Source organism: Nostoc sp. (assembly GCF_036918245.1).
Taxonomy (GTDB): domain Bacteria; phylum Cyanobacteriota; class Cyanobacteriia; order Cyanobacteriales; family Nostocaceae; genus Nostoc.
The window spans coordinates 1-56,523 of record NZ_JBALEF010000058.1; the positions used below are offsets into that span (position 1 = coordinate 1).

A 56,523-nucleotide genomic window follows, 5' to 3' on the forward strand; every position below is an offset into this window, starting at 1 on the left:
CAATGCATCCCGATACAATGCCAATGCATCCCAATACAATGTTAATGCGTCCCTCTGCAATGCCAATGCATCCCGATACAATGCCAATGCATCCCGATACAATGCCAATGCATCCCAATACAATGTTAATGCGTCCCTCTGCAATGCCAATGCATCCCGATACAATGCCAATGCATCCCCCTACATTAAAAATGCTATGCTTTTACGCAAAACTTTACTTAGGGCGATCGCGGGATATTTGCCAAGCTAAATGGCGGACTATAAGGAACTTTACTTAAGTGGATCGTGTCCCCAATTCTTCAAAGAATAGCACCAGCGTGTGTGTTCCAAATCACCCGATGGCTGCTGTGCAAGATGACGGTGGACGTAACTAATAACTTTCTTCATGTGCGAAACATCGTCGTTGGTATAATCATCCTTTCTCTGCAATAGCTGGATGATACGCCGTCCAGATTTATGACCGATTGACTCATCGTCGCCATCCTTTTGCCCGACAGTTTGTGACTCATCCGTATCTAGCCAAGACTCTAGTTCCTTAGGTGTCATATTGACAACTTGATGAAACTCGTCAATTACCGCTTTAACATCTTTACTCATGACTAAGCATTACTCCTCTACTCTCTTAAGAGCATCAGGCTTGTGAGCAGCTTGTTTTCCTGTCTGATCGCTTTCAACTAAGTACTCAGGGTTAGCTTCACTTGCAGCAATATGGTGTTCTTTAATATCTGTAGGTGAAGTGAGCTTCTTTACAACTTTGCCAGTTGTCTTACCTTGTGAAGTGTTCCATTCAACCCGATCGCCTTTTTTGAATTGTTCAGTCACATTCATCTCCTAATTTGATGTTTTATACCTACTAAGGTCACATTATGTCTGCGACTTGAAAAGCAGCCATCATTCTAGTGATAGAGAAAACATCCGTTGTTAAGCCAGTAATTTAATTAGGTGTAAGATGAAAAAATTAGGCGATCGCTACAACTAGCTTGAGACAAAAGCTGTGCTGCATCTACGCCCGTCGTAGACATTGCCTCATAATAAAGAAAGATTAAGCAGATTGTCAGAAAACTCTCAATGAGCCAAACTAGCCTAAATTTAGTTGCAATATCTATCTTTCTCATGACCCTATCGGTACTGGTGGGGCCATTCTTCAACTTATCACCGGCAGTACCAGCACTTGCTACCTTCACTATCTTAGGCATAGCGACATTAGATAGCTTCAGCCTGCAAGGCAAGGGTGGTACTATCTTTGTAGATTGGATTGCTGGTTTTTCAAAAGAACACCGCGATCGCATCGTCCATCACGAAGCAGGGCATTTCTTAGTTGCTTACCTGTTGGGTATTCCCGTTACTGGCTACACACTCAGCGCTTGGGAAGCCTGGAAACAGGGGCAATCAGGTCAAGGCGGCGTTAGCTTTGATGATGGCGAATTAGCATCTCAACTAGAAGTAAGTAAAATCAGCGCCCAAATGCTAGACCGCTATTGCACTGTTTGGATGGCGGGTATTGCTGCTGAAACCCTAGTTTTTAATAATGCTGAGGGTGGAATTGATGATAAAAGCAAGCTGATAGGAGTCTTGACAATTTTAGGCTTCTCTGAATCAGTTTATCAGCAGAAATTGCGGTTTCATGCCCTCCAGGCAAAAACTCTACTGCAAGAAAATTGGTCTAGCTACGAGACTTTAGTTAGTGCCATGCGACAACGCACTTCGGTAGAAGATTGCCATGCTGAGTTAGGAGTAGGGAGTGGGAACTAGGAAGTTATATCAAGCTAGTAGAATTTGTAGAAAGGACTTTAGTGCTTAGAAAATAAAGACTAAAGTCCTTTCTACGAAATCATTAACATCATCTTAAACAGAAATATCATTCAACTCTGGCGCGGAGTGCAGGAGATGGAAAAAGATTTTCAAATCCAGCTTGTCGCTCAGTTAAAGATTCTACAGCATCGTTCCAAAGACTTTCATAATAAAAGAAGGTTACGCCTAGACCGCGTTCTTGAGCAGCCCGCACCTGAGACTTAATTTGCTGCATAGGAACTGGGTTATTTCGTAACCCTGTCATAATGCCAACTCCAGTTGGAATTCTTTGTTGCGCTTCTTGAATTTCTGCGCGGGAAATATTTGCCACAAAACTTTTCAGATCCGGACGATAAATTTGCACAATTAACTCGTCCACAATATTTTGTCGCATCCAACTCAGCCAATCTTGCAAGTGAAACTTGTAAGCAAAATCATAGTAATTAGGAGAAACAGAGAAAATTGCCTGGGGTTTTATCTGCTTCACAGCTTGGTTAAGTTTTACCATGAACGCCGTAATTTTATCTGCCCGCCACTTTACCCATGCCGCATCTTGGGAATTATTTGGGGGAGGATTCTTCGTTTCTTTGGTGTACAAAGCAATTGTATATTGGTCGTAGCCAAACTCGTGGGGCAAACTCATGTGATCGTCAAACTGAATACCATCGGCATCATATTGAGTAACAGTTTCCAGCACAAGATTGGTGATGAACTGCTGCACTTGTGGAAGGAACGGATTGAGCCACATCACCTCACCAGCCGCACTGTTTGAAGTTTGGCTACCATCCCGCTTTTGTGTGAACCAATCTGGGTAATTCATTGCTAGTTCTGAGGTTGGGGGAGCCATGAAACCAAACTCAAACCAGGGAATCACCAGCAATCCTTGGTGATGAGCTTGAGTAATGAGGTCTGCGAAAATATCATGTCCATCTGAACCTTTGTAGACAAAAGGTTGAATACCTGCACGTTGTGCTAGGGCACTAGGATACATCACATAGCCAGAATTCCACACCACAGGATAGATTGTGTTGAAGTTCATCCGTCGTAATTGACTCACCGCATCCTGTACTTTGTCTCGATTCTTGAGGGTGTCAAAATCATTAGTGGTCATCCAAACCCCGCGAATTTCCTGACGGGGTAACTGTGCAATGGCAGGGGTGAAACTGTCCACCAACAATACAGTAACAAACGATATTAAAATAAGAATCGGAAAAAGAGACTTGAGTAGTCGCCGCCAACTTTGAACAAGAAAAGATGATTTCATGAATTTGAATGATGCATTAACTACCCACACATGCCATTGCTAGTTTTTATAATTGAATCTACTAACCATATAGTTTACAAGTATTTATGCTTACTACAGAATTGATTAGTTGGTAGTTGTTCGTTCCCTGCTTATAGAACTTTTGCACCAGAAAAACTAAAGCAGACAAATTAAGATAGTTGACGCAGCTAATAAGCATTTGTGCCCAATAGATATTGGTATGGGGTATTGGGTACAAGAGGCAGAGGTGCAAAGGTGTGGAGGGAAAAAAACTTCTCCTCTGCTCCTCTGCCCCCGATCTTCACATTCCCCCACGCCCCACCTGTGTCACAATAAAGAACTGTAATAAGAAAAATATTGTTAAGGTAATTTAGTGAGTTCAACTGCTCAATCCACGGCAAGTGCGCGTCGCGTAGTATTTCCTTTTACGGCAATTGTGGGCCAGGAAGAAATGAAACTGGCGCTGCTATTGAACGTGATTGACCCCAAAATTGGGGGTGTAATGATTATGGGCGATCGCGGCACCGGGAAATCCACAACTATCCGGGCGCTGGCTGATCTGCTACCAGAAATTTCTGTGGTTGCTAATGACCCCTTCAGTAGCGATCCTAGCGACCCCGACTTGATGAGCGATGAAGTCCGCCAACTTTTAGAACAAGGGGCGGAAATTCCCGTAGCTCACAAAAAAGTCCAAATGGTAGATTTGCCGCTAGGAGCTACAGAAGACCGAGTTTGTGGCACAATTGACATCGAAAAAGCTTTATCTGAAGGTGTCAAAGCTTTTGAACCGGGACTGTTGGCAAAGGCTAATCGCGGCATTCTCTATGTGGATGAAGTCAACTTACTAGACGACCACCTTGTAGACGTGTTACTCGACTCCGCTGCCAGTGGATGGAACACTGTAGAACGAGAAGGTATTTCTATCCGTCACCCAGCGCGTTTCGTGCTTGTGGGTTCTGGGAACCCCGAAGAAGGCGAACTACGCCCCCAATTACTCGATCGCTTTGGGATGCACGCTGAAATTCACACAGTCAAAGAACCAGCCTTGCGGGTGCAAATTGTGGAACAACGGGCGGATTTTGACCAAAATCCGCCAGTATTTCTCGAAAACTACAAACCCCAGCAAGAAGCATTGCAAGAGCAAATTGTCAATGCTCAACAGCTTTTGCCAGAAGTAAAAATTGACTACGATTTGCGGGTGAAAATTTCTGAAGTCTGTTCAGAATTGGATGTAGATGGTTTGCGGGGTGACATTGTTAGTAACCGCGCCGCCAAAGCCTTAACAGCTTATGAAGGACGTACTGAAGTTACAGTTGATGATATCCATCGCGTAATTACGCTATGCTTGCGTCACAGACTGCGGAAAGACCCTTTAGAATCGATTGATTCTGGCTATAAAGTTGCCAAAGTTTTTAGCCGCGTCTTTGGCGTCGAACTACCAGAAAGTGATACTGCACAAAAAAACGGCACAGGTCAAAAATTAGGGGTCAGGGCTTAAAAGTTAAGAGCGGAGCCGGAAACGCTCCGCCTCTGGTGAAGAGTTAAGAGTTAAGAGTTTTGAATGAGAAGCTGCTTCATAACTGACAACTTTAATTCCTCACTCAGCACTTAGCACTAAGTATATAACTCACAACTAACAACTTTAATTCCTCACTCAAAATTCAACACTAACTATGAGAATTTGGTCTTTTTGGTTCAACAGCTTTGTTCTATCTAGCCAATACAACCCGCCCAGGTTTGTAGAATTATTGATGCTCTTATTAGCGATCGCGATGCTGGCAATAGCCAGTATTTTACCCGACATGCCCTATTTAATCTTAGGCTTGAGCTTAGTAGTGGGGGCATCTATTTCTATCTTAGTGCGGGAAGCGATCGCCCCCTCACCCCAGAGACGAATTACTCAACTAACAGCATCCCTATTACTGATCATCAGCCTCTATGGCTTTGCTGACTTAATGTACACTCTTTAAAATTAGTCATTTGTCATTTGTCCTTTGTCATTTGTCCTTTGTTAGTTGTAAGCACCAATGACTAATGATTCCATTTTTGCATTTCCACCAATTCCATACACAACTCATTAATTTGCTCCAAATCAGGTTTATGAGGTAGGGCAGATTGTTCGCAAACAATTTCCATTTCGGCGACCAAATCTTCTGCCATTTTCATCACTTGTTCATAAGAATACTCACCTTTTAAAATAGCTTTTAAATCCTCAACATCACCAGCTATTCTCCTATCTACAATTACTTCACCTCGCTGCAATATTTCTACTCCGCTGCGTAACAATCTAATGCAGTGCATCCCATGTTTGAGGTCAAAACCCGACTTTCTTTCCATTTCTGCCCTAGCCGGATTTCTATTCTCTTGCCAAGATAAGTAAGCCTTCCATTCTCTTAAAGCTATTTGATAGCTTTGGCTTTTCTGAAGCAGACGAATAAAATCTTTACGGCTATTGGTTAACTTTTGGGTATATTCCAAAGTTTCATCGGGTAAAGTATATTGTTTTAACACTCCTTTAAAATCAATATCTGCTGTCAGCAATTGATATAATTGTTCCGCTTCTTCCAAAAACTCAATCCGTCCTCTGATTAAGTTATAAAGATACTCCAGAAAAGCATTTAGCTCATCTTTGCTCAGAGGTGCTTCGTCTTCTATAGCGAAGTCAGATGGTATCGGTTTTTTTTGCGGTGGCTTTAACAACCACTTCCGATGAGTTTCCATCTTTTTGATTTGGGCAAAGGCATAACCAGTGTAAGTATGTTTTACCTTCTTGCTCAAAAATAACTGTTTATGATCAATTAAATTCTGTCCGACTGCGCTTAAAAAAGGATAGTTATTTAACCAGAGCAATTCTAAAACATTGGGATTTGCGCCCGCTAATAACTGGAGGATTTTTCTTAATTCATATATAACTGTGTCTTTGTTCCCATCAACGAATGGAAATATTCCTGGTTCATCCCAACCAGTATCTTTTTGTTCTATGCGATCAAATCCTAAGTAGTACCTTTTGGGTGCGATAAATACTCCCCGATAATCAAAGTCGGAATCAGGACGATTTAAACCATAACCGTGGCTACCAGCCAAACCAATTAAAATAGTTCTTTGCTCAACTTCTATTCTTTTCATATCACCTGATTAAAATATAGTCATCCTAACTCATGAGTTAAGCAGGTGGCGAGACGGAGAGTAGAGAAAGGAATCATTTGCAAAAAATAAAATCCCTGACTTCTCTAATAAATCAGGGATCTGAGCCTTGGTATAACAGGAATGCCCTTAAAGGAAAGGAGATGATACAACGGTATCTTCTTAAGAGCAAAACTTGTTAATTCAGTTGTTCCTATACTTTCGATTTCCTATGAACAGGAATTATCTAGGATAAATGTGGCGTCTATTCCCCCATCCTGGATTAACAATGGCAGCTAAATCTTCCTCAGATAATTTGCTGATTTCACTGTCGAGTTCTTCGGCGTTGAAATCATAGCCACGCTCTTGAGCAATTTTGATGAAGGCTTCTGGATCGGCTGTTGCTTTGAGTCTTTGCTGTAACGCTTGATCTTCTTTTACCGCTTGAAAAAGTCGGGCAGCATTTTGCTGTGTCATGACAATCAATCTCCTGTTTGAAATATCAGGTTTGAACGTAATAGTTTAACTTTTGAGGATTCACGAACTTTTGTAAATAATTTCTAGATGAGACACCTTACTATTTGATATTAAAACAAAGAAGAAAAATGTGTTGATTTTGATAAAAAAATATAACTTTTCAGCTAATACTAATTAATGTTAATTTTTAATATATTCAGCCCTAAGATAGTAGCAATTTTTATCTAAAAAGTATTTGTTCTGACTTATTGTAAATACAATTTACATTCTTGCGAGTAGGCGATGTCTACAACGGGCTATGCCTATACTCATGACGACAGTTGGCTAATCGCTCCCCACTGTTAGAAAATGAGTGATCGCACAGAGTAATTAGCTGATTTTTCATTTTCAGGCTGACCAGACAGCAATGCCAAACCCAAAAATCCTCTTAGAGCTTGACTTGACGTATGTTAATAAAATACTATGTTAGATTGTCTGTCTAATTCCTGCTCGGATCAGGTAGACATATTACAAAGGCTGGCAAAAGCATCTCTATAGGAGATAAAAACCAGCTACCTGTACGGCAACCTCAAGGACAATTCCATGACCTACGCGATTATTGAAACTGGCGGCAAACAAATACGAGTAGAGCCAGGACGGTTTTATGATATTGAACTGCTTGCGATCGAACCAGATGAAAAAGTTACGATAGATTCCGTATTACTCGTGCAGCACGATGGCGAAGTCACCATTGGACAGCCATTAGTAACAGGTGCAACTGTAGAAGGGACTGTAATGCGACATTACAGAGGTCGTAAAGTCCTGGTATACAAAATGAAGCCAAAAAAGAAAACCCGCAAAAAGCGGGGGCATCGTCAGGAAATTACCAGACTTATGATTGACTCCATCACTCTTAACGGTGCAGTGTTTGCTGCCCAAGGAGAAGCGGAGAAGGAAACCCCCGTTGTAGATGAGACTGCTGCTGAAGAAGTTGAAACCGCTGCTGAATAATAAAAGAAGTAGATACACAAGAGGAAATCATGGCTCATAAGAAAGGAACAGGTAGTACACGTAACGGTCGTGATTCTAATGCCCAACGTCTGGGTGTCAAGCGTTATGGCGGTCAAGTTGTACGTGCAGGAAACATTCTCGTGCGTCAGCGTGGTACTAAATTCCACCCTGGTAACAACGTCGGTATTGGTAGCGATGACACATTGTTTGCCTTAATCGACGGTGTTGTAATGTTTGAGAGAAAGGGTAAAACCCGTAAAAAAGTTAGTGTTTATTTACCCATAACTGCTGCTGAGGTAGCCCCTGCTGAGACAGTAGCAAGTTAGAGTGTGAGGGTGGGTTAACAGTGCCCACCCAAATCGCTAGTTAGCGCTGATGTGATAATCAGATTTGCACAAATATTCACAGCAGTTACTTAACTTTTAACCTTTATTTACTCTAAAATGCGATCGCGTCTGGGGATTTTTGGCAAGCCGCTTACTCTGGGTTAGTCTTCTGGTGTGCTTGCTATAAGCTTTAATCCATAAGCTTTCCAGCCTTAGCAATTAAAATTTTTCCTCTGTTAAAACTAAGCCTAAATCGTTGCTATTTAAACCAGTCGGCAAATCGACAAGTGCCGACTCTAAAAGTTATTTATGTCGGCACTTGGGAAACGCTACTTAGGCTTTTTTGCAGCTTCTCTAGCATTAGGGCGATGACACCGAGCGTGAATTACTACAATCGATGGCTGCGGGTTTTGCATTATAGAGTACTGCTTCAATTTTCCCAAAATCAAGCACTCTAAGATGCGATTAATTTCAAGGATGAGATTGTGTCATTAGTTATCCCAAAGTTTTCAACCCAAGGATAGGAGCCTGGTCCTAAATCTTTGTAAGAACCTCTGTAATTTGCATCTGCATAGAAACGCCACGTTCCTCCTGTAATAATAATTGAGGAAGTTTCATCGTTAAAATCACTCCCAACGTATGGACGGCTTCGGGTTGCACTGAATCCCTTACCACCATAATTGATGTCTTGACGAAGTAATACTTGAGCTCCACCCTGAATGGTACTAGCTTCTTCAAAGGAAAGCTCTACAAAAAGGGGATTTATGTCAAAATTTTTCATGTTTTACTCCTTTGGTTAAGGAAATGGTTGTTACTACAGTTGTAGATAGTTGTAATGGACTGTCCGCAACTGCTTATACTCTTTAAAAAAATCAGAGATTTTCGGAAACTTAACAAAAGTTGATTGAGGATACCGTTGGCGAAATATTACTGAATAAAAAGTTCCACACTTTTTTCACCGAAATAAATCCTGGGACGGGAGCATCGGCAATCTCGGTCTTTGGGACGATATGCAAATCGAGCCACTAGCTCGGATTGTGCGCTTCCTTCACCAACAGGGAGCGATCGCAACAAAGTGGAGTGAATCGTCAAGGTTTGAGATGGCGACGCTGCGATCGCAATTGATTTGTGTTTAACCGCAGATGATATTATGGCATCGCCTCGTGCTTTCAATGTAATTTTTGCAACTTCACAAGCTAGACGATTGTTTCCAACTATTTACAGCCTTTGAGTACTTACTCCCGACGTTTCAGCAAAAGGGGCGGTGAATACTAAGCGATATAAATATGTTGTATATCTACTAGCGATTCACTGGAAATATTTAACTATTTGAATCCAATTATCAGTAATAGATATACAACATTAACTACTAAATCTGAATGAGCATATTTGGTTTGGGTGATTTTTATTGCCAACAAAGGCAAAAAATTAAATGCTCATCCGATCGTAATTACAAATTTAAATGAAAACAAGTATCTGAACAAAGTTATTCAGGAAACAACACATTATCAATAATATGGATAACACCATTGTCAGCTTCCACATCCGCAGTCACAATGTAAGCATCATTCACCTTAAGATTATTCTCAGTATTAACTTTGATATCTTTTCCTTCGGTTGTTGTTAGCTTTTGCGACTGATTTAGTTCAGTTGCATTAATCTTGCCAGAAACCACATGGTACTCTAAAACCTTTCTTAACTTAATCACATCCTCTAGGAGTTCTTCTACGGCTCCTGATGGGAGCTTGGAAAAGGCTTCGTCTGTTGGTGCAAAGACAGTAAATGGCCCATCTCCCTTAAGTGCAGTATCAAGACCAGCGGTAGTAATAGCTGTTACCAAAGTGTTGAAAGAACCTGCATTAATTGCAGTATCTATAATATCTGGCATCTGATGTCACCTCAATTGTGCAAAAACTTGATGTTAAGAGATTTAGCACATAAGTGTATGTTTAGACTATGGGTCAATCCTGTGCCACTGCCGACCATCGCGCACTAACAAATCATCTGCTGCCGATGGTCCCCATGAGCCTGCTGCGTAGTTGGGAAAGTTTTCAGGTGACGTGGTTGCCCAAGCCTCCAGAATGGGGGTGACGACGCTCCAGCCCAACTCAACGTTGTCCGATCGCTGAAACAAAGTTGCATCACCAATCATGCAGTCGTACAGCAAAGTTTCATAGCCAGTACTCCGGATCTTGCCAAAGTAATCACTGTAGCAAAAGTCCATTTCCACTGCATCCATTGTCATAGCGGGGCCAGGCACCTTTGCACCAAATTGGAGGTGAATTCCTTCCTGTGGTTGAATGCGGATGGTCAAGAAATTAGGCGTGAGACGCTCAATTGAGGTTTGGCGAAATAATAGTGAAGGTACTTGCTTAAACTGAATTGCAATTTCAGTCACGCGTTTAGCCAAACGCTTGCCCGTTCGGAGATAAAACGGCACTCCTGCCCAGCGCCAGTTGTCGATGTTCAACTTTAAGGCAGCATAAGTTTCAGTGGTAGAGTCTGACGCAACTCGTGACTCTGATCGATAAGCAGGCACTTGGGTATCCTTCACCGTTGCCGCACCATACTGTCCCCGTACAGTTTGAGTTTGCACAGTTTCAGCAGTGAGTGGAACTATGGACTTCAAGAGTTTTGACTTTTCATCACGCACCTCATCGGCTGAAAACGAGACTGGCGGTTCCATCGCCGTCATTGCCAGCAGTTGAAACAGATGGTTTTGCATCATATCCCGCACTGCGCCTGTGCCTTCATAGAAGTTGCCTCTGCTTTCGACTCCAACCGTTTCGGCTACGGTAATCTGTACGTGATCGATATGTTCACGATTCCAAATCGGTTCAAACAAGCCATTACCAAACCGAAACACCAGAATGTTTTGTACAGTCTCTTTGCCCAGGTAGTGATCGATGCGGTAAATCTGTTTTTCCTCAAGGACAGCACCAATAGATTTATTCAGGGTACGAGCCGATTCCAAGTCGTGCCCAAACGGTTTCTCGATGATAACTCGCCGCCAGCGATCGCTTTCTTCGCGCACTAATCCGGCTGCACCAAGCTGCGTAATGATGTCGCAAAAGAAGTTAGAGCTAGTTGCCAGATAGAACAAATAGTTTCCCTGAGTGCCACAGTCTCGATCGATTTGAGTGAGTAAGTCTTGCAACTGATGGTAAGTGTCAGGCTCCTGAAACTCACCGGCAAGATAGTACAGTCGCTGCTCAAGCGGTTGCCAAAGCTCATCGTCTACGGGAACCGTTGCGAACTCATGAATGTCTTGGGCGAGTTTGCTACGAAAATTGTCCTGACTCATTGAAGTGTGTGCGACTCCAACGATCGCAAATTCCTGCGGTAGCAAATTGCTTTGTTTGAGGTTGTAGAGGGCGGGAAGCAGCAGACGCTTGGTTAAATCTCCTGCTGCTCCAAAGATAACGATCGCACAGGGTTCTGCCGGACGGATTGAGCCTTCAACAGGAACCTGGGGCGTGGTGGCAGCCGTCATGATAAAATCTCCGCATGTTCTTCAAGATGTCCACAAAACTATAGCGCATTGCAGATAGCAGTTTATCTGGAAACATCGCGGTGACTTAAAAGCATTGCAAGTCAGCCAGAACCCCAAGCGCAAGAACTACGCATGGCATTGGCTAGTTTATACTGCTATCATTCCAGTGCTGCTGCTGGCAATCTTGAGTGGTCTGGTGATGTACAAACCTGCCCAACTGCATTGGATTTCCGGGCTGTTTGGTAGTTGGCAGACTCTACGGACTGTTCACTTTATCACTGTTCCCACTGTCATACTGTTTACAATTGCTCATTCCTTACTTGCCCTGAAGGTAGGAAGCATCCGTCTAATTAAATCTGTGTTTCTGTAGAGGTTCTATGAATCTGATTCTTCCCAAACGCACCCTATCCCGTCGTCGGTTACTCCAACTATCTGGACTTTCAGGGGTAGGTTTTCTTTTAGGTGGCTGTGGGACAAATTTGTTCTCAGATAATCTGCGTCAAATATCTGAGCCACTCAACCAAAGTCTTGAAGCACTTCTGCTAACTCAAAAACCTATACCTGAATTTCCTGTCAGTGCCATAGAAGCAGATAAATTGCTAGTTAATACCTTTGACTTCACCCCGCAAATTGATCCGGCACAGTTTCGCTTAATAATTGATGGTGAGGTCAATAATGCAATGCAATTGAGTATGGCAGATATTCAAAAACTTCCCTTGACTTCAATGGTAATTCGCCATGTCTGTGTTGAAGGCTGGGCTGCGATCGTTCAATGGGGAGGTGTGCGATTACGAGATTTAGTAGCGCTGGTACAGCCTAAATCAAACGTCCGCTATGTCTACTTCAAATCTGCTGATGGCTACTATGAAAGCTGGGATTTAGCTTCTGCTATACATCCCCAAACTCTTATGGCTTATCAAAAGAATGGACAACCCTTATCAGTTGATAATGGTGCGCCCATGCGCCTAGCGTCTCCGATTAAACTGGGTTACAAGCAAAGCAAGTGGGTAACTCAAATTACATTCGCCAGCAATTTATTACCTACTAAAGGCTATTGGGAGGATCAGGGCTATGAGTGGTTTGCAGGGCTATAAGGAGAGGCAAAAAGCTAATCTAAATCGGGTTCAACGCCTAGCGATCGCAATTGTGCAATTAACCGTTCAGCTCGTTGTCTTTCTTGTTCAGCCCGTTGACTTTCTTGTTCAGCTCTTTGACTTTCTTGTTCTGTAGAAGTCAATACCCAGCAGCCTGTCCAATCATACCAGCGTAACCAGGGCTGTTCTACATCTTGATAGCGTCCCCGCCACACACCCAAGCCTAATTCTAGTTCTGGTATCCAGAAGCGTGACTCTGACAGTGCTATCTCAGCATAACGACCACCATCTAACTTAAATACCCTGAACTCATATTTGTACCGATCAAATACTACATAATAAGGCACACGCAGAATTTGCTCATACACTTCCCATTTTCCTGGCGGTTGCTTGATATCTCGCAATGTCTGCCCTAAGTCTTCCTTTTCAGTACCTGGAGACAGTAATTCAACCACAATAAAAGGATGAACGCCCTCTTGCCAAACGACATAACTTAAGCGTAAATCCCGTTGTTCGTAGAGACGGGAAACACCTAAAACGGCAAACCAATCTGGTCGCTTATGCCACAGTGGATAGCGCGGGTCATAATAAAGATTCAGATCGCTAGCAACAAATATCTGATCACTAGGATAATTCTGTGGACGAAAGGTTTCGTCTAACAGGCGAGGTTGCAATAAATGAAACTGATCGGGCAAACCAGGCTCCTCAGGGTCTTCACTGGGAAGATCATACATGGTCGGCAATACATCTTTTGGCGATCGCGGCGGGTCAGTTTGATACATATTTTGGCAGTCCTGATGATGAAACTCTCAGTTCCATTATGATTCAATTGTTTTTGAGTGACTCAACACCTTGCAGAACGGGGTAGCATAAATTTCTCGCTCTCCGCCGCAAATTTGCCGCGAACCATCAGCACAGTTTCATCAAAAGTATGGGTGAATGCTTGCACATCTTTGACATCAAGAAGTTCTGGACTAAAGTAAATCACCACTTCTTCAATGGGTTGAGTTATCTTACTAATAATATTCTTTAAAGGGCATATCTGCGTTGTCACTAAATCGAAAAGATGAAGTCGGTTATCTTCTATCTCCATACAGGCAATTAAATCTAAATCTTCTGCATAGTATAAGGGACGACTTCCTTCATTGACACAGAACACAGGTTTTTCGTTGACTACGCCAACTATATTAGAGACAGGGGCGCGTGTTTCCAAAAGTCTGTGTAACAATGTGTAATCTTTGGTATCTGTAAAATCCAGTGTTCTGAAGCTATCAGTGCTACCTGTGAAGTTACACTTAACCTTGAAGATGTGTTCTTCGACAACACGAAAGCCAAAAGGTAAGTAAAACTCTGGTTGTGGTGTCGTCAGTACTAGGGTTTCGTAAAGGCGATCGCAATACCCTAGCACTTCCTCCATCACTTCACGGTAATACCCTCTCCTACGAAATTCTGCACGGGTAGCTACTCCATGAATTCCTCCGACAGTGAGCTTTTGTCCCATAATTTGCATGGGAATTTCTAACACTCCCACATGAGTAATAGCTATATCATCATGAAAGCGAATAAACGGAGTTGAAGCTGTTTCCCAAGATGCACCTAGTTTTCTTGCACATTCTGCTAAACTGCTGAGTCCGGGAAATGTGACTTCCATCAAGTCAAAAAGCTGATCGCTTAAACTGGGATCATCAGAGAATGACTGTTTGAAACGATACTGGCTCATAGTTCAAGTATTACGATCAATTCAGTAAAAACTACAAAATCAATTTCAGCAAATCCAGAAAAAGGGAAATTATAAATGGGTAGCAAGAGCGTAAGGTGTTGCACTTCTAACGTTTAAACCAATATTTATCAAGCCTGAGTCTCTTCAAATAAAACTAAGCCATACTTCTCGCCAGTAGGCAAAAAGCCAATTCCTCGATAAACTGCTTGGGCTGCTTGGTTATTATCACCTGTAAACAGCATGGCACGTTTTACTCCCTGCGATCGCGCATCTAACAACGAGCCTGCTACCACACTTTTGCCGTAGCCTTTACCCCGCAGCGCTGGCGGTGTCCACACTCCACCAATTTGCACAATATCAGGTAGGCTGGCATTGAAAGCAGAGTAGGAAACTGGGGTATCTCCTTTTACCAAAACCCAATGCATAGCCGTAGCTTGACGTACCTCAATTATGCGATCGCAAGCAGGTCTTAAACTGGGAGTATCTGTTTTTCCTAAAGTTTCCACATTATAAGCAGCGCACCACTCGCCCAGTAATTCTAACTCCTCTGGATGTGGCAAACGACACTGCACCTTTGCCGATGCTAAAGCTTGAGGTATTTGCAAGTCTCGCAGTGCTAAAGAAAACAATATCTCAGGCTGATCAAGCTGAGTTGGTCGCTTGCTAAGTTCCAAAATGCTTTTTGTCGCTTCAACTTGTGCTGCTGGGCCACTAATTCCAGAAATGGCACGTCCAGATTGGGCCACAACTGCTTGCACCACCTCTGTCAGATAGACAGGGGCTTGGACTACAAGCATCCCATTCCAAAAGTGGGCTGCAACTGCCACTATATTTACATTTATGTAAGCCGCTATGTAAGTTCCTTGAAATCTTGCACCTTGGTCAAGTAGTCCCGCAGCTCGCCAATTAGAGCGCAAAAACATAGAAGTATCAGTGTGTTGCAAGAGAAATGTTTCCAGCGATACTTCATCTCCAGGTTGCAGCGTTCTCAAAGTAGGCACAAAAAACTCCTGAGTGTCGAATTCAGTTTACCGAATAGGCTGTTTCGGGAATAGTAGCAATGCCATCTGTGAAGTTGGTTCTACCTAATGGTAATTGAAAGGGACACAGCCTAAGTGTGTCCCTAAATAAAGCTACTTCAAGATGCTAGGACTGGGGATAGCAGGCAAACTCCATTAAACAACATAGTTATCCGTCACTTGTCTGATGCAGTTCATTTGTTTTTCCTCCAAAATGGATGCCAGAGGATGGGCAGAAAATACTTAGACTGATGTCACAATCGATCGAGAATCAGTTAAGCAAGTTGAAAGAGGAATGTCATCAAGTCTCCTTTACCCAAGCTGATGCGATCGCCTGGTCGCAAGCGATGACGGTTCCCTGGTAAAAGTGGCAAATTATTGATGTAAGTGCCATTAGAACTTCCCACATCCTCTACATAATGAGCATCTCCCTCGACGCGAATATCTGCATGAATCCGCGAGACAATTTCGGAATTGGGAAATCCTGAAACATCTATATCTGGAGGAATCCGGTCATTGGGCTTACCGATATGAATCACAGAAAAATTTTGCGGTAATTCAATTAAGCGATCGCTTTGAACGTGGATTAACCGTGCTGTAACCTGCTGCAATTGCGTTCTGGCAGCAGTTGCAGTTGGTGCTGGTGCTGCTGGCTCTTTTGCTTCGGCTTCAGAGGCTGGTGCTGGTTCCACAGGTGGTGGAGTCGGAATACTACTTTGTCCAGAGACTACGGGTTGAGCTACAACGGTTGACGCTGGCTCTGGGGGGCTACTTACTGTAACAGGTATCTGTGGCGTTGGTTCTGGCGGAACTGCCATCTCTGTTGGTGGTAAAGATGATTCGGGAGGATGGGAGTTAGTAGAACCGCCGATTCCCAAGGCATCTGGTTGTAAAAGTTCTAACAGTGGATCGGGTGGAACTAACGCTGGTACTTCCACGGGAATATCGGAAGTAACTGTTGTAGCTACTGCGGTATGAACGTGTGGAACACCTGCGGAGTGAAGGTTATAGCCACACTGACCACAGAATGCAGCATCTGCCTGCACAGTTGCCCCACAACTGGGACAATTAGTAGTTGCAGGTAATGGTGTATAACAAGCTTCACATTGGACAGCACCGTCAGGGTTGGGATGATTGCAATTAGGGCAGACGATCATCGATATTTAGCCTTTGTTCAAGATCATCATAAATATAGGTAGGACTGGCAAGCAGAGGGCGGCCCTAGCTTTAGATTCTAGCAATTACTGCTAATGGAACGATGAATTGGACACTCTTACACGGGGAAGGAGAGCAGAGGGGCAGAGAGGCAGAGGAGCAGGGGAAGAAGAACCAATGCCCAATGCCCAATGCCCCATTGTTCAACGTTGAAGTTCCAAACCTGCTGCCGCATCCAGTAGCCACCAAAGTTCTCCTTGGGGCTGAATTAAGCGGGATGGGTAAGTGAAGTCATCGGCCACGGGTGCAAAGACTTGCGCTAAAGCTGGTCGTTTATTAGCACCAGCAACCAGAAAAATCACGCTACGAGCAGAGTTGATGAAGGGATATGTGAAACTTATCCTGGGGTTTCCGTCTTTGTTACCCACAGTCACGAGGCGATCGCGTATTTTAAGAGCCTCTGTGTGGGGAAACAAAGATGCGGTATGTGCATCATCACCCATTCCTAGTAATACTACATCCAACGGGGGAAACTCGACACCAGAAGAATTGAAAAATTCTTTGAGATGTTGTTCATACTTGGCAGCAGCCAGTTCTGGACTGGCTTCTAAAGTTGGTACGGGGTGAATGTTAGCCGCTGGGATATCAACGCGATCTAGCCACGCACGACGCGTCATCAGTTCATTGCTATCGGGGTGATCTGGTGGTACGTAACGCTCATCCCCCCAGAATATATGAATTTTATCCCAAGGCAGTTTTTGAGTAGCGATCGCCTCGTATAACGGTTTAGGTGTACTGCCGCCAGATAAGGCGATGGTAAACCGCCCCTGCTGCTCAATGGCAGTTTCTAACTTAGACAGGATTAATTCTAGCGCTCGTGCAACCAGCGCCGGCTGATCCGGTAAAACTTCAACGGTTTTGTTCATGGCTTCATTATCATATTGCTGGCTTCCAGCAATACAATACCGAACTTATTACAATCCCCCTTTTTAACTTTTGAAACATTTAACATCGTGGATTAAGTAAGCTGGAAAAACCTAGACCCTCCTTATCACCCTCAACCGTAAGTTGTCAGTAGTCAGTCGTACTAACATACTAACCACTCTCATGATTATTTTTATTTACATCCAGTTACTTGATACTTTGTTGATTAACGCCACAAAGGATACGTTTATTAATTCTTATTAAAAATTAATAAAACTAATTAATCACAAACAACGCCTCCCAGTCTGGGATCGCTTCACGTTGGGCAATTAACAATTCTTGAATTCCTTTTTGGGCGACATCTAGCAGTTGATCCAACTGAGTGCGGCTAAAACTGCCTTCTTCGGCTGTTCCTTGGACTTCAATGATTCCCAGGTGTTGATTCATCACCACATTAAAATCTACTGTTGCAGCCACATCTTCGATATAATTTAGATCCAAAAATGGCTCTCCCTTCAGTAATCCTACGGAAACTGCTGCTACCTGTCCACACAAAGGCGATCGCTCCAATACGCCCTCTTGCAACAATTTAGAAATTGCATGAGCCAACGCCACAAACGAGCCTGTGATGGCTGTTGTCCGAGTTCCGGCATCTGCTTGCAACACATCAGCATCTACAGTCAGCGTGTGTTCTCCCAGTGCCTCAAAATCCACTGCTGCACGTAAGCTACGTCCAATTAAACGTTGAATTTCTTGCGTCCGTCCAGATAATTTCAATAATTCCCTTTCTTGGCGTTTTTGGGTAGCAGATGGTAGCATTCGGTACTCAGCAGTTAACCAGCCTTTACCACTTCCTTCGAGAAACTTTGGAACTCCCTTATTAACGCTAACAGTACAAAGTACTTGAGTATCACCGCATCTTGCAAGAACAGAACCGGGGGCAAAGCGGGTGAAACTGGGGTGAAAGCTAATCGGACGTAGTTCGTAGGGAATCCGACCGTCAGGACGCTGCCAAGCCATTGGAATTGCCTCAAGTTTTACAATACTGCCTTAAGATTACCTTAGTGTTATTGGGCATTGGGCATTGGGCATTGGGAAGAATTCTTCCTAACTCCTAACTCCTAACTCCTAACTCAACACTCAGCACTCTTCAAGGAACTGAAAGCAGAGTCAAAATATATTTGCTGCACCATTTCTGGTGATTGGTCGCCGTTGATGGTCAACAAGCAGCGACGACGGTCGTAATATTCTAGGATGGGAATGGTGCGATCGTAGAATAATTCTACACGGCGCTGCACGATTTCTGGTTGGTCATCTGGTAGCGATCGCCCCAAGGATCGACTAACCATCACTGCTTCTGGAACTTGGAGATAAATTGCCCAATCTAGCTTTTGCCCTAAATCATCCAATAAAAAATCTAATTCTTCAGCTTGGAAGGCAGTACGGGGATAGCCTTCTAACACCCAATCGCAGTTAATATCTGGTTGTCTGAGGCGAATTCGGATCAATTCAATAATCATTTCGTCTGGAACTAACTCCCCTTTTTGCATGTAGGGCCGTGCGTGGTAGCCTAGTTCACTCAAGCTAGCGTAAACCGAAAGAGAAGTCCGGGGATCGGCTTCCAAGCATCGAAATTCCGGCAGGGGCTGATTGCCAGATATTGCTGACCGTAAAATCTCACCTGTGGAAATCAGAGGAATATCAAAGTATGTGCAAAGCCTTTGTGCTTGAGTGCTTTTTCCCGATCCTGAACCTCCCAGAATCACCAATCTCACAACAATTTACTCCTCATCCTGTCAAATTCACTACTAGCTAAGTCTGTTTTGCCCAAACAACCGACAAATCTAACATTTAGCGATTTTTAGGAGTTCTATCTAGCATTTTTAAATAATTGGAACTGTAACTCTGATGTTTTCATTTTTACAACTCATTTCAGATAAAAGACGGTATTTTATAGCAGTTAGCGGTTTTATAAACTACATCTAGAGACGTTACATGCAAAGTCTCTACAGGCTTTCGCGTTTTGTCTATGTACTTTATTTACCTGAAATCTGCTGTAAATCAAAATAACTCTTGACTTCAATACAAACGTAGTGTTTGACTAAGAATGCAATTTGCCAAATCCACCACACCTGTGAAAAACAGATTGATTATACAGGCAAATTTGTCAGTTTCACCGCCAGTAATAACCTTTGACTTATTGTATTTTTTTGAACTTAAATTTATGGTTGCCCAGCTAGAAACTCAAAGTATCAATTCAAGCCTAACCCTACCATATCCAGTTGAAGGACTAGTGCAAGTTTTCACTAGTTCCCATCGCAACTTTTTTACGAATGTGATGGCTCAATCACTGAGAATAGCTGGACAAGGAACGCCAGTATTAATAGTGCAGTTTCTCAAAGGAGGTATTCGCCAAGGACAGGAAAGACCTATACAATTAGGACAAAATTTAGATTGGATTCGGTGTGATTTGCCTCGTTGTATTGATACACCACATTTAGACAATACAGAAAACCAAGCCTTACAAAAGCTGTGGCAGTATACACAACAAGTAGTGTGTGAGAGTAAGTATTCTCTCGTGGTGTTAGATGAGTTAAGTTTAGCGATTAACTTTGGTTTAATTCCTGAAACGGAAGTTTTAACGTTTTTGGCAAAACGTCCTCCTCACGTCGATATCATTCTCACAGGGCCAGAGATGCCGAAATCCCTTCTCGATGTAGCAGATCAAATTACAGAAATCCGTCGGAGTTATCGACCTTAAAGAATCCATCTCCAATTGATAAGTTGCTCAAAAGGTGAGTTGCTACTGATAGTATTTAAGTGGACGAGAATGGCGCTGATAAGGATTTTTATTTGTGCTGTTGTCTCCACTGTTTCAAAACACTCTCAAGTTGAGTCAAAGCATCTTTATAGTCTTTGAACTCGATTTCGGAAAATACAGTAGGTATACCACGAGGGAATCTCGATATGACTTTACCTCTTTCGTAAAGTAAAATAATTGGAATAGCATTTGTATCTGCATATGCTAATTCCATCCCAACACCCAACGAAGCATAACCAATGTAGGCAATAACTAGGTTAGATTTACTAACTTGGTGCTTATCAGTATCAAAAACTTGACGAGGGCTGATATTAGGATGATTAATAGGGTCAGTGTTTAGATGGGGAACATAACTCTGAAATCCTATTTCGCCGCAAAGTGAGCCAATAGCTGTATAAAAAGCCTTGACATCCTCTAAGTTATCAATACCTGTCAACGCACCAGAAATATATATACGTGTTTTTGTGGTATTCATTTTATACTATTCAATTAGCTATATTCTCCTAATTTTAGTTTGATATTAAACACTTAACTTTTAGTAGTTCATTAAAAATTTATTTTGATTTTAGTCTATCGTACACAACAGGGCTTATCAAAGCTATAAAAGCTGCTAGTGCAGATCCCAAATCGGGATTTTTTAAGGATACGAAAACTCCTAAAAATAATCCAATCATAATAAAAGAAATTATTAATATATTGCGGCTAACATTTTCTTTTTCTTTCTTTTTTTTCTCTTGCCTAGATATCTCTAGTAGGCTTTCCCATATATCATCCCTATCGGCAGGTCTTCCAAGAGGTACTTTTGATTCAGATTCCATTTTGTGAAAGCAAACTGTACAGAAAGAATCTCTAAAACGAAGTACTACAGAGCTATCTCGGTAGTTACTTACTGAAATTAACAGTTTGCCTGTCCATCCTGGATCTATTGTCGTAGAAATGTGAGACAAACCATAAAGAACAGCTTTTGAAACCATTGCATGTATGGTAGCGCCGACTTCTTTAGACAAACTGACTGATTCTAAGGTTTCAATAACTATCGTATCGTTGGGTTCAATCTCAATCTCTCTCTCTTTCTCTATATCAATTTCACGCTTATTTTTCCAAGAGAATCCTTTTAGCCCTACTCTAAAATCATAACCAACAGGGGTCAAGTACTTTTCTTCAAAGGGATCTATATATATTCCCTCTGTTGGATTATTTTTTCTGTCTTCTATTTGTTGTTTAATATCTGTATCACTCAACATAGTCAATAATTATGTTTTGATATGAGTTTATGGATTTTGTACAATGTCAAAACTGACAACAGACGTAGAAGATAGCAGGAACAAGGCTGCTCTTTTTGCTGTGGCTTCAGAAAGCTTAACTTGCTTCAGGGTAACTAGACCTTCATTCACAAAGGAATCTCTCACCAAAGCTTTCTCTCCGCTATTAAAAGAAGTTTCATAAAAAATTTCCTTAATGCCTGCGGAGATAATTAACTTCAAGCAAGACAGACAAGGTTCTAGAGTGACATAAATACTTGCACCATCTGTAGAGATACCGTGCTTTGCGGCCTGTGCGATCGCATTTGCTTCCGCATGTATAGCCCTTGAGGGTAAACTTTTGCTAGCATCACAGCTACTTAACCCTGGATAACAGTATCCCTGAGCCGTACAATGGGCGGAACCTGATGGTGAGCCATTGTAACCTGTTGCCACCACCTGCTTATTTTTCACAATCACAGCACCTACTCGAACAGCCAGGCACGTTGAGCGAGTCGCTGCAAGTTTAGCCAACATCAGAAAGTATTCATCCCATGTTGGCCTTTGCTCATCACAAACCATTATTTACTATCCTGAATGTATTTAGCCCCTGTTTTCAAACACTCAGAGGCTCTCTGTAATTCCATACCCAAATATCCAGCATGATCTGCACGTATTGAAGGCGAAGCAGCGCAAATTTCTCTAAGTAATTTCAAGGCATCTTTGCCGGAATAGCAACTTACAACCTCACCACTACCGGGAGTTGTTTGTGTAACAACTATCTCCTTTTCTGCAATCTCGACTAAAAAATTTCCCGCAGGATCGTAGTAATCTATTTTTCTACAAATGTTAGCATACTGTTGTTTGATCAGTTGCTCGGCGTTGCTCCAAGTATCATCATATATATGAGCAGACTGACTGATGGTAATAAGTGGTCCCATTTTCAATTCATATTCAGAATGTTTAGCAATTTCATCCCTAATATGTCGTTGCAAAGCCCTCAATCCCATTGCATTTGCAGGCCATGCGGCAAACATATCATTACTTCTAAGAGTTGCAGTTAGTGATAATTCATTATCAACCACTCTCAACCAAATATGATTAAGACAAGGGCTACCACCTTTTTCATGGTCTTTTACATCCCATAAATTCATCACTGCACTAGCAGCATCAATTTCTCCAATTAACTTCTGAATCACCTGGTCAATTTGGTCACGCTCAAACCAGGAACGTAAACGTTGACCATATGTATATTTCAACCCTTCCCTAGAAGGTGCATCATCTAAAATCTGCGAAACGTATCCTTCAAGAAAAGGAGGGTCAATTGGCAAATAATTCGGCTCAGGAAAATAAAAGTTAGCAGGCTCATCAGTAACAATTGCCATTAAATCAATTAATTCTTGCCATTGCCCATCATAGCCAGTTGGTCTAATTGTTCCTGTTGTCTTAATCCGATGAATGATTTTTACCCAAGTTTCTGCTATAGTCTTACCCTCAATTCTGTGACCGTATCTCGGCCCCGGTAAGACAGTTGGCTTAACAGTAGGCATGGGAAATTCTATTGGCAAACCCCATGCAGCAAGCGCTTTCTGTTGGACATATGACTTAACTAGACTAACGGCTTCAGAGATGGATTTGGTTTCCTGCTCCTTTACTGAGTCCCGCAGGTGTTCTAAAGCACTAGCTTTCACTTCAAGATCAATATATCCAGTGATAGAGGAGCGAATTACCCAGCAAGGCAACCCAGTATCACAAACACCTTCTTCAAAGCCTTTGCGGAAAAAGTCCAGCAAGCACTCTCCAGCACCCGCGTTATTGTCTTCCTTCGTAGCGTTGAGAACAACTAAATAGCGGACGTGGGGATTCAACAGCAAATTGCGAATTAGTAAGTTTATCCCTCTTGTGGGTGAGTATAGTTGCCCAATTACAGCATAATCTTCGGGTTGTAGGTGTTTAGCGATCGCCTGCTTTACTGTCCATCCTGTAATCACTGCCGTCTGACCTAGACCATAAATAAGCTGGTTGGGCTTGTGCAGTGCTTTGTACTCGAATTGGGTTGCCTTACCCGTTGCTGTCATGATTGGCTAAAATTAAAAAATTAACAATCTTCTACTATATCACTAAATCTAAATTGGTACTAGGTTCATAGAAGGTAAGCTTTGGAAGTTTACCTTCTCTTAATTTATGGAAAACTTAGTGCTAGAGTGAAAATATACTGGTAGCAAAAGCCGTTAGTTATCAGCGTAAAGTTATCAGGTAAATTATGGCTTTAACTGCTTCAACTACTATTTTTAGAAGGCAAATCCTGCGCTATGAGTTACGAAGCACATCAGGGAAAATATTAAGATCAGCTAGAGATTGTAACGTTCGCTAAAGTCTAAGTAATTTAAAATACAAAGTAGATATATACGACTATCTAAGTAACAAGGGACTAACTTTGACTTACTTGGGGTTTGCTGAAAAAGTAGTGAAAAGCCAAAAGCTCCTTATTCTTGACACCACGCCAGCCCATATCTTCTACATTTTTGAATGTCCTGCATCTATAAACGGCTTCTTCAACTTTTTGCTCAGGAGATTTTCATCAAGCAGAATGAGCATAAATAATTTGCTCCTGATTCAGCATTGCTTTTGTAATCACCTCCAAAACTTGCAACACCTGAGTTTGCAAATGTGGAAAATCTTCCAAGAATTCGGTTAAACCTGCTTCACCTTCTAGATAGTCAAAAAAAGTCTGGAATGGAACTCGCGTTCCAACAAACACAGAAGTACCACTCATAATATCTGGATCAGAAGAAATAATTCGGCGATCGCGTAAAACTGTTTGAATATCCATCGTCCTGCAAATGTCTATATTTAGAGATAGTCTAAGACTTGATCGCATTCTAGCTCTAAGTCAGGATTTAGAGCGATCGCTTTATCCTACAAAACATTCCGTAAATCTTGAATTGTATTTGCTACAACAATCCTGCGTAAAATCTCTTTCAATTGCTCTAAGTCAGAAATTTGCGAAATTTGCGACATCAACTCCAAACCATCGCTGCCAAATTTCGCCTCTAAACTTGTTTCGATGCTAGAGATTATTCCACGTACTTCTCCTCGTGCTTGTCCCTCACGTAAAATTTCTTGATACCAAGGTGATTCTCTTAAGACTGTCATATCCCACCTCATGATTTCCTGAACTAAAGTACTTTCTAATACAAAGGTTGCAAAAAATGCCAGAACTGTCTCAAGTTGATTTAATTGCTGATCAGCACGCAGCATTCGCAATGCTTCCCTAATTGTAGACTCGTTTTCTCCGCCTTTGAGAATTGGTACAAAGGGAAGCAGTGACGGTAACGGCGTCTCAAAAGCAATATTTACATCAACCTCCCAAAGGTTGATTACGCGGTAATCTTGAATTGCTCTTAACCCGATAAAATTGGATGCAAAGCTTGTAGGTATTTCGCTGTTGCTGATTTTGAGAATGTTAATCAGTACAGGGTACGTTTGTAGTTTATATTTCTCTTCCGCAAGAGCAGCATAAGCACGCATCCGGCGCGGCATTTCTGATGTGTAGCGCAATTGTAACTCATTGAGGATGAGAAATTTTCCGTATTGGGGACTTTCAGCCTGAATTACAACATCACTTTGTCGGCTAATCCATTGGAATTCTGTATTTAAGATTTCGCCTGTAACAATGTCGGGAATTCCTGTCACCCATTTTGCCCAATTATTTGGTGCAAGGCTGATTAATTTTTTAGTGCTAATATCGGCAGCTTTATTCATCAAAAAAAATAGATGCGATCGCCTTAAATCAAATCCAATAAATCCGAGGATAGTCGCGTCGCTTTATCCTACCGCAAATTATGTCAACTCTCGTATATAGAGAGCAGGGTAAGCCATTATCTAAGGTGCTAACCTTGCTTTACCTAGACGCTGCTTTTCATACCATTGTGCGATCGCAGGTGCCCAATCTTCAAAATGAGGCCACATCATTTCACACAACTTTTGAATTTCCAGTTGAGCATCTTTCTTATTTCTCAGGTCACAAAAATGCAAGAAAGACCTTAAATTAAAACTAACTACAAAATGCTGGCGATAATCAAAAGGCACTTTGCCTCTGGCGTGTTCTTCAGACATTCCACCCTCAAAATCAGCTTTATATCGTTTAGCTGCTTCTAGACACCATTGCAAATCTGCTGCTCGTTGCTCTGGTGAATAATGGTACTTTTTGCCTTGTCTATCAGTGTAATAACCAACGGGACGTAGGTAAAAAACATCTTCTATGTCTTTCTTACCTTCTACTACGTCAATAAATTGGTTGCCTGTATATCTAAAAGATTGTACATCAAATGATACGCTGACGCGATGAGTACGAGCCTGCTGCATCACACTGTGGGGAAAGTAGCCACAGTTAAAAACAATCTGGGGATGCTCTAAAGGCCCATAGTGTCCCCTCTCACCCGCTAAAAGCCGCTTAACAATAACTTCGCCGCTTTGTGACTCCGAGGGCCAGGAGTCGCGCTCATCAAACACAAACCCATCAGTATAGTCCTGGTGCATCGCGGCATAAATCACCTGCTGCGGGTTTGGTGTTTTGGCAATAACCTCTACTCGAAATCGATGCATTAGTTTTTGGGAAATGGATTGATGACTGAAAGTGCTTACGCAGAAGGAGCGGAGCCTGTTTGTTAGACATAGCTTTGAACTCGATCCATCATCATATCTCTGGCTTGGACTTCTACTCGATCGGATTAAGATACTTTACAAATATTAACAAGTTTGTTACAGTTGTTTACATAAAGAGAAGACAGGGCAAAATCCATGCGTACAAGTACTGTTATCATTGACGACCAAGGCAAACTGAACAACTTTGCGATCGAGCCAAAAGTTTATATAGATGAGCAAGGCGATCGCACTGGTTTCACTCCTTATGCAGAAATGCTCAACGGTCGTTTAGCAATGATTGGTTTTGTCTCTCTGATAGCATTAGAAGTATTCACAGGACACGGTATTGTTGGTGTATTAGCAAGTCTGTAAAAACTAATTTCTTTAATATAACTCTCAACAAATATAAGAGACGGTAAATTTACCGTCTCTTAATTTATGGAAAACTTAGTGCTAAAGTGAAAATATACTGATAGCAAAAGCCGTTAGTTATCAGCGTAAAAATATTGGATGAACTATGGCTTTAACTACTTCAACTATGTTGCCACTAGGCACTAAAGCGCCAGATTTTAATCTACCGGAAGTAGTATCTGGAAAGGCAACTTCACTTTCTACCTTTGCAGAAAAAAAAGCACTATTGGTAATGTTTATTTGTCGGCATTGCCCGTTTGTAAAACACGTCCAAAACGAATTAGTGCAGTTAGGAAGAGATTATTTTACAAGTGATTTAGCGATCGTTGCCATCAGTGCTAACGATGCAAAAAATTACCCAGATGATGCGCCAGAGTCGTTACAAGCATTTTCCACAGAACAAGGGTTAAATTTTACCTTATGCTACGACGAGAGCCAGGAAACGGCTAAGGCTTACACAGCAGCTTGCACACCAGATTTTTTTGTATTTGATGGTGATCGCCAACTTGTTTATCGAGGACAACTAGATGATAGCCGCCCCAGCAATGATAAACCTGTAACAGGTGCAGATTTACGCGCAGCCATTGAAGCAGTGCTAGCGGGTAAACCTGTCACCAGTGAGCAAAAGCCGAGTGTTGGTTGCAATATTAAATGGAAACCTGGAAACCAACCCAGTTATTTTGGTTAAGAGGGATTAGGCATGGGGCATTGGGCATTGGGCATTGGGCATTGTAAAAACTTTTCCCTACTCCCTACTCCCTACTGCCCACGACTATTAATGTTTAATTTCCAAATTCAGTACGTAGCATCCTAATTGGACTTTTTCTGCCCACAATTCATATTCCAGCCGCAAATGCTCTGGCAAGGGATGTCCGTTGAGAGTTAGGCTACGAGTAAAATTTCGTAAACGAATGGGATCGTTAGGTTGCAATGACTCAGTTGGCAACCAATAGCGACTAATGCCATAAACGCCCTGTTCCCAAAAGTGACGGTAACTCACTTGAGCGTTACCTTGCATAGTCATGATGACTCGGTAAGGGGAAATCTCCAGCCACAATATTCTGGGACTGTTAGGGGCGTAAGCTTTGCTCTTACTTTGGGGAAGTGTGTCTTCTGGACTTATAACACTCTCTACTTCGCAGCTAATTAAGGGTGGTGCGGTCATTAGTAAATGAAATCGATCGGTATCTTTTTGATACAATGTCGCGGCAGTTTCGACAACAGACCAGATCGGTAGGTCAGTGGAAATAAGTGATAAGCACACGGGCTTGCGGTGATGGGTCAGCATGGGAGCGATAAGGGCTAAAAGCTATTGAACAAAGTGAAATGAACACTCTAGCTGTCTAATAGGTCGGGGTAAGAAACTAAATAGTAAAGCAGGCTTAATATTAATGAATCCGCTGATTTGTTAATAAGCTACACAAATCTGGATGAAACAGGTAGAATGTCAGCTTACACAGCAAAAACGGTATTTTTATCTAGAGAAAGCTAATTCGTAAGTAAAGCTTGTAAATATTCTAAGGCTATAGCTTCAAAACAGTGGCAGTCGTTTTAGAGGCTAAGAAACCTTTTTGAGGTAGACTTACCGTAGATTGGAGTAAGTTTCATACAGCCAAAAGCGATAAGGGATACTAGGAAGGAAGTCACCAGAAGCGACAAACTAAGTCGCTGATGAACTTCCGGTGTATTCAAATGCCAGTGTATCCTAATGTCGGCTTCTGTTATAACCGTAGAAACTCACGAAAACCTTTCTCACCAAAATATTGCTGAGTAAAAAGTAAAATTCATTGACTCAGCAATATTTTGGTCTGCCCATTGCGCGTCTTGCAGAGAAGAAAGAGCAAAGATTTCCATTTCAAAGCAGCAAAATATGAGTAACTGTGTGAAATGAAAGTTTCATGTACGGTTTCAGTTCAGGAGGAGGGAGGCAGGAGGAACCCATGTTTAAAACATCGGATTGTAGCAAGGACGCTTTGTATCTCGCACTATGCGTCTCGATACAATTCTTTTTTTTGACTGGGCTTTATACCCAGAACTAAAGTTTTTACTTCTGCCGCCTGCCTTTCTTTGTAAAATATCTTACTTCAACTCGTCAAGTTTTTAATACCCGATCGAGTCGATTTCAATAAGCAAAAAGGCATATTGCTTTCTCATTTCAGTAGATTCAGCAAGCAAAAAGGCGTATTGCTTTCTCAAAATGCTTAATTACTTTCTCATTTCGGTATATCGCGCATTCATTTCGGTAGATTCAGCAAGCAAAAAAGCATATTGCTTTCTCAAAATGCTTGATTGCTTTCTCGTTTCGGTATATCGCGCATTCATTTCGGTAGATTCAGCAAGCAAAAAGGCATATTGCTTTCTCAAAATGCTTGATTGCTTTCTCGTTTCGGTAGATTTAGCAAGCAAAAAGACATATTGCTTTCTCAAAAGCTGGATTGCTTTCTCATTTCGGTATATCGCGCATTGATTACGACATCGCTATGTAACAAAAACCATTGGAGAATTGGCGGAGTTCTCTCAAGCCGATCGATACGGAAGTTTTTTAAAGTAAAGAATATTAACCGTACTGTATTACAAGGTTCATATCATGGCTCGGAGAAAAAGAACCTCTCAGGTGTTAGAAAAAGCAGTGCGTCGTGCTGCTAGCATCAACTCAATTGATCCGAATTTAAATTTAGGCAATGCACTTACTCTACCGGCCTTCTCAACCCTAATTGAGACGATGCGAACTAGAGAGAATTTATATAACACTGCTCTTTCCAACCTGGATAAGTTGTACCATGAAATGCTCCAAACAGAGCGCGAGTTGGCAGATATGGCAGAACACATGCTGTTGGGAGTTGCTACTCAATATGGTAAAAGCAGTGTGGAGTACGGCATGGCGGGAGGTGTTCCTAAGAACCAACGCCGCAAGGGACTGCGAGGTGAGTCACCAGTTCCCAGTTCACAGCAACCGTCATTCATTGCCGGTGTGAACGGCAACGGCAGCAAAAATGGCAACAAAGCAGCTACGACAAGTTAGCTTGAGCATTTTTCTTTTGAGAATGCCTATAGACTGAGGCTTCATCAAAAATTATTCTGACTTATTGTCATTCATTACTGATGCCATTGCGCCTGGGAACAAGTCATAAGTGTTACCGTCTGATACTTGTTTGGAAATACTTTTATAGGAGTGATAAGGAAGGCGATCGCGCTAATACTTTCAATTTAAATGTACTTTATCACCTTACAATCACTCCTATTTTACAAAAAATATTGTATTAATACTCACTAATCTACCAGGAGCAAACAAGATGGGATTCATTGAAGATATTACCAAGCTGTCTGAACAAGTCCGTAAGCGGGCTGACCAAGTTGTTGGCGAAGAAGCTACTAAGATGGCACTGATTGTTCCTTTTTTGAGTGCTATTGGCTACGATGTCTATGACCCTAGTGAAGTCATGCCGGAATACGTGGCAGATTTTGCTATTAAAAAAGCAGGGCAGTTTGAAAAGGTAGATTACGCCTTAGCTATTAACAATAATATAGTTATGCTCGTAGAGGCAAAAGCCCGTGGTCAAAAAGCTGAAGTACATGATGGGCAACTGAGCCGCTATTTTAATGGACTTTTGACAACAAAAGTAGCTATTGTCACTAACGGCATTGAATACCGTTTCTTTACTGACTTACGTGATAAAAATGTCATGGACAAGGAGCCATTTTTTGCTTTTAATATCCTTGAATATGATTCCAAAGATATTGATAATCTCAAATTCTTTCACTGTGACAATTTTGACGTTACAGCTATTACCAGTCATGCTGAAGAGATAGTTTATGTAAAAGGCATGACTCAGCTTCATTGAAGAAGAAGATAAACAAGAATCTCAAGAATCAAAACTAGTAACAACCGCTGAAGAAATCGAAGCCTTTAAAAAAATTAAAGCAATTACGCAAACTTCAAGAAGTTATAATTTTGAACCCGAATACAAGGATACTGTTTCACCCTTTGGTATCAATCTTATTGGCAAAAGTATAGCCAAGTAAATCCTGTGAACGTTTACAATAAAAGCGTCTAGATAATATTACAGAGGTAAATTGATGACAGGTGAATTTGATGGCAAAGTCGCAATTGTTACGGGTGGGAGTTCGGGAATTGGTAAGGCGACGGCGATCGCTTTTGGCAAAGCAGGTGCAAAAGTCGTCGTTGCGGCTCGTCGAGACTCCGAAGGTGAAGAAACCGTGAATATAATTAAACAAGCTGGGAGTGAAGCCTTGTTTGTTAAAACAGATGTCGCCCAAGTCTCTGAGGTGGAAGCACTTGTGAGCAAGACGGTAGAAACCTACGGGCGCCTAGATTTTGCATTCAACAATGCTGGTATTGATGGTGGGAACGCTCCTCTCCACGAACAATCGCTTGAACAGTTCGATCAACTTATAGCAATCAATGTACGCGGATTATTCCTGTGCATGAAGTATGAAATTGTCCAAATGCTTCGGACTGGAGGAGGCGTGATTGTCAACAATTCTTCGATGGGTGGACTTATAGCCTTCCCCGGCATTGGACCATATCATGCAAGCAAGCACGCTGTTATGGGGTTAACAAAGTCAGCAGCCCTTGATTATGCTAAATTGGGTATCCGCATTAATACTGTTAATCCTGGCATTATTAATACAGATTTGCTTGTCCGGATGGCAGAGAAAATGGGTGATGCTGAAACCACAAGTCAACAGTTGACAACAATGGTTCCAATGGGACGAATGGGCAAACCTGAAGAAATAGCTTCGACTGTACTTTTCTTATGTTCAGAAGCTGCTTCATATATAACTGGTCAGTCTCTGGTTGTAGATGGCGGTTATATAGCCACGTGAGTAGTCGTTTATCAAGTCAAGAAGTAGAGTTAATGACTCGCTCAATTACTCCAGTAATAGATCAGCCTGTTGAACCGATGTAATTGCTTTTACTAGCAGTTCAAAGGTTGAAACTAGAGTTGGTTTTTGTCTGATGATTCTAATTCCGTTTGATTGATCTGTCATATGTTTGTCTACAGTCAAACTACATATATAACCCAACTGCCTAGACCTATTGACGAGTAGTACCCCTTATGGTATGTTGACAAAAAAAGTGGCTCTGCAATCAGCAGAACCACTAAAGCTTTCGCAAACCTGTTATAACTTAACGAACTGCCCCTTGAGCAGAAACAGTATCAATTGGCTTCATCAGGTACAGCCGCAATAAGTGCCAGCCATTGGAGATGTAAAGCGGCAGTTTCTGGAAGAATTGCAGGAATTTGGGAGTGTTAGAGTTAGCGATCGCACCCAACTTCTCGTTATTGCTTATACAAGTATCCAACCGTTGATAAAACTCTGGATTCTCTACATCCAGCATCAATGGGAATACCCGACCTGCGTTTTCGTTAGTCTTCTTAATTACATGGATGTCGTATTCTCGCGCATCCAATCCAAGGGTGGCATAAAAGTCCTTGCGTTGGATGTCATTGAGATACATAGTCGCAAACACCGACAACAGGAAGAACCGACTCCATAGCTTTGCTTTCCAATCATTCAATATTTGCGGCTGGGATTTCATGATTGCATCAAAGAAATCGCCGTGACGGTTTTCATCCTGACACCAGTTCTCAAAGAACCGGAAGATTGGATAAACCCGGTCTTCGGGATGTGCTTCTAAATGGCGATAAATGGTGATGTAGCGCCAATAACCGATCTTCTCAGAAAGATAAGTAGCGTAGAAGATGAATTTCGGTTTAAAGAAGGTATAACTGCGACTCTTAGTCAAAAACCCTAAATCTAGGGACATATTAAAGTCCGACAAAGCTTTGTTCAAAAAGCCAGCGTGACGCGCTTCATCCCGTGACATCAGGTTAAAACACTCTGCCAAAACAGGGCTTTTTCCTTTCAAGCGACGACCAAGTTCTTTATACAGCAAAAAGCCGGAAAACTCTGCCGTACAGGAACGTTCTAGAAATTCAACGAATAATCGGCGAGTTTCCCCGTCAATATGATCCCAGGATTGTTCAAACTCGGCATCCCGAACAAAGTGGTGGCGGTTGTAGTCAGTGCGGAACTCTTCGAGAATGGCTCTTAACTCATCTTCGTTGACGGAGATATCCATCCCTGCCATTTCATCAAAATCGGTAGTATAAAACCGAGGTGTTAACAGGGTTTCTTTTGCCGGGACTTTAATCCCTGGCCGGATTTCTTCAAAGCCTGGTTTTTTGAGGGAATCTACCATGTCTTGATTTCTCTTTCGTCTTTATTATCTTAAGTAGACCTTTCGGGTGACGCTCCTACGTCTCTACCGCCACAGTAACGGCAGTTCCTCATGGGGAAACCCCGTTGGCGCTAGCCTCTCCCTTTGGGAGAAGACCGGACTGCCTCACCAGAAATGCTCTGGCAAACCGTAACAGCCCACAATAATCCAATTGTATAAAGTTCAGTCTACCAAGGTGCGGGTGAGAAATTTGTAAGCAAAACATTAAGAGTTGCAACAATCATTCAATATTTGCGGAATCAAAAATCGCGGATTGGTAGTCAAATAAATATACTTCAGCAAGCGGCATTATCTCGTTCAAGTGGAATAGCACTCACCTCTTGATTCTCAAAGCACTAGTATCTCAGTAATTTTCTGTGGTTGTTACTACAATAAAGTCATGGGGTTCTATTAATACGTTAGACAATTTAAAATTAACAATCGGTGAATAGCATAATTACTCAAAAATTTTAATTATCCTAGTACTATTTTATACTTTTATAAATAACTGGAGATTAGACAATGCCCACAACTTCAAATCAGAACAGTAGTGTCTATTACGAAAATTGCTAGAAAGCAACTGATGCAAGATGTAAGTCTAGCTATTAGCACTTGGTATAAAAAACAGTCCAAAAAACCCATCTTAAACAACAAGAGTAAATCCAAAAGGTTGAAAACAAGATGAATCTTGAAAACAATCAGCAGCAAAAAGACCGACTTCTTGTCTCTTATATCTTGTGTGCAGTCGGATTTATGGGGGTGGGAGGATTGCACCGTTTCTACAATGGCAGGATCGTAACTGGTTTGTTTTGGCTGTTGACTGGTGGTGTGTTTGGTATAGGGCAGTTTGTGGATTTGTTCTTTATCCCCAACATAGTTGACGAATACCAACACAACCTGAGATTAAAAGCGGGTGTATCTCCCTTTGGTGTGCCGTTGAATCAAGCAGTGGTTGCTTCTCAAATCCACCGACCAACAGGCAACCAACTCATGGTGAAACTGATTGAAGCGGCGGAAAGCAAGGATGGTATTTTAACTGTGACTCAAGGGGTGAAGTTCACGGGAGCCAGCTTTGCTGAAGTGGAAGCTACTCTCAAAGAGATGTACAAATCAGGTTATGTAAAAATTGATAACGACCCCAATACTGGAGCCGTTACCTACCATTTCCACGAACTTTAATTGTTATTTGTCCTTTGTCATTTGTTAAAAACTAATGACCAATGACCAATGACTAATTTCTACCTAACCACTTTTGACCGTCCAAGCGCTGAACTAAGCCATATACCAATAAATCAAGGGTAATTTTGCGTTCATCGATTAGGAATGACTCAAGAGTGCTGGGTTTTTTGCCTTCATTACAAGAAAATCCCTTTTTTCCTTGAATATCTTCATCGGGGAAATACAGGTTAAACTGACGCTTACCAATTTCTGACCAACTGCCAATAATTTGCCAGCATTCTTCGGCGGATTCAAAGCCAGTAATTGGCATCTTCTGCTTGGCAAAAGACACCTGTAAATCTTGTACGCCTTTTTGAGCGATCGCTTTTTGTAAAGCTGGCAAGTAGTCTTGCTCAATGAACTCTACAAATGGCTTATCTTCAACAGCTGGAGCTTTTTCCTTTTTAGCGGCTTTAGCTGCGGCGGGTTTTTCTTCTGTTGCGTCAGCTGCGGGTTTTTCTGCTTTTGCGGCTTTAGCTGCGGCGGGTTTTTCTTCCGTTGCATCAGCTGCGGGTTTTTCTCCTTTTGCGGCTTTAGCTGCGGCGGCGGGTTTTTCTCGCTTGGGTGGTACAGCAGCTGGTTTAGCAGCATTGGGATTATCTTCGGGATTTGCGGCTTTGGGATCTGGCGCGTTGGCAGTAGGAATATCTGTGGCTTCGGGTGAGTCTGTACTAGGAGCGTGTTCTTCAGCCACACTGGGAGCTTGCTTGTCAACAGTGCTGGGAGCTACTTCTCCCGCTTGATTGTGATTGGTTGGGTCTGCCATTGCTCAGGTCAATCCTTTAATCTAGCTTTGGGAGCGATCGCTCACCTTGATGTATCGGGTATTTTTATTTTGACATACTAGTACTGCAAGGCGGAATTCCTAATTCGTAATAACGCTCCAGCGGACGCTCGTACAGTTAGAAATAACACAAAAGCTTAGGATATAAGCTTTTTTACCGTCTGCCTCTTTCAAATCCCTTTGAATCCCATACCAGTTTCTACCTGTTGCTGTGCTGGAGTAGAACTCACTTTGTCAGATGCAATGCTAGAAGTCTGACGCCTAAAGCCAACTTGGCTCAAGAATATGCCTACTAAAATCAAGCTACCGCCAATATATTGAGGTCGGGTAGGAGCTTCACCCAAAATTAAATAGGCTGCTATAATTCCCACAATTGGGCCAAATGAGCTAACCAAAGAAGCCATAGAAGCAGTAGAAGTTTTCAAGCCTTTAATCCAAAAAGACTGGCCTAGCACCACAATCAACCCGCCATAGAGAAACATCCACTGCCACAAGAATGGTGAGAAAACATCAGCAAAATGATTCCTGCCATAGAGGACTAAAGCAATAAAGAAAAAGATTACAGTACCCAGTGCAGTCCGAAAAATGTTATAGATTCCCAAAGGAATCTGCAAAAGGTGTTTTTTGCTAATAATTGTAGAAGCGGCTATGGCCACAGATGCGGCTGCGGCCAAAAGTCCCCTATGCCTAAACCAAAACCTCGCATGTTCATCATGGTTTCTGTTGGAGGCTGAAGGATAATAGTTAGGATAACGCCAACAAAAGCTGCGATCGCACCAAGAAATTCCCAAATATTTACCCGTTCTCTCAATAACCAGACTGATAAAGCCAAAGTTAGAGGCGGTTCCAAGCGTCCCACCAAGATGACATTGTTCACCCCTGTGAGTGCCAGTGCCTGGAAAATTAAGCCAGGGGCTAATGCTCCTAATAAAATAGCTACTGCCGTTAGACTGACCCAATCTTTCCTTGAGAGTTGCTTCAAAGTAGCTTTGTTCCACTGCCGCCCATAGATAAGGATCAGAAGTATCAAGGCGCAAAGGTTTCCCACGAATAAAACATTACACAAAGAAATTGGATTGCGATTGTCAATAAAATGTTGAGCACCAATTTCTGTTAGTTTCCGGGTAACGGCGCTAGATGCTCCAAAAATTAGCATTGCTAGCCAAAGATATGTTTGTCCTGAAATTCTATGGATTTGGCGATGTGGTCTTTTGGATCTAGTCACAATAACATCACTGCAATGAAAGCATTGCTCATCATATTAAGTTACCCTCACGCACTTCAAAATGAGGTTTTGTTGAGAAAATACTTAAATTATCCTGTGACTTTGAGCAGCCATGATTAGCTGAGAAAATGCTGAGAATTAACTAAATTTTCTCAAAGGATAAATTCATGAAAATAGTGGCTTAGTTTCAATAAGCTCTCACTGCCACCTGAGATGCTTGGGATGTTCAGGATAAAACACAGAAGAGAAGTAACAAATGAAACTTGCACCCTTACTTACAAGTGTAGCCTTGGTTGGTTTTTTCACAGTTTGGGACGTACCATTAAAGGCGATCAATCCCTCATTAGTGCAGGCATCAGCAGCCGAAGAAATGTCTGTAGCACAAAAATTAGACTTGCTTACTAAGAGTAAGGGTCAAATTGGTAGTGGCGATCAACTACGTCGTTTCTTCTTTGGTGACTTGGAACCAATCGGTATCCAGGTAGGTGGTGCAGGTCATGTAGTTAACCTTTATAACAAAGCTAATGATGTCACATTCGCTTACTGTTCGCATTATGATGTGATTGTTGCCATTAAAAAAGGTAAGGTAACTAAATTTGAACCCAGCGAAGTGAAGTAATAATAAATCCACTTTCTAATTAATATTTTGCTGGAACTAGAGGAGCAATTTGATTGCATCTAGGTTACAATATATGATGACAAGCCCGGAGCAACGGAAACGTCTCCGGCTTTACACTATGCGTTTACGCCCTACCAAAAGTCTGATTTAGTCTTCCACAAAAAGCCATTAATTTTCTGGCAGAATCAGGTTTAAGGGAAAAGGTAAAAAGATAAAACTTTATTTTTAATTTTGTTCTTGAAGTCTTATTTAATTATTTTTGTCCAAGGTATTTTGAAGTGAACAGGCTAAAAGCGATCGCCTGCGAAGATAAATTGTTTAATAGCTATTAAATCAGTCAACTTCTGCCTGTACTAATACCTTTGCCAAATGTATTAATTAACTGTGGTATTTTATCTAGTAAAATTCTGTTTCTTTGTGAAAGTCTACAAAATCAGACTTGGCAAGACAAAAGGATTGAGTAAATTGCTCTATGCAACCTCAGAGGTAATCGGTAGCGGTTTCACAAGGAGAAAGCTTACTTCTATATTACTTTGCCCCGATGTGCTTTTTTTGTTGAAACAATGGAAGAAGTATATCAGCGAGTGAAAACACTCAGCAACGACTAAACCTTAACCAAGATGTTATTAAACCTTAATATTAGTCAAATATAGTCTTGTTAAGATAACTCCAAATACAATTTACAACCTGAAGTTTTGACTTTTAATGGGCAAATTAAAGACGCTTAACTCTCGGCTCATTGTAATCCAGTTTGGAAATAATACGTTTCCAAAAAATGCCTGAAAGTGTAACTTGATGTAGTTTTGAGATTTCTACTCCCAACATCAAGTTATCACATATCCTACTTTCAGGAATTGAGCAAATAGTAATTACAACAATCTTGAGTTAAGTTGTCTTAGCTTGTTTACAGTCAAAAGTTTAGTAGTATTTTAGTTTTGCAAATTTCTCTGCTATATAAGCAAAGTAAGATAACGCAGACTAATCTTAAATCTCAACCTGGGAAGGTTAGTTTTGTTTGTGTCGTACAAGCTTTTAATCAGATAGCAATTTGCATATTTGGAGTGTTCTCAAAAGTTTTACAGTTTGAATAAGGAGAAAATTCTCATGGCTCTTTACGGCTATACCATTGGAGAGGATCGTGACGGCAACGCTAGTAATGGCAAGCAACTTGACGTTTACCGCTTTTTGATCCCTTCTGGACCTGGAGGTTCTATTACTCCTACAAGAGTAGGTACAGTCAATCTTCCAGCTACTGCTACTACCGCAGATCTAGAAGGTTTGGGAACTAACCCTCGTACCGGAAGGGTAGGTGCGGTTAACGAAGCACGCGTTACTGGTTCTACAACACCAATTGATCCAACTGTTACTGTCGTTAATAATGTAGATCAGCCTTTTGCTCCAGCCACGACCTCACCAACCCGTACACCATCTGACCTACGTCGTTTTGGATTTGAGTCGGGTGCTGACTTTAATAGTAGTGCTCTATACAACATTTCAGGGAATCCGAATCCCGCAAATGGGCCAGTAGGAAGCTCTCTTTATAAAATTACTACAGCTACCCCTGGAACTCTTAGCCTTGTAGACAGCTTTGGCGGACCTACTACTGCTGCACAAAGACAAGGAACTCAACCTACCAATCCTGGAAAATTTGCCGATGGATTAGCTATCGACAATCTCAATCCTGGTAACACTCGCGCTCTTGCTAGCGATTTCAGGACTAATGATGGAGATGGGAACCAGCTTTACAAAGTCGATTTGCTCACTGGTGAGCTATCTGCACCGATTACTCTGAGAACTCCTTCAGGGCAAGCTTTGAATGTCAACGCAGATTCTGGATTGGCATTTACTAACTTCGGTTCTCAAAGATTGTTAGGTTGGCTGGAAACTGGCGCTGTCTATGAGATCACAGGCTACCAAGATGAACTTGCTGCATCAGGTCTAGGTTTAGGTAGTGCCACAGGTATTAATGGCGCTGGCTTTGCAACCGCCACCTTACTTGGTAACGTTAATTTACCAAATGCTGTAAGTGGAGTCGTTGATTATGAAGGCTTTACGATTGTTAATGAATAACAGTCGTTAGGATACTCTTTCTTCAACTCTTGTAAAAAGTACTTTTGCAAGAGTTGAAGAACGGAGCTAAAGATAAAAAAGTTTTATTTGCCAAACTACCTGTACTTTTTGTCAAGACTAACTGGATTTTTATTTTGAAATTTATTCAATTACTTATAAAAAATTGATGCTTATGTATAAGTGCAGGGGGTTATATAGCAATCCGATTTGATTACGTAAAAAAATATAAGTAAAAATCTAAGTATATATTAGGAGAGCCTGGCGCATGGGTGGGTTTCCTGACTTGAGTAGACTTTTCAAAAATAAAATGTGAGTCCTATACTCAGGGTAAGCACGTCTAATTGTGTGTTAAATGATATTAATAATTAAAGTGGCGTAATCCAATAAGTAATGCTTTGGACGACTTTTTTTTTAAAACCAAACAGAGGTAAATTCTCTTCAGATAAACCTACATAAGTCCAATGTGGAACATCGTTTTCTACAGTTTGAAACCAACCATTTTGATTAAGAGCTTTTCTCTGTTCTTTACTGCCTACGTGTAAATCAATTGCTAATCCCCAGAGATGTTGTGAAGTTCCGGGAGGTGCAACTAAACCGAGAATTTTTGTTTCTTTACCTTGTTGAACTTTTGCTAAAACTTGATTATTAGCATATTTATTCCAAAATTTTAAATTAGTGTTGAAAGTACGAGTACAATCACCAGAGCCATAACCGGATTTTAACGGAATATGTTGCTGAGTTCGTGCTTTATTTAAAGCATCAGCTGCAGGTTTTTGTAAGTAACAGTCGTTAGTACCATCAACATGACCCATTCTTAAAGTAGCTTGAAACTTTTGGGTTTCTTGTTCATTAGCAAAGATATCTTTTGGCGGCAATTTAATCTCAATATCTGGATTTACGAATACTGCACCATAGCTTCGCAACAAAGTATATTCATAAGTACCAGGCTGCGGAATTGTGGGTAATTTTCTAGCGATCGCAGATAAAAAACGCTGTTGAGGATTTAATTTGGGATCGGGAATAAATGGTTCTGATGTTGTATTTTTAGAGGTATCTATACAAAGTAATGAATCATTACTCAAGCATCCATTTAATGGTTGGGCAGTTCTAGCAACTTTGTGGGGGGTAATCTCATTACTAGCTACTAATACAAAAATCATTAAGATAACTATACTGATGAAACTTGTCTTTCTAATAAACCTAGTAATATTTTTTTGATTTTTGAGGGTGAGTTTCATTTTAAATAATTGCTTAATAATTCAAAAATAAAATTAAGAATATTCTGAAAAATATCTATTATTTATGACTTAAAATTACAGATAATTTATCGGTGTTGAACTATAGTTGTTATCCAAGTTAGAGAAAATATCTAATACATACCAGTTATAAATTAATTTGGGTTGGCTAACGATATGAACAATAGCTGCGATCAACAACCCGGAATGTTGTCACAAATTTTAAAAAGATGATATTTTTCAATTACTACTAAAGTTAAAAAATGGAACCTTGCCTTTAATTGAGTACTAGTAAGTTTGATAACTTTTTTATCAGAAAGTTACATCCATGAAATCACTGGAACAGTTAAAATTGAAAAGAACTCTAAGCTTGCCGATCCTGTAAGTATGACCATGCACAATTCCGTTGAATTCCAAGACGCTTTTGATGTCATAGTCGTCGGTGCAGGTCACTCCGGTTGCGAAGCAGCTCTCGCCTCTGCACGCCTCGGTTGTCGTACCCTGCTATTGACGCTCAACTTGGATAAAATCGCTTGGCAACCTTGTAACCCAGCAGTAGGTGGCCCAGCCAAATCTCAGTTGACTCATGAGGTAGATGCACTCGGCGGGGAAATTGGTAAAGTAGCAGACCGCACCTACCTGCAAAAACGTATCCTCAACTCTTCACGGGGGCCTGCTGTTTGGGCATTACGCGCCCAGACTGATAAGCGCGAATATGCAGGGGTGATGAAAAATATTGTTGAGAACCAAGAAAACTTGACAATCCGCGAAAGTATGGCAACAGATTTGGTGCTGGGTGCTAACGGTGAAGTCATCGGCGTTGAAACTTATTTTGGTGTGGGGTTCCAATGTAAAGCAGTCATCTTGACAACTGGCACCTTCCTGGGAGGCAAAATTTGGGTTGGTAACAAATCAATGCCAGCCGGACGTGCTGGAGAATTTGCAGCTGAGGGATTGACACAAACCCTAAATCGCCTGGGATTTGAAACCGGAAGGCTCAAAACTGGAACTCCAGCACGGGTAGATAAGCGATCGGTAGATTATAGTAAAATGCTCATCCAGCCAGGAGATGAAGATGTGCGCTGGTTTAGCTTTGACCCGGATGTGTGGGTAGAACGAGAACAGATGCCTTGCTACATCACCCGTACAACCGCCGAAACCCATCGCTTAATTCAGGAAAATTTACACCTGTCACCAGTTTATGGCGGTTGGGTGGAAGCCAAAGGGCCACGCTATTGTCCCAGTATTGAAGATAAGATTGTCCGCTTTGCTGATAAGGAAAGCCACCAAATCTTTATTGAACCGGAAGGAAGGGATATACCCGAACTTTATATTCAAGGGTTTTCTACAGGGTTGCCAGAAAATTTGCAACTGCAAATGTTGCGGACTCTCCCCGGTTTGGAAAAATGTGTAATGCTGCGTCCTGCTTATGCAGTGGAATATGACTATTTACCAGCAACTCAGTGTTACCCCACACTAATGACCAAAAAGATTGCGGGGCTGTTTTGTGCTGGGCAAATTAATGGCACCACAGGTTATGAAGAAGCTGCTGCTCAAGGGCTGGTGGCGGGAATTAACGCAGCTCGATTTGTTCGCTCTCAAGAAATGATTGTGTTTGCCCGCGAGCAAAGTTACATTGGGACGCTAGTTGATGACCTGTGTACAAAAGACCTGCGAGAGCCTTACCGGATGCTTACCAGTAGGTCAGAGTACCGATTGCTATTGCGTTCTGACAATGCCGACCAACGTCTGACACCCTTGGGACGAGAAATTGGTTTAATTGACGATCGCCGCTGGGATATGTTTACCCAAAAACAGGGTAATATCACCACAGAAAAACAAAGATTGCAAACCACACGAATTAAAGAACATGATGAAATTGGCATAGCGATCGCATCTAATACCCAACAAGCAATTAAAGGTTCAATTACCCTCAACGATTTGTTGCGGCGTCCGGGATTGCATTACGTTGACCTCGACAGGTTCGGACTGGGAAACACCAATCTCAACCGGGCCGAGAAAGAAGGCGCAGAAATTGACATCAAGTATTCTGGCTATCTCGCTAGGCAACAAAATCAGATTGACCAAATTGCCCGCCAAGCGCACCGCCAGTTACCTGGGGATTTAGACTACACAACAATTGATACTCTTTCTAAAGAGGCACGGGAAAAGCTGACTCACGTAAAACCACTTACCCTTGGTCAAGCTGCACGTATAGGTGGTGTAAACCCAGCGGATATTAACGCCTTATTATTATATCTAGAATTGCGTAGAACCAAGAGCCAGTCAGAGTTTCCAGCGTTAGCTTAACACAAGCTTGATAAAGACTGAGTATAGTAGTAGGGAGAGAGATTGGTATGATAGATGACATAAAGATTAGTAGTGGCATCATCAACAATCCCCGGATGAAAGTTGAGTTTAATACCAACACTCAATCAACTTATCTCAATTAAGATGAGGGATTGGATGTTTCATTATTCAGGAGGCTGGAGGCAGGAGTAACCCACGCGTAACTGCATAGGATTGGAGCAAGACCAAATGCGGAGCGGCTCCACGCTTTGTATCTCGCTCGACACGTCTCAATACAATTTCTCTTTTTCAACCGGGTAATCACCCAAGTGCGAAGTTTTTCTTTATACTTCTTTCTTTCAGCAAGAACTGCCCCTACCTGCTGCCTCCTCTGATAATCCTAATTTCCAGGCAGTAGGGGTGGCGTTTCCTCGTCCAAGCAACAACCCAGAACGTCTATGTTACAAGAAGCCAGCACCCGTCTCATAGTACCAGAACCATCAGAAGACTTAATCACCAACGAGCCTTGGTCGATAGAAAACTATGCTGATGGCCTAATGGATGAACTCTTTGCCGATATCGACTACATTCTGGATGCTAGTGGTAATCTGCCTTCTCAAACTGTTAGGCAGACTAATCAGAACAAATCAGGCCACTCTGTTGCTGGAGTTTCCGCCCAAGCTCAACGCCAATCGCCTCCAGAATACGTGCCTCTGCAAACAGTTACGATACCACAGATTATCTTACCGAACACCTTGAATCAACCAGTACAGTCAGTTGCTCAAGATAACCATAAGCAATTGAGTACCGTTATATTTGACACCGCCACCGTTAAACCAGTTAGTAGAAAGCGTCAAAAAACTAGTTCGGTTTTGGGCAAACTGCTGATTGTAGGAACAACTTTAGGCGTGGCGATCGCTAGTATGATCTACTTGGTGCAGTCTGGAGTCGTATATCTTTTAAATACCAAATTGCCCGAATCAGCGCTTCTATTGCCGCAATCGCAGTCACGGTTGCCCGTAAAAACAGAAATAGAGGCAGAGTTAGTTGACTATATGCTCCAAGCACTGGCTGTTATAGATAAGCAAGGAGCAAAAAGCAATCAAAAATCTTTCAATCCAGGATTCTCCAGTCAGGCAAATACTAACCAAATAGCCCTTGGCCGTGAGCAAGTAACTAGTAATCTACCAGCACTTCCACTTCTAGCTAACAATACACCACCAGCCCCCAATCGTTCTGGAAGCGTTGTTGAGCGCATCTACGTCCCTGTTTATCAAGCGCCGTCACCAATGCGCTACGCTCTTCCAGCCATTCCGGGGACTCCCACACTTTTACCACAAGTTGCCAGTGCGTTACGGATATCTCAACCTAATGTTGTGAAAACTGCCCTGAATACAGTGCGACAAGCTGCCAAGCCTGTAACTGTTAATATGTTAGCTGCGGCTGTCCGAGCCGAACTCAAACCTGTGGCGGCCAAAACAGCACCCATTACCGTGCGCCAAACACCCAAGCCTCTGCCTGCATTACCAGTAGTTCCATTGCGTGCTGCACTCGCACCAGAGTCAGAACCAACTATTACCCAGGAACAAGTATATCCACCAACTGCGATCGCAGTTGCTCCGAGTAATACCTTAGAGGGATTGCTAGAGTTGGGCAACAAATCTGCCGCTTTGTTTAAAATTGATGGCGTGACTCGCCGCATCAATATGGGTGAAAGTATCGGCTCCAGCGGTTGGACACTAGTAGATGTCAGTAATGGCGAAGCAGTCATCCGACGTAATGGCGAAGTGCGATCGATTTATGCAGGACAGAAACTATAAATTTTTTAACCCACTGCCTGGTTGAAGAGAGTTTAAAGATTAAACTCATCTATCACCATTAACAGTACTGCGACAGCAATAATTGATTGAAATAATTTGATCGCATCAAATAGTCCTCTGTCTCTGTCTGCATTGTTAGGATTGCCTGCTGATATGTAGCCTAGCTAATGCAATCGCGCCTTAATAGTTTTAATATTCTCAGCTTTATTGATAGCAAGATCGCTTTTACCTCTAGCAAACTCTAGTAACTATTGAGCAAGGATTACTTGTTTGATAATGTGCCGATTTATTTCGGTAGCTTTGATACTTTCAATGCCAATTTGTGTAAATACTGTTGCTAAATCTTTATGAAAATAAGTTTCGACTAAATCATCTAGTAATGACATAGTTTTGTCCTTTTAAAAAGTATTTGCATAACCCTTCATCCAATAATGGTTTTTCTCAAAACGGACATCTAAAATTGGATCAATTCCTGGCTTAATATCAAATTTCATTGGGTTTATCTTCTTTTATAGCTTGAGAGTTACGCATTAGATTACTACACTGTTAAGCTAATCGTCATTTATTTTTCCACACTGATTCGCTTGTAGTAAGCGGCTCCAGCCTTAGTTTTATGCAACTTAAATGCTCATTAGCTTATTAACCCAAATGCGTAGGCGTAGCCCGTTGTAGGCATCGTTCTGCCGATGAGAAAAAGTAAATATTTACTGTAAATAGCTGGAAATTTTGTCTAATTATCTTAGAAAGCAATGAAATACCACAACCTTTAATCAATATAAGCAGAAATCAGGTTTATGGTGCAGATTTGGAAGACAGTATTGAATTTCCCTACCTAAAGATGGTTCACAGAAATAAATTTAAATGTTACAACTATAATTTGTGTTTATTATAGTTCCACTACGGTGACTATTTGGAAATCTACATTTTGCATATATCTTGCTTAAGCAAGATATATTTAGCTAAAAAAGTTAGTTTGCTAATTGATGTAATCCTCAAACCTTAACAACATGAAACAACCTAACTATTTTCAAAATAATTCTAAAAACTCTTTAAGAGAAAAGTATCATCTTTACAAAGGCGAAAAGCTGAACTGGCTTCAAGTAACTCTTCGGCTTGAAAGGTCAATTATCTCTATTATTCTTCCTTGGGTAATTTTTTGTACTATATATGGTACTTTCATATCATTTTTAGTTCATTTAGGATTACCAATAGCATTTTCAGATTCCAGCAAGATTCTTACCAATGCTGTTTTAAGTTTTAATATTGGTTTTACATTACTATTAGTTTTTCGGACGAATACAGCCCATGATAGATTTTGGGAAGGTCGTCAACTATGGGGAGGTTTAGTTAATACATCGCGGAACTTAACTCGGGGAATTTCGATAATAGTTAAAGATAAGACACCAGAAGATAAATTAGAAAAAGAAGCAATGCTTCGGTTAGTAACTGCTTTTGCAGTTGCAATGAAGTTACATCTAAGATCGGTGCCTTTAGACACTCAGTTGGCATCATTAATGTCTGAGAAACAATATTTACAACTCCAAGATAGTGATCATCCTCCACTACAAATTGCTTATTGGATAGGAGATTACTTGCAGTATCAGCATGACCGAAATTGTCTAAATGTCTATCAACTGACTACTCTACATAATTGTGTAGATGATTTAGTAGATATTTTAGGCGGTTGCGAACGCATTTTAAAAACGCCGCTGCCTTTGATATATACTATTAAACTCAGACAACTGTTATTAATTTTTTGTCTTATATTACCTTTGGAAATTGTGAGCTTTTTAAATTGGTGGACTGGTATAGTAATGGGTTTTGTAAGTTTTACATTATTAAGTATTGAGCAAATTGGCTCAGAAATCGAAGAACCTTTTGGGTTTGATCCTAATGACTTACCTTTAAATACGATTTGCAATACAATCTCAAACAATGTTGAAGAATTAATTAGGCTTGCTTCTAACAATGTTCGTTCTTATTAAATCTATAAATAAGTTTTACCAGTCAACTTCTGATGAGAACAGAGGGGTTTTTCCTTTATTAAACAGAGAAAATACTTGGCTGAAAAATGTAATCACTTAATAAATAGTTCGCCAAGCTTTTACCGTCCCTTTACCAATTTCGCTATCAACAGTTTGACCTCCTTCCAAGACTAGTCTGATATCTAAGTTCTCATCTGGAGCATTTTTCAAAGCAGTGGCTAATTCTTTACTGACAGCAAATGTGCCAGTTGAACCGTCTAATTGAAAAACTTTTTTTCTGACCTTGAGCAAAAGCTTATCGACTTTTTTAGTCGTGGTAAATCTAAAATAGTCAGGTCTGGGATACACACGACCTGCTATGTAGAAAGAAGACCTTGCTTGATCCGAATTTACTGTTACGAGTACTCGAATGCTCGAAGGAGTCCACAAACTAATAACTTGCTTTGAACCCTCACGGTACAAGCGGCCACCTAAAGAATTGCGATCGAAAACTCCAACAAACTCCCCTTCAAAGGGGTCAAGAATTCTTACGGCTTTCGACCAAGGCACATCCATATCGGGGGACAGTCCAGCTGATTTGACCATTGGCAAATCGCTTGATGCTTGGGCAACAATAGCTATCTCTTGAACGCTGAAAGCAGCACTTTGAGGGGAAATTACAGCCAAGCTAGCCCCAAAAAGAAGAACTGGAATCGTTTGCGGTAACTTCATCATAAGTCAGGGGTATAATCTTCAACTAGTTCTTACTGCAAAACAGTTTGCCTCACTTCAATCGGTTCACCCGTCAAACTAAAAGGGCGAACTTCGGTAATTTTTACCTTCACCAACTGCCCTTTGAGTTCTTTGATGTTGCCGCTAAAAAAGGTCAAACGATTACCGCCAGTGCGTCCCATCACCTGGGTTGGATCTTTAGGATTTTGGTCTTCTACTAAAACTTCTTCAATGCGTCCAAAGTAACGTTGCGATCGCTCTGCTACTTTCAAGTTTCCCAGATGATTGAGCCGTTGCAGGCGATCGCTTTTAATTTCTTCACTCAGTTGATTGTCCCACAACGCGGCGGGTGTCCCTGGACGCGGCGAATATGCTGCTGTATTCAACATATCAAAGCCAATATCTTCCACCAGTTTCAAGGTATTTTCAAACTGTGCTTCTGTCTCTCCAGGAAAACCGACAATCACATCGGCACTAATCGAGGCATCTGGCATATACCGCCGAATGGTATCGATAATCCGGCGATATTTCTCATGGGTATAACCCCGCGCCATCGCCTTTAAAAGTTCATTATCCCCAGATTGAAAGGGAATGTGGAAGTGTTCGCACACCTTGGGCAACTCAGCACAAGCTTGAATTAATCTCTCAGTAAAATAACGAGGATGGCTAGTAGCAAATCTTAATCTTTCAATCCCCGGCACATCATGGACGTAATAAAGCAAATCTGTAAAGTTGTGTAGATGCCGACCTTCTGGTGTTACTCCAGGTAAATCTCTGCCGTAAGCATCAATATTTTGACCGAGTAGAGTAATTTCTTTGTAACCTTGCCGTCCTAATTCTTCCATTTCAGCCCGGATAGCTGACGGTGTGCGAGATTGTTCGACACCACGCACATTGGGAACTACGCAATAGGTGCAGCGTTCGTTACAGCCGTAAATCACATTCACCCAAGCGGTCACTGTACTATCCCGTCGCGGCTGGGTGATATCTTCAATAATGTGAACTGCTTCGGTTGCTACGACTTGATTACCCTCAAAGACTGACTCCAACAAATCTTTCAGACGGTTGGCATGTTGTGGTCCCATTACCAAATCTAATTCTGGGACTCGCCGCAACAGCGCTTCACCTTCTTGCTGGGCAACACAACCAGCAACAATGAGGGTTAAATCAGGCTGCTCATGTTTACGCTTCGCTTGTCTGCCAAGATAGGAATATACCTTTTGTTCAGCATTATCCCGAATTGTACAGGTATTGTAGAGAATCACATCTGCATGATTCGGATCTTGACACCACTCAAAGCCCATGTCTTCCAAAACGCCAGCCATGCGCTCTGAGTCAGCTTTATTCATCTGACAACCGAAAGTAGTGATGTGGTATTGGCGTTTAGAAGTGGTCATGGGCAATTCTGCTGAATCAGCGTAATGTTATGTAAGGTTTATTTCTATTCTATAACGCTCTTAAGCTGCTTCAGGAGTGTTGAGTATCTTGGCTCAGATTCCTTTTGATATTTCAATATAAAAACCTTAAGAAGTTACAAGCTGCAAGCATTAGCGGTGATGAAATTCGACCTCTTTCTCGAAAATCTTGATGTCATAGTTGCCAAAGAAATCGTGACCCAGTAAGCCGATGCTTGCTTTTGGTGCGATCGCTACTTGAAGATTATTGGCTGTAACTCCACCTACTGCAATAGATTTTACCTTACTGGTTGAGAATTGTACTTCACTACCATCAGCAATTTGGGCTTGCATTGTACCTGTAGCCTGGAGTTGAAGTGTATTCGCCATATCTTGAGTGATAATGGTTCCACTAGCACCTGTATCTACAATCATTTCAAAGGTTTTTTTGTCGTTGAAGGTGACATCAATCACAGGAGTTCCACCAAAACGGCGTTTGATTGAGACTCGAAAAACTCTATTGTCTGAAGGTGCGGCTATGATATTGCCACAAATCCTTCCCAATCCAACGGTTTTACCAGAGGAAGTTATCATGTAACACGCTCCTGGATCGTCTGCTGTTGCCCGATGAAAGAATGCTAAAAATATCAGCGTCGGCATTAGTGCAATTGCAGCTACTTTAACGGTCGTAATCCAACGCCTCCAAGCATTCTTCATGTTATACTGCTCTCCAATTTTTGTGATTATTCTTAATAGCTAAACTCATCATGGCGGCTGTAAAACATTAAAAGCACAGTTTTCTAATATATAGCGGTTCTCGACCCAGTGAGGTACAATTTTGACCTCTCTCCAAACCTCTCTCATAAAAGGAGAGAGGCTTTGAATTGTTCCCCCTTCCCGCTTCGGGAAGGGGGTTAGGAGGTTAGGTCTATTTGCATACTTGTACCTCACCTGATTGAAAATGCCTATAAAAACTGAGTTTTTCTTAATTAACAAATAAAAATTCAAATTATCTCTGTTGAAAACGAGATACTTTTAAGCAATTTTTATAGTTTTAAGTTAGCTGATAAAGTTTTTTATATAATGTGTCTCAATCAAGATAAAATTGCATCTTACTCAATACATCTTACCTATAATTACTGATTGATAAATTAAAGATTAGGTAAAGACACGATAAAAATACTTAGAGCAAATTCAATCTGACATACTAAGAAGTTGATAAGAGAGATTTGTTAGTTTACTCAAAGCTTGCTGCTGCATTTACAGCAGTTGCGATCGCATTTTTAACAGCGACATCTCTTTGTTCTAAAATGATATTTTCACTATCAGTACGCGAAGCAACTACACCGCAAATAGCAGCAGCAGCAAAATTATACACTCCTGCCATTTTGAACAGTGTGCCGCATTCCATCTCGTAATTTAAGATATTCAAGCGCCGATATTCTTCTGTAATGCCATGCAGCGATCGCATTAAATTTGGATTGGCGGAATCAGTACGTTCTTGTCCTTCGTAAAAAGTATCAACTGATGCCGTAATTCCGATGTAATGTTCAACCTTTAATTCTCGTGCAGCTTTAACTAAAGCGACTGTCAGAAAAGGATCGGCTGCGGCTGGATACTCCACAGGTGCAATATCATTTGCTGCACCTTGGCGACATAATGCTGCACTGCTAATAACAACGCTACCGACTGGTATATAAGATTGAATGGAACCACAAGTTCCAATGCGAATAATTTGCTGGATTCCTACTTGTACCAACTCATTAACAACAATACTTAATGAAGGCGCACCCATACCACTTGTAGCTGATAAGATGCTGCGACCATTCGGTAAGTATCCTAGATAGCTATTGAGTCCGCGATTTTCTGACAACACACGTACATCTCGTAAATAAGTTTGGGCAATTAGGTGCGATCGCTCTGGATCGCCAGATAATAGAGCAATGCTGGGAGGCGATGAACCTAAATCGTCTTGCCCAAAGCCAATGTGATAAAAGCGTTGACCAGTCATAGAGTTGAGAGTTGCGATCGCCCTATATATTTACCTAAGTACTTTTTACCTAAGTACTATTACTGATACCATACCGTATAGATTGTGTTAATTTGGGACATTGATACCAAACTGACTCAGTAATTATGTGTCCGCTAAAGCCTCAAAGTTCCAAGAAAATCAAAATTTACAGAGCTTATCCGAAGTTTCGCCTATAGGTAAAATCTGGGACAAACACAGAGCTAATACTGATAAAGTTTTCCATTATTACGCTAAAGCAGATGAACATTGCTTTCAGCAGTATGCTTGGCGAGTGAGAATGTGTTCCGAGTTGCTGAAGTTTCAATTGGTGCCAGACGAAGCGGAAAGTATTCTCAAGTTAAAGCTATCAGATGCCCGATTCTGTAGGGTTCGTCACTGTCCGGTTTGTCAGTGGCGGCGTAGACGCAAAGCGGCTTGTCGTCAGACATCGCTCATGTGGAAAGCAAGAGCTTATAAAATTCTCCCACAGGTTGTCACTGATTACCCCAAGTCCCGTTGGCTATTTGTTACTTTGACTGTAAGGAATTGCCAAATTGAGGAACTCAGGGAAAACTTGGATTCGATGAATAAAGCTTTTAAGCGATTCACTGAATTGAAAGCATGGCCTGCGAAAGGTTGGGTGAAGTCCACAGAAGTAACTAAAGGTAGAGATGGAGTCTCAGCACATCCGCATTTACATATTTTGGCAATGGTGCCGCCTTCGTATTTCAGTCATGGCTATCTTATCTTTCTCATGCCAAATGGGTAACGTTGTGGCAGCAGTGCTTACGAATTGATTACCAGCCAATTATTCATACTAGTGCGATTGCAAAACATCATAACCCGTCATTACTTATCCCAGAAATTCTCAAGTATCAGGTGAAAGAGTCAGATTTGGTGGGTGATAGAGAATGGTTTTTAGAGTTAACCCGTCAGCTACACAAAAGTAGAGCGATCGCTGTTGGGGGTATACTCAGGCAGTATATGCGCGAATTAGAGGAGAAAAACCAAGACCTCATTAATGAAAGTGAAGAGACAGATGAGGTGAATGGGGAAAGTTTGTTTTTCCGATGGGAGCGCAAGTTACAAAGATTTAATATAGAGTGACATCAGCGCGAAGCGTTAAGAAAAAATATTTAAAGTATATTCCACTCCACGACTAGTGGAGTACAACTCTTTATCTCTTTTCTTCATATCTTCATATACTTCTAAGCGTTAGCTTATTCTTTCTCTAATCCAAAAAGCAGAAAAAATAAATACCAGTCGCCCAAAAAACGGATGGCTGGTATTTATAAATTGCCTTTACTTGAAGCTAGTAAATAGCTTCTATAATTAAGTTATAAAATAACTTCTCACGAATTATTTAAAATTGTTATAGAAGTGTTTACCTGTCATCTAGTTGAGAGTAGCGATCATCCCAGGAATATAATACGCTAGGGCGTTTTTTAAACTTTACCTAAAATCTCCTCCTTCCCATATCTGAAGTTGTCTTTCAGCTGCAACTATGCAATTGAGATATTTGGGTGGATACAGAAAATGATCCTAAGCTAATGCCATCTGTCTAGCAGCTTCAATATATGGCACTCGTCCTATTCCTGTACCCAATCCATTACGGTGGATCGGCAAATGAAGCGCTACCATGTGCCGCATTTGGCATTCATCAACAAAATGGATCGGACGGGGGCAGACCCATTTCGTGTAGTACAGGGAATACGCGATCGCTTACTTCTGGTATGGCTACTTTTTATTGATAGCGCCATAGTTGACAGCTGTCGCTTCGAGGTGCGAATTGTTGCATTGTCCAGCAACTCCATTACCTGAATAATTACACTAGGATGGATGGAAATACACTGCCAATGAGTGACCTATGAGGGAACCAAGTAAAAATTTTAAAACCTTGCTCACCAAAGAAGCCCCGCCAGTTGTTGAACGTATGGGGCTAACCTGGCTAGTTGCAGCAGCGATCGCAACTGCTTTATTGTGGCAAGTACCAGGAGGGGATTATATCTTATACCCATTTACAATTCTGGCAACTTGGTTTCATGAAATGGGTCACGGTTTAATGGCACTGCTATTAGGGGGACAGTTTCAGAAGTTGCAGATTTTTAGCAATGGTTCTGGTGTCGCAACTTATGGCATCCGGTCGTCGTTGGCGCCAATTGTCCCGGCAATAATCGCCGCAGCCGGGCCAATGGGGCCGCCTCTTGCCGGTGCAGCTTTGATTCTGGCTTCCCGCAGTTTTAGAGCAGCAACCCTCTGTTTGAAAATTTTAGGAAGTTTTTTGCTGTTGTCCACATTAATTTGGGTGCGTTCCTGGTTTGGATTGGTGGCAATTCCCTTACTAGGTTTAATAATCTTAGGTATTGCCTTAAGAGCACCTCGCTGGACGCAAGGGTTTGTGATTCAATTTTTGGGTGTACAAGCTTGTGTAAGTACGTACCATCAACTTGATTATCTATTTAGTAGTTCTGCTGGCCCCCTTGGAATTTCTGATACAGCCCAAATGCAGCGATATTTGCTTTTACCTTACTGGTTTTGGGGCGGGTTAATGGCGATCGCATCTCTGGTAATTTTAATCCAAAGTCTCCGTGTTGCTTATCGTTCTGAGTAATGAGTAAGAAGCACCATCAAAAGACGATTGAATCTTTAGCTCAAAGAATTACCAAACATCAAGAAAAGATTAGACTGGAATCAGAGAAGAGTTTTCCCGACGAAGATTTAATTAAGTATTGGGAAAAAGAGATTTGTGCTTTTGACTAGGCAATCCAATAAGCGCGTAAAAGATTGGGACAATAACTAAAATATGCAGATTAGAGATCGCCCTCTTGCAGTCACCAATTCAACCCTCAGTAGCTTGATTGCTGAATTAGGTACAGAATGCCTGAAAGTACAAGCCTTAATTAACCAGTTACAGTTAACTAGTTTAACTGCTAACCAACAAGCTGAAATTCTCGCAGAACTCCTAGCTGCTACGGTTCATCTGTATAATCATTGTGACAAAGATTTTCAGACGCTAATTACTGAAGAAATGGAAAATTTGCCTGATGATGAGGATTAAAGAAGAATTCCGAAGTCAGAATTCAGGAGTAAGAATTAAGAGTTTTTATCAGTATAATAGCCTGGATATTGTTAAAAAAATTCGCCGCTAATAACTCTTACCTTCGCGGTTCGATACTCTAAGCATGTCCACCCAACCCACAATTCAAAGCATATACACTGATGGTGCTTGCACCGGTAATCCTGGCCCTGGCGGTTGGGGTGTTGTCGTCTACTTCAGCGACGGCTCAATCCACGAAATGGGCGATGCATCCCCTCATACTACTAATAATAAAATGGAGATGCAAGCTGCGATCGCCGCCCTTCAATTTCTGCAAACATCTCAACAAGCCCAACCCATCACCCTTCATACAGATAGCGAATACCTGATTAACTGCGTTACCAAATGGGTGAAAAGCTGGAAAAATAAAGGCTGGAAAAAGTCGGATGGTAAACCCGTCCAAAACCAAGACCTTTTAGAAATCTTAGATAAACTCAATACCCAACAAGTAAAATGGCAACACGTCCGGGGACATTCTGGTAACATAGGTAACGAACGTTGTGATGCGATCGCTCGCACTTACGCAAGTGGCAAAACCCCTTCCCTACAACAATTATCTTCCACAGATTTTTATAAATCTTTACCTTCCACAAATGAACTAAATGTAGCAAAAGTAGCTGATTATGAAAAAAACTCTAGAATAACTAACCAAAGTCCGCAAGAAATCAGTACTTCTGCACCAGAAATAACCGTTATGGAACTATCAACTGGGCCAACTGCGGCCGTAACCGATGAAAAACCGCCAGAAATGAGGGTTTTGCAACTCCGCAGCTTGGTCGAAACTCTGCGTATAGCTGACGAAATTTCTGAAAAAGGCTACTTAATCACCAGTTCTGAGTTAGCAGACTTGATGGATGTCCACGCCAGCGCTGTCACCAGTCGTGGAGATCAATGGCGCTGGCGAAACTGGATAGTGTCACGGGTACGCCGTGAAGGAAATCAAATTCTTTGGGAATTGGAACGCGGGGATCAAGTAGGAGGTGAAGAGGAGTAAGGAGTGCTGAGTGCTGTTAGCGGATAGCTAAAGTTTAGCCCGTGCTGAGTGCTGAGTTTTGAATTTTTAACTCCTCACTCTAAACTCTTCACTGCTTACTCTCTACTCAGCACTCACAACTCAGCACTATATTTGCGTCCTCGCCACTCGCGCGGGGTGCGGAATGCAGATAAGAAGATTCGTAGCACAGCTAAGGGATCGGCCAAAGGGGAAAGCCAGAATAACCAGCTGCCTTTAGCGTTTGTGCGATCGTAAGAAGGTGCGATCGCTATTAGCATCGCAAAGCGAATCACCAACAGGAATAAATTCAGTCCCAGCAGCAGGAGTGGGGGAGTGTGCGAATATGAGAGTGTGGGAGAAATCAACAAAAAAGTCAGGACAATTAAAAAGGGTAGACCTTGAACAGATGCGAGTAGCCATAAATCTCCGCACAACTGAGAGCGAGAAGTTGCATCTTTGAGATCGAGACTCCGCCCCCATTCTTTCCACGTCTCCATCGCCCCTTCATACATGCGTACCTTTAATACCTTTGCGCCATCTAAAAAACCGACCTTATAACCTTGGATAGCAATATTGCGTGCCAACGTGACATCATCACAAAAAGAACTCTTCGCACTGTTATAACCACCTACAGCAGCTAAAACGGAGCGACGACACAAAAAACACTGCCCATTTGCCATTACCCGTTCTGGTTGCTCTGTATTGATCCCCGCTGGGTCAAATCGGTAAAGCAAAGTCATTAACAAAGCCGGTTGTAGCCAGCACTCCCCAGGATATTTGAGGATGAACTGGGGTGAAAGAGAAACCAAATCGTAGCCTTGTGCTTCGGCCGTCTTCACCAAACCAGCAACTAAACCAGGATGCGGTTGGATATCAGCATCCAGCCCCAGAAACCACTGACTAGCCTCTGAGCTATATAGAAAACCGTTATGCAATGCCCAAGGACGCCCCACCCAACCAGAGGGTAAGGGATCATCTGTCATCAGGCGAAAGCGCGGATCTTTCTGCTGTGAGGCTTTTACTAAGTCGGGGGTGCCATCACTAGATTTGCTGTCTACAACCGTAATTTCCCGAACTTCATAGCTTTGCTGACTTAAACCAGCCAACAGAGGGCTAATGCGAAGCACTTCGTTCAGTGTGGGAACAACGATACTAACCTTACCCAAAAGCTTAGGTGTCGGCTGTTGGGGTTCTATTGGAGGATGGCGTCTTGGCCCCTTTAGCAGCCGCGAAAACAGAATCGCCGTTGCTGGTACTTGGATAAGTAGCAATAAAAGAGAAATTGCGCTTTCCATTATCGAAGCGTTGTCTACTGTTGTCAAAATACTTAACAATTAAAATCGCTACTATACAACATAAATGGGCATGGGGCATGGGGCACTTGTACTGAGCGAAGTCGAAGTATTGGGTATTGGTTTATTCCCTTCTCCCTCCCCAATTCTCAGTCCCCAGTCCCCAGTTCCCAAATAGGCTTATTTCAAGGCAACTTCAACCTTTGCTACTGATACTTCTTTGGTTACTGGTTCAACAGTAACTTGAGCAGGTGTGGTTGAACTCCTTAACCACAGCGCTACAGCCGGAATCACACCTAGCAATAAGCCGAGTAATACAGGAATGGAGAATCCAGCGGCCAAGCTGAGTCCGGCGGCGAAGGCAAAGTTAGTTAAATAAACGACTAAGGGCAGATTTAGTTGCGATCGCTCTAATTTAATCGAGGTATTTCTCCACAATAATCCTGCCACACTCATAAACAGGGCGCTAGTACCAAACCAACCTACATAGTTCTGGTAAGGTGTCCCAAAGAAAGCTCCTGGTTGTTCCCAATACCAGAAGGGCAGAGAAGATTGACTCATAGCTGGCTCAAGGGCAAAGTCCCAGCAAGTGAAGAGTAAAGCACCAATGGCTATCGCAGCAATATGGCGTCCCCAACTGGGTTTTTGAGCCACTTTCAAACCAGTTATCGCTATTAAGTAAGACGACAGCCCAACATAAAACCAAGATAAGGGTATTGTGAAAGGAACTAGCCCCCCAATCTTATAACCCAAGCCACTCAGGTAGCTATAATCACCAAATGGAAACCCTGTGCTAGTTCCCAGTAGTTCACTCCCCAAAGAGATAAACATAGCTGGTAGCATAAATGCTAGCCAAGTTCCTAATCCCAATGTCCGGTAGGCATAAATGGAGACAGCTATTGTCCCTAAGATGATATCAACTACACCGCCGCCAGCCATACTTAACTGTATGGCAGTTTCACCTACCTGCGATAAGTTGAAAATTATTTCGGCATTAGGTACTACCAGTAGCATCCCTACCAGTCCAAAGGCTTTT

At 41.8% G+C, this 56,523-nt stretch carries 58 protein-coding genes and 3 pseudogenes (1 of these 61 only partly in view); 26 read left to right on the forward strand and 35 right to left on the reverse strand.

Translation table 11 applies throughout. From position 1 onward, the window contains the following. Positions 1-278, forward strand: a 278-nt coding sequence (locus V7L12_RS16510) for a hypothetical protein (protein ID WP_335085746.1), incomplete at its 5' end; no start/stop codon positions are given. Here the strand turns inward: V7L12_RS16510 and V7L12_RS16515 are convergent. Continuing rightward, positions 271-597, reverse strand: coding sequence for a DUF3140 domain-containing protein (locus V7L12_RS16515; protein ID WP_335085748.1), 327 nt, complete (start codon positions 595-597; stop codon positions 271-273). The two genes, V7L12_RS16510 and V7L12_RS16515, sit on opposite strands and share 8 nt — an antisense overlap. 9 nt (positions 598-606) lie before the next feature. Beyond that, complete coding sequence (locus tag V7L12_RS16520) at positions 607-822, reverse strand: DUF2945 domain-containing protein (RefSeq protein WP_335085750.1); 216 nt, start codon at positions 820-822, stop codon at positions 607-609. A gap of 246 nt (positions 823-1,068) precedes the next feature. On the opposite strand from V7L12_RS16520, the gene V7L12_RS16525 reads away from it, so the two are divergent. Then, positions 1,069-1,752, forward strand: a complete 684-nt coding sequence (locus V7L12_RS16525; RefSeq protein ID WP_335085752.1) for an ATP-dependent Zn protease — start codon at positions 1,069-1,071, stop codon at positions 1,750-1,752. A 106-nt stretch (positions 1,753-1,858) separates the two neighbouring features. On the opposite strand, the gene V7L12_RS16530 is transcribed toward V7L12_RS16525, so the two are convergent. Further along, a complete protein-coding gene (locus V7L12_RS16530) occupies positions 1,859-3,055 on the reverse strand; it encodes a glycoside hydrolase family 10 protein (RefSeq protein WP_335085754.1) in 1,197 nt (398 codons plus the stop codon). A 373-nt stretch (positions 3,056-3,428) separates the two neighbouring features. Here V7L12_RS16530 and bchI point away from each other — a divergent pair, with 373 nt between their 5' ends. Further along, positions 3,429-4,553 carry a magnesium chelatase ATPase subunit I gene (bchI, locus tag V7L12_RS16535; RefSeq protein WP_335085756.1) on the forward strand — a complete coding sequence of 375 codons (1,125 nt, stop codon included), beginning with the start codon at positions 3,429-3,431 and terminating at the stop codon, positions 4,551-4,553. 175 nt (positions 4,554-4,728) lie between these two features. Further along, positions 4,729-5,025 (forward strand): hypothetical protein, encoded by a 297-nt coding sequence (locus V7L12_RS16540; protein WP_334821891.1) that lies wholly within the window; start codon positions 4,729-4,731, stop codon positions 5,023-5,025. Between the two features lie 61 nt (positions 5,026-5,086). On the opposite strand, the gene V7L12_RS16545 is transcribed toward V7L12_RS16540, so the two are convergent. Both V7L12_RS16545 and V7L12_RS16550 read right to left on the reverse strand, forming a co-directional pair. Beyond that, positions 5,087-6,181, reverse strand: coding sequence for a nucleotidyltransferase domain-containing protein (locus V7L12_RS16545; protein WP_335085758.1), 1,095 nt, complete (start codon positions 6,179-6,181; stop codon positions 5,087-5,089). A 240-nt stretch (positions 6,182-6,421) separates the two neighbouring features. Next, positions 6,422-6,655 (reverse strand): Nif11-like leader peptide family natural product precursor, encoded by a 234-nt coding sequence (locus V7L12_RS16550; RefSeq protein WP_292871336.1) that lies wholly within the window; start codon positions 6,653-6,655, stop codon positions 6,422-6,424. Positions 6,656-7,237: 582 nt separating this feature from the next. Between V7L12_RS16550 and rplU the strand changes: the two genes are divergently transcribed. Together rplU and rpmA are read left to right on the forward strand one after the other, a co-directional pair. Continuing rightward, positions 7,238-7,645, forward strand: a complete 408-nt coding sequence (gene rplU, locus V7L12_RS16555) for a 50S ribosomal protein L21 (protein WP_334821893.1) — start codon at positions 7,238-7,240, stop codon at positions 7,643-7,645. A gap of 29 nt (positions 7,646-7,674) precedes the next feature. Beyond that, positions 7,675-7,971 (forward strand): 50S ribosomal protein L27, encoded by a 297-nt coding sequence (gene rpmA, locus V7L12_RS16560; RefSeq protein ID WP_335085760.1) that lies wholly within the window; start codon positions 7,675-7,677, stop codon positions 7,969-7,971. Positions 7,972-8,425: 454 nt separating this feature from the next. Here rpmA and V7L12_RS16565 read toward each other — a convergent pair whose 3' ends face one another. From V7L12_RS16565 to zwf, 4 genes are all read right to left on the reverse strand, one after another. Then, the gene (locus V7L12_RS16565; RefSeq protein ID WP_335085762.1) at positions 8,426-8,752 is read right to left on the reverse strand and encodes a beta/gamma crystallin-related protein; all 327 of its coding nucleotides are present in this window, start codon (positions 8,750-8,752) and stop codon (positions 8,426-8,428) included. 146 nt (positions 8,753-8,898) lie between these two features. After that, positions 8,899-9,144 (reverse strand): hypothetical protein, encoded by a 246-nt coding sequence (locus V7L12_RS16570; RefSeq protein WP_335085764.1) that lies wholly within the window; start codon positions 9,142-9,144, stop codon positions 8,899-8,901. Between the two features lie 313 nt (positions 9,145-9,457). After that, a complete protein-coding gene (locus V7L12_RS16575; RefSeq protein WP_335085766.1) occupies positions 9,458-9,859 on the reverse strand; it encodes a fasciclin domain-containing protein in 402 nt (133 codons plus the stop codon). A 66-nt stretch (positions 9,860-9,925) separates the two neighbouring features. Beyond that, complete coding sequence (gene zwf, locus V7L12_RS16580) at positions 9,926-11,464, reverse strand: glucose-6-phosphate dehydrogenase (protein ID WP_335085767.1); 1,539 nt, start codon at positions 11,462-11,464, stop codon at positions 9,926-9,928. Between the two features lie 94 nt (positions 11,465-11,558). On the opposite strand from zwf, the gene V7L12_RS16585 reads away from it, so the two are divergent. Together V7L12_RS16585 and V7L12_RS16590 are read left to right on the forward strand one after the other, a co-directional pair. Further along, positions 11,559-11,834, forward strand: coding sequence for a hypothetical protein (locus V7L12_RS16585; RefSeq protein ID WP_442947895.1), 276 nt, complete (start codon positions 11,559-11,561; stop codon positions 11,832-11,834). A 7-nt stretch (positions 11,835-11,841) separates the two neighbouring features. After that, the gene (locus tag V7L12_RS16590; protein ID WP_335085768.1) at positions 11,842-12,558 is read left to right on the forward strand and encodes a molybdopterin-dependent oxidoreductase; all 717 of its coding nucleotides are present in this window, start codon (positions 11,842-11,844) and stop codon (positions 12,556-12,558) included. 14 nt (positions 12,559-12,572) lie between these two features. Here the strand turns inward: V7L12_RS16590 and V7L12_RS16595 are convergent, their stop codons facing one another. The 7 genes from V7L12_RS16595 to V7L12_RS16625 all read right to left on the reverse strand — a co-directional run bounded on the left by V7L12_RS16595 (position 12,573) and on the right by V7L12_RS16625 (position 19,151). Beyond that, positions 12,573-13,340: a Uma2 family endonuclease gene (locus V7L12_RS16595; RefSeq protein WP_335085769.1), complete on the reverse strand. Its 768-nt coding sequence runs from the start codon at positions 13,338-13,340 to the stop codon at positions 12,573-12,575. 62 nt (positions 13,341-13,402) lie between these two features. Continuing rightward, complete coding sequence (locus V7L12_RS16600; RefSeq protein WP_335085770.1) at positions 13,403-14,278, reverse strand: GNAT family N-acetyltransferase; 876 nt, start codon at positions 14,276-14,278, stop codon at positions 13,403-13,405. 128 nt (positions 14,279-14,406) lie between these two features. Next, on the reverse strand, positions 14,407-15,279 hold the full coding sequence (locus V7L12_RS16605; protein WP_335085771.1) for a GNAT family N-acetyltransferase: 873 nt from the start codon (positions 15,277-15,279) through the stop codon (positions 14,407-14,409). Between the two features lie 293 nt (positions 15,280-15,572). After that, positions 15,573-16,454 carry an FHA domain-containing protein gene (locus V7L12_RS16610; RefSeq protein ID WP_335085773.1) on the reverse strand — a complete coding sequence of 294 codons (882 nt, stop codon included), beginning with the start codon at positions 16,452-16,454 and terminating at the stop codon, positions 15,573-15,575. Positions 16,455-16,655: 201 nt separating this feature from the next. Further along, entirely contained in the window at positions 16,656-17,378 is a 723-nt protein-coding gene (pgl, locus tag V7L12_RS16615) for a 6-phosphogluconolactonase (RefSeq protein ID WP_335085775.1), read from the reverse strand. 274 nt (positions 17,379-17,652) lie between these two features. Continuing rightward, positions 17,653-18,396: a ribonuclease PH gene (rph, locus tag V7L12_RS16620; protein WP_335085777.1), complete on the reverse strand. Its 744-nt coding sequence runs from the start codon at positions 18,394-18,396 to the stop codon at positions 17,653-17,655. A gap of 113 nt (positions 18,397-18,509) precedes the next feature. Further along, the gene (locus tag V7L12_RS16625; RefSeq protein ID WP_335085779.1) at positions 18,510-19,151 is read right to left on the reverse strand and encodes an adenylate kinase family protein; all 642 of its coding nucleotides are present in this window, start codon (positions 19,149-19,151) and stop codon (positions 18,510-18,512) included. Positions 19,152-19,600: 449 nt separating this feature from the next. Here V7L12_RS16625 and V7L12_RS16630 point away from each other — a divergent pair, with 449 nt between their 5' ends. Further along, positions 19,601-20,137, forward strand: a complete 537-nt coding sequence (locus tag V7L12_RS16630; RefSeq protein WP_335085853.1) for a P-loop NTPase family protein — start codon at positions 19,601-19,603, stop codon at positions 20,135-20,137. Between the two features lie 88 nt (positions 20,138-20,225). On the opposite strand, the gene V7L12_RS16635 is transcribed toward V7L12_RS16630, so the two are convergent. From V7L12_RS16635 to thyX, 7 genes are all read right to left on the reverse strand, one after another. Continuing rightward, entirely contained in the window at positions 20,226-20,672 is a 447-nt protein-coding gene (locus tag V7L12_RS16635) for an XRE family transcriptional regulator (protein WP_335085781.1), read from the reverse strand. Positions 20,673-20,751: 79 nt separating this feature from the next. Next, positions 20,752-21,441 carry a dCTP deaminase domain-containing protein gene (locus V7L12_RS16640; protein ID WP_335085783.1) on the reverse strand — a complete coding sequence of 230 codons (690 nt, stop codon included), beginning with the start codon at positions 21,439-21,441 and terminating at the stop codon, positions 20,752-20,754. Positions 21,442-21,468: 27 nt separating this feature from the next. Continuing rightward, a complete protein-coding gene (locus tag V7L12_RS16645; RefSeq protein ID WP_334967755.1) occupies positions 21,469-22,020 on the reverse strand; it encodes a deoxycytidylate deaminase in 552 nt (183 codons plus the stop codon). After that, complete coding sequence (locus tag V7L12_RS16650) at positions 22,020-23,516, reverse strand: thymidylate synthase (RefSeq protein WP_335085786.1); 1,497 nt, start codon at positions 23,514-23,516, stop codon at positions 22,020-22,022. The genes V7L12_RS16645 and V7L12_RS16650 overlap by 1 nt, the downstream gene beginning before the upstream one ends. A 503-nt stretch (positions 23,517-24,019) precedes the next feature. Beyond that, the gene (locus tag V7L12_RS16660) at positions 24,020-24,271 is read right to left on the reverse strand and encodes a DUF433 domain-containing protein (RefSeq protein WP_335085787.1); all 252 of its coding nucleotides are present in this window, start codon (positions 24,269-24,271) and stop codon (positions 24,020-24,022) included. Between the two features lie 86 nt (positions 24,272-24,357). Then, positions 24,358-25,203 (reverse strand): Rpn family recombination-promoting nuclease/putative transposase, encoded by an 846-nt coding sequence (locus V7L12_RS16665; protein WP_335085789.1) that lies wholly within the window; start codon positions 25,201-25,203, stop codon positions 24,358-24,360. Positions 25,204-25,323: 120 nt separating this feature from the next. Beyond that, positions 25,324-26,046, reverse strand: a complete 723-nt coding sequence (gene thyX / locus V7L12_RS16670; RefSeq protein WP_335085790.1) for an FAD-dependent thymidylate synthase — start codon at positions 26,044-26,046, stop codon at positions 25,324-25,326. A gap of 195 nt (positions 26,047-26,241) precedes the next feature. On the opposite strand from thyX, the gene V7L12_RS16675 reads away from it, so the two are divergent. Together V7L12_RS16675 and V7L12_RS16680 are read left to right on the forward strand one after the other, a co-directional pair. Further along, positions 26,242-26,457, forward strand: a complete 216-nt coding sequence (locus V7L12_RS16675; RefSeq protein WP_334821916.1) for a chlorophyll a/b-binding protein — start codon at positions 26,242-26,244, stop codon at positions 26,455-26,457. A gap of 145 nt (positions 26,458-26,602) precedes the next feature. Continuing rightward, a complete protein-coding gene (locus V7L12_RS16680) occupies positions 26,603-27,184 on the forward strand; it encodes a thioredoxin family protein (protein ID WP_335085792.1) in 582 nt (193 codons plus the stop codon). An 87-nt stretch (positions 27,185-27,271) separates the two neighbouring features. Here the strand turns inward: V7L12_RS16680 and V7L12_RS16685 are convergent, their stop codons facing one another. Next, positions 27,272-27,784, reverse strand: coding sequence for a hypothetical protein (locus V7L12_RS16685; RefSeq protein ID WP_104906193.1), 513 nt, complete (start codon positions 27,782-27,784; stop codon positions 27,272-27,274). A 1,299-nt stretch (positions 27,785-29,083) separates the two neighbouring features. On the opposite strand from V7L12_RS16685, the gene V7L12_RS16690 reads away from it, so the two are divergent. The 3 genes from V7L12_RS16690 (at position 29,084) to V7L12_RS16700 (ending at position 31,344) form a co-directional block, all read left to right on the forward strand. Further along, positions 29,084-29,518 carry a hypothetical protein gene (locus V7L12_RS16690; RefSeq protein ID WP_335085795.1) on the forward strand — a complete coding sequence of 145 codons (435 nt, stop codon included), beginning with the start codon at positions 29,084-29,086 and terminating at the stop codon, positions 29,516-29,518. 271 nt (positions 29,519-29,789) lie between these two features. Then, positions 29,790-30,338 (forward strand): type I restriction endonuclease, encoded by a 549-nt coding sequence (locus V7L12_RS16695; RefSeq protein ID WP_335085798.1) that lies wholly within the window; start codon positions 29,790-29,792, stop codon positions 30,336-30,338. A gap of 235 nt (positions 30,339-30,573) precedes the next feature. Beyond that, positions 30,574-31,344, forward strand: coding sequence for an SDR family oxidoreductase (locus tag V7L12_RS16700; RefSeq protein WP_335085802.1), 771 nt, complete (start codon positions 30,574-30,576; stop codon positions 31,342-31,344). Positions 31,345-31,648: 304 nt separating this feature from the next. Here the strand turns inward: V7L12_RS16700 and acsF are convergent, their stop codons facing one another. After that, positions 31,649-32,725, reverse strand: a complete 1,077-nt coding sequence (gene acsF, locus V7L12_RS16705; RefSeq protein ID WP_335085804.1) for a magnesium-protoporphyrin IX monomethyl ester (oxidative) cyclase — start codon at positions 32,723-32,725, stop codon at positions 31,649-31,651. 699 nt (positions 32,726-33,424) lie between these two features. On the opposite strand from acsF, the gene V7L12_RS16710 reads away from it, so the two are divergent. Next, positions 33,425-33,922 carry a TM2 domain-containing protein gene (locus V7L12_RS16710; protein WP_335085807.1) on the forward strand — a complete coding sequence of 166 codons (498 nt, stop codon included), beginning with the start codon at positions 33,425-33,427 and terminating at the stop codon, positions 33,920-33,922. 52 nt (positions 33,923-33,974) lie between these two features. Here the strand turns inward: V7L12_RS16710 and V7L12_RS16715 are convergent, their stop codons facing one another. Further along, the gene (locus V7L12_RS16715; RefSeq protein ID WP_335085809.1) at positions 33,975-34,727 is read right to left on the reverse strand and encodes a DUF2996 domain-containing protein; all 753 of its coding nucleotides are present in this window, start codon (positions 34,725-34,727) and stop codon (positions 33,975-33,977) included. 188 nt (positions 34,728-34,915) lie between these two features. Beyond that, positions 34,916-35,901 (reverse strand): annotated as a pseudogene (locus V7L12_RS16720) (DMT family transporter). A gap of 325 nt (positions 35,902-36,226) precedes the next feature. On the opposite strand from V7L12_RS16720, the gene V7L12_RS16725 reads away from it, so the two are divergent. Continuing rightward, on the forward strand, positions 36,227-36,589 hold the full coding sequence (locus V7L12_RS16725) for a hypothetical protein (protein WP_104906199.1): 363 nt from the start codon (positions 36,227-36,229) through the stop codon (positions 36,587-36,589). A 1,104-nt stretch (positions 36,590-37,693) separates the two neighbouring features. After that, a complete protein-coding gene (locus V7L12_RS16730; protein ID WP_335085811.1) occupies positions 37,694-38,659 on the forward strand; it encodes a water stress protein WSP1 in 966 nt (321 codons plus the stop codon). Between the two features lie 365 nt (positions 38,660-39,024). On the opposite strand, the gene V7L12_RS16735 is transcribed toward V7L12_RS16730, so the two are convergent. Next, complete coding sequence (locus tag V7L12_RS16735; protein WP_335085814.1) at positions 39,025-39,897, reverse strand: D-alanyl-D-alanine carboxypeptidase family protein; 873 nt, start codon at positions 39,895-39,897, stop codon at positions 39,025-39,027. A 384-nt stretch (positions 39,898-40,281) separates the two neighbouring features. On the opposite strand from V7L12_RS16735, the gene mnmG reads away from it, so the two are divergent. Further along, a complete protein-coding gene (mnmG, locus tag V7L12_RS16740; RefSeq protein WP_335085855.1) occupies positions 40,282-42,204 on the forward strand; it encodes a tRNA uridine-5-carboxymethylaminomethyl(34) synthesis enzyme MnmG in 1,923 nt (640 codons plus the stop codon). 437 nt (positions 42,205-42,641) lie between these two features. Continuing rightward, positions 42,642-44,003: a hypothetical protein gene (locus tag V7L12_RS16745; protein ID WP_335085817.1), complete on the forward strand. Its 1,362-nt coding sequence runs from the start codon at positions 42,642-42,644 to the stop codon at positions 44,001-44,003. 248 nt (positions 44,004-44,251) lie between these two features. Here V7L12_RS16745 and V7L12_RS16750 read toward each other — a convergent pair whose 3' ends face one another. Beyond that, positions 44,252-44,389, reverse strand: a complete 138-nt coding sequence (locus V7L12_RS16750) for a hypothetical protein (protein WP_335085819.1) — start codon at positions 44,387-44,389, stop codon at positions 44,252-44,254. Between the two features lie 621 nt (positions 44,390-45,010). On the opposite strand from V7L12_RS16750, the gene V7L12_RS16755 reads away from it, so the two are divergent. Beyond that, positions 45,011-45,988: a bestrophin family protein gene (locus tag V7L12_RS16755; RefSeq protein ID WP_335085821.1), complete on the forward strand. Its 978-nt coding sequence runs from the start codon at positions 45,011-45,013 to the stop codon at positions 45,986-45,988. A 96-nt stretch (positions 45,989-46,084) separates the two neighbouring features. Here the strand turns inward: V7L12_RS16755 and V7L12_RS16760 are convergent, their stop codons facing one another. The 4 genes from V7L12_RS16760 to V7L12_RS16775 all read right to left on the reverse strand — a co-directional run bounded on the left by V7L12_RS16760 (position 46,085) and on the right by V7L12_RS16775 (position 50,104). Further along, positions 46,085-46,702 (reverse strand): hypothetical protein, encoded by a 618-nt coding sequence (locus V7L12_RS16760; RefSeq protein WP_335085823.1) that lies wholly within the window; start codon positions 46,700-46,702, stop codon positions 46,085-46,087. Between the two features lie 29 nt (positions 46,703-46,731). Beyond that, positions 46,732-48,096: a tRNA (N6-isopentenyl adenosine(37)-C2)-methylthiotransferase MiaB gene (gene miaB / locus V7L12_RS16765; protein ID WP_335085825.1), complete on the reverse strand. Its 1,365-nt coding sequence runs from the start codon at positions 48,094-48,096 to the stop codon at positions 46,732-46,734. A 150-nt stretch (positions 48,097-48,246) separates the two neighbouring features. Continuing rightward, positions 48,247-48,810: a retropepsin-like aspartic protease family protein gene (locus tag V7L12_RS16770; RefSeq protein WP_335085827.1), complete on the reverse strand. Its 564-nt coding sequence runs from the start codon at positions 48,808-48,810 to the stop codon at positions 48,247-48,249. A gap of 520 nt (positions 48,811-49,330) precedes the next feature. Continuing rightward, the gene (locus V7L12_RS16775) at positions 49,331-50,104 is read right to left on the reverse strand and encodes a nucleoside phosphorylase (RefSeq protein ID WP_335085828.1); all 774 of its coding nucleotides are present in this window, start codon (positions 50,102-50,104) and stop codon (positions 49,331-49,333) included. A gap of 298 nt (positions 50,105-50,402) precedes the next feature. Between V7L12_RS16775 and V7L12_RS33225 the strand changes: the two are divergent. The 6 genes and pseudogenes from V7L12_RS33225 (at position 50,403) to rnhA (ending at position 54,195) form a co-directional block, all read left to right on the forward strand. Further along, positions 50,403-51,211 (forward strand): annotated as a pseudogene (locus V7L12_RS33225) (protein rep). A gap of 492 nt (positions 51,212-51,703) precedes the next feature. Then, positions 51,704-51,835: pseudogene (locus tag V7L12_RS16790) on the forward strand (GTP-binding protein); the annotation flags it as partial. A gap of 136 nt (positions 51,836-51,971) precedes the next feature. Beyond that, positions 51,972-52,715 carry a M50 family metallopeptidase gene (locus V7L12_RS16795; RefSeq protein ID WP_334923718.1) on the forward strand — a complete coding sequence of 248 codons (744 nt, stop codon included), beginning with the start codon at positions 51,972-51,974 and terminating at the stop codon, positions 52,713-52,715. Next, a complete protein-coding gene (locus tag V7L12_RS16800) occupies positions 52,715-52,864 on the forward strand; it encodes a hypothetical protein (RefSeq protein WP_335085834.1) in 150 nt (49 codons plus the stop codon). The genes V7L12_RS16795 and V7L12_RS16800 overlap by 1 nt, the downstream gene beginning before the upstream one ends. A 43-nt stretch (positions 52,865-52,907) precedes the next feature. Beyond that, the gene (locus tag V7L12_RS16805; protein WP_335085835.1) at positions 52,908-53,162 is read left to right on the forward strand and encodes a hypothetical protein; all 255 of its coding nucleotides are present in this window, start codon (positions 52,908-52,910) and stop codon (positions 53,160-53,162) included. 124 nt (positions 53,163-53,286) lie between these two features. Beyond that, on the forward strand, positions 53,287-54,195 hold the full coding sequence (gene rnhA, locus V7L12_RS16810; protein WP_335085838.1) for a ribonuclease HI: 909 nt from the start codon (positions 53,287-53,289) through the stop codon (positions 54,193-54,195). A 113-nt stretch (positions 54,196-54,308) separates the two neighbouring features. Here the strand turns inward: rnhA and cruG are convergent, their stop codons facing one another. Together cruG and cruF are read right to left on the reverse strand one after the other, a co-directional pair. Further along, complete coding sequence (gene cruG, locus V7L12_RS16815; RefSeq protein ID WP_335085840.1) at positions 54,309-55,490, reverse strand: 2'-O-glycosyltransferase CruG; 1,182 nt, start codon at positions 55,488-55,490, stop codon at positions 54,309-54,311. Positions 55,491-55,667: 177 nt separating this feature from the next. Then, positions 55,668-56,523 carry the 3' portion of a gamma-carotene 1'-hydroxylase CruF gene (gene cruF, locus V7L12_RS16820; RefSeq protein ID WP_335085842.1) on the reverse strand. It continues 53 nt past the right edge of the window, so only the last 856 of its 909 coding nucleotides appear in the window; its start codon lies beyond the right edge, outside the window; it ends in the stop codon at positions 55,668-55,670.

What these genes read in the sequence shown, in the direction of transcription:
- V7L12_RS16515 (WP_335085748.1), bottom strand. Translation starts at nt 597, where the DNA reads ATGAGTAAAGATGTTAAAGCGGTAATTGACGAGTTTCATCAAGTTGTC.
- V7L12_RS16525 (WP_335085752.1), top strand. Translation starts at nt 1,069, where the DNA reads ATGAGCCAAACTAGCCTAAATTTAGTTGCAATATCTATCTTTCTCATG.
- V7L12_RS16530 (WP_335085754.1), bottom strand. Translation starts at nt 3,055, where the DNA reads ATGAAATCATCTTTTCTTGTTCAAAGTTGGCGGCGACTACTCAAGTCT.
- V7L12_RS16540 (WP_334821891.1), top strand. Translation starts at nt 4,729, where the DNA reads ATGAGAATTTGGTCTTTTTGGTTCAACAGCTTTGTTCTATCTAGCCAA.
- V7L12_RS16545 (WP_335085758.1), bottom strand. Translation starts at nt 6,181, where the DNA reads ATGAAAAGAATAGAAGTTGAGCAAAGAACTATTTTAATTGGTTTGGCT.
- V7L12_RS16550 (WP_292871336.1), bottom strand. Translation starts at nt 6,655, where the DNA reads ATGACACAGCAAAATGCTGCCCGACTTTTTCAAGCGGTAAAAGAAGAT.
- rplU (WP_334821893.1), top strand. Translation starts at nt 7,238, where the DNA reads ATGACCTACGCGATTATTGAAACTGGCGGCAAACAAATACGAGTAGAG.
- rpmA (WP_335085760.1), top strand. Translation starts at nt 7,675, where the DNA reads ATGGCTCATAAGAAAGGAACAGGTAGTACACGTAACGGTCGTGATTCT.
- V7L12_RS16565 (WP_335085762.1), bottom strand. Translation starts at nt 8,752, where the DNA reads ATGAAAAATTTTGACATAAATCCCCTTTTTGTAGAGCTTTCCTTTGAA.
- V7L12_RS16575 (WP_335085766.1), bottom strand. Translation starts at nt 9,859, where the DNA reads ATGCCAGATATTATAGATACTGCAATTAATGCAGGTTCTTTCAACACT.
- zwf (WP_335085767.1), bottom strand. Translation starts at nt 11,464, where the DNA reads ATGACGGCTGCCACCACGCCCCAGGTTCCTGTTGAAGGCTCAATCCGT.
- V7L12_RS16590 (WP_335085768.1), top strand. Translation starts at nt 11,842, where the DNA reads ATGAATCTGATTCTTCCCAAACGCACCCTATCCCGTCGTCGGTTACTC.
- V7L12_RS16595 (WP_335085769.1), bottom strand. Translation starts at nt 13,340, where the DNA reads ATGTATCAAACTGACCCGCCGCGATCGCCAAAAGATGTATTGCCGACC.
- V7L12_RS16600 (WP_335085770.1), bottom strand. Translation starts at nt 14,278, where the DNA reads ATGAGCCAGTATCGTTTCAAACAGTCATTCTCTGATGATCCCAGTTTA.
- V7L12_RS16610 (WP_335085773.1), bottom strand. Translation starts at nt 16,454, where the DNA reads ATGATCGTCTGCCCTAATTGCAATCATCCCAACCCTGACGGTGCTGTC.
- pgl (WP_335085775.1), bottom strand. Translation starts at nt 17,378, where the DNA reads ATGAACAAAACCGTTGAAGTTTTACCGGATCAGCCGGCGCTGGTTGCA.
- rph (WP_335085777.1), bottom strand. Translation starts at nt 18,396, where the DNA reads ATGGCTTGGCAGCGTCCTGACGGTCGGATTCCCTACGAACTACGTCCG.
- V7L12_RS16630 (WP_335085853.1), top strand. Translation starts at nt 19,601, where the DNA reads ATGGTTGCCCAGCTAGAAACTCAAAGTATCAATTCAAGCCTAACCCTA.
- V7L12_RS16635 (WP_335085781.1), bottom strand. Translation starts at nt 20,672, where the DNA reads ATGAATACCACAAAAACACGTATATATATTTCTGGTGCGTTGACAGGT.
- V7L12_RS16640 (WP_335085783.1), bottom strand. Translation starts at nt 21,441, where the DNA reads ATGTTGAGTGATACAGATATTAAACAACAAATAGAAGACAGAAAAAAT.
- V7L12_RS16645 (WP_334967755.1), bottom strand. Translation starts at nt 22,020, where the DNA reads ATGGTTTGTGATGAGCAAAGGCCAACATGGGATGAATACTTTCTGATG.
- V7L12_RS16650 (WP_335085786.1), bottom strand. Translation starts at nt 23,516, where the DNA reads ATGACAGCAACGGGTAAGGCAACCCAATTCGAGTACAAAGCACTGCAC.
- V7L12_RS16660 (WP_335085787.1), bottom strand. Translation starts at nt 24,271, where the DNA reads ATGGATATTCAAACAGTTTTACGCGATCGCCGAATTATTTCTTCTGAT.
- V7L12_RS16665 (WP_335085789.1), bottom strand. Translation starts at nt 25,203, where the DNA reads ATGAATAAAGCTGCCGATATTAGCACTAAAAAATTAATCAGCCTTGCA.
- thyX (WP_335085790.1), bottom strand. Translation starts at nt 26,046, where the DNA reads ATGCATCGATTTCGAGTAGAGGTTATTGCCAAAACACCAAACCCGCAG.
- V7L12_RS16675 (WP_334821916.1), top strand. Translation starts at nt 26,242, where the DNA reads ATGCGTACAAGTACTGTTATCATTGACGACCAAGGCAAACTGAACAAC.
- V7L12_RS16680 (WP_335085792.1), top strand. Translation starts at nt 26,603, where the DNA reads ATGGCTTTAACTACTTCAACTATGTTGCCACTAGGCACTAAAGCGCCA.
- V7L12_RS16685 (WP_104906193.1), bottom strand. Translation starts at nt 27,784, where the DNA reads ATGCTGACCCATCACCGCAAGCCCGTGTGCTTATCACTTATTTCCACT.
- V7L12_RS16690 (WP_335085795.1), top strand. Translation starts at nt 29,084, where the DNA reads ATGGCTCGGAGAAAAAGAACCTCTCAGGTGTTAGAAAAAGCAGTGCGT.
- V7L12_RS16695 (WP_335085798.1), top strand. Translation starts at nt 29,790, where the DNA reads ATGGGATTCATTGAAGATATTACCAAGCTGTCTGAACAAGTCCGTAAG.
- V7L12_RS16700 (WP_335085802.1), top strand. Translation starts at nt 30,574, where the DNA reads ATGACAGGTGAATTTGATGGCAAAGTCGCAATTGTTACGGGTGGGAGT.
- acsF (WP_335085804.1), bottom strand. Translation starts at nt 32,725, where the DNA reads ATGGTAGATTCCCTCAAAAAACCAGGCTTTGAAGAAATCCGGCCAGGG.
- V7L12_RS16710 (WP_335085807.1), top strand. Translation starts at nt 33,425, where the DNA reads ATGAATCTTGAAAACAATCAGCAGCAAAAAGACCGACTTCTTGTCTCT.
- V7L12_RS16715 (WP_335085809.1), bottom strand. Translation starts at nt 34,727, where the DNA reads ATGGCAGACCCAACCAATCACAATCAAGCGGGAGAAGTAGCTCCCAGC.
- V7L12_RS16725 (WP_104906199.1), top strand. Translation starts at nt 36,227, where the DNA reads ATGAAACTTGCACCCTTACTTACAAGTGTAGCCTTGGTTGGTTTTTTC.
- V7L12_RS16730 (WP_335085811.1), top strand. Translation starts at nt 37,694, where the DNA reads ATGGCTCTTTACGGCTATACCATTGGAGAGGATCGTGACGGCAACGCT.
- V7L12_RS16735 (WP_335085814.1), bottom strand. Translation starts at nt 39,897, where the DNA reads ATGAAACTCACCCTCAAAAATCAAAAAAATATTACTAGGTTTATTAGA.
- mnmG (WP_335085855.1), top strand. Translation starts at nt 40,282, where the DNA reads ATGACCATGCACAATTCCGTTGAATTCCAAGACGCTTTTGATGTCATA.
- V7L12_RS16745 (WP_335085817.1), top strand. Translation starts at nt 42,642, where the DNA reads ATGTTACAAGAAGCCAGCACCCGTCTCATAGTACCAGAACCATCAGAA.
- V7L12_RS16750 (WP_335085819.1), bottom strand. Translation starts at nt 44,389, where the DNA reads ATGTCATTACTAGATGATTTAGTCGAAACTTATTTTCATAAAGATTTA.
- V7L12_RS16755 (WP_335085821.1), top strand. Translation starts at nt 45,011, where the DNA reads ATGAAACAACCTAACTATTTTCAAAATAATTCTAAAAACTCTTTAAGA.
- V7L12_RS16760 (WP_335085823.1), bottom strand. Translation starts at nt 46,702, where the DNA reads ATGATGAAGTTACCGCAAACGATTCCAGTTCTTCTTTTTGGGGCTAGC.
- miaB (WP_335085825.1), bottom strand. Translation starts at nt 48,096, where the DNA reads ATGACCACTTCTAAACGCCAATACCACATCACTACTTTCGGTTGTCAG.
- V7L12_RS16770 (WP_335085827.1), bottom strand. Translation starts at nt 48,810, where the DNA reads ATGAAGAATGCTTGGAGGCGTTGGATTACGACCGTTAAAGTAGCTGCA.
- V7L12_RS16775 (WP_335085828.1), bottom strand. Translation starts at nt 50,104, where the DNA reads ATGACTGGTCAACGCTTTTATCACATTGGCTTTGGGCAAGACGATTTA.
- V7L12_RS16795 (WP_334923718.1), top strand. Translation starts at nt 51,972, where the DNA reads ATGAGGGAACCAAGTAAAAATTTTAAAACCTTGCTCACCAAAGAAGCC.
- V7L12_RS16800 (WP_335085834.1), top strand. Translation starts at nt 52,715, where the DNA reads ATGAGTAAGAAGCACCATCAAAAGACGATTGAATCTTTAGCTCAAAGA.
- V7L12_RS16805 (WP_335085835.1), top strand. Translation starts at nt 52,908, where the DNA reads ATGCAGATTAGAGATCGCCCTCTTGCAGTCACCAATTCAACCCTCAGT.
- rnhA (WP_335085838.1), top strand. Translation starts at nt 53,287, where the DNA reads ATGTCCACCCAACCCACAATTCAAAGCATATACACTGATGGTGCTTGC.
- cruG (WP_335085840.1), bottom strand. Translation starts at nt 55,490, where the DNA reads ATGGAAAGCGCAATTTCTCTTTTATTGCTACTTATCCAAGTACCAGCA.